Below are 56,566 nucleotides of genomic sequence, written 5' to 3'. Positions count from 1 at the left end.
CATTCCAGCGCGGCTTCGAGGCCGGTTTCCAGGTCACCCAATTCGTTGTTGACGTGAATACGCAACCCCTGGAAGGCGCGGGTTGCAGGGTTCTTGCCCTTTTCCCACGCCGGGTTGGCGACCTTCAGGACTTCTGCCAGGTCACCGGTGCGTTCGAATGGCTTGATGTCGCGGCGCTCGGCCACGGCACGGGCCATGCGGCCGGAGAAACGCTCTTCGCCGTATTCCTTGAACACCCGGGCGATTTCTTCCACGGGCGCGGTGTTGACGAATTCGGCGGCGCTGATGCCACGGGACGGATCCATGCGCATGTCCAGCGGACCGTCGTTGAGGAAACTGAAGCCGCGCTCAGGGTCGTCGAGCTGTGGCGAAGACACGCCCAGATCCAGCAGAACGCCGCTGACCTTGCCGGCCAGACCGCGTTCGGCGACTTCCGAACCGAGCTCGGCAAAGCTGCGCTGCACAACGACAAAGCGGCCGTCTTCGGCCGCTAGCGTCTGCCCGGTGGCAATCGCTTGTGGATCTTTATCGAATCCGAGCAACCGACCATCGGGACCGAGCTGGCTGAGGATCAACCGGCTGTGTCCGCCGCGCCCGAACGTGCCGTCCAGATAGCAGCCATCAGGACGTACGGCGAGAGCCTCGACAGCTTCGTCAAGCAGTACGGTGATGTGGTTAAAGCCGCTATCAATAGTCACAGGATCAAATCACGCAGTTCATCAGGCATAGCGCCCGGTTGTTGAATGGCAGCCAGGTCAGCGGCAGAAACCGCGTTCCAGGCATCTTCGTCCCACAGTTGGAACTTGTTCAGTTGGCCTACCAACATCGCGCGCTTATCCAACTTGGCATATTCACGAAGACGCGGCGGAACCAGAAAACGACCACTGCCATCGAGCTCGAGGTCGACGGCATTACCAATCAGTAAACGTTGCAGGCGGCGATTCTCTTCGCGAAGCGAAGGCAATGCGCGCAGTTTGGTTTCAATAATTTCCCACTCATCGAGCGGGTAAACACATAAACAAGGATCAACGGCATCAATTGTCACGATCAACTGACCGGAGCTGCGCGAATCGAGCTCGTCACGGTACCGGCTCGGCATTGCGAGACGGCCCTTTGCATCGAGACTGATAGCGTTGGCTCCGCGAAACACGTCAGCGTTTCTCCAAATTCTAGCGTTTTGAGTTCAAAAAACCCACTTCATGCCACTTTCCGCCACTTGTGCACACTATAGGAATGCGCCCACCACACCGTCAAGGCGCGGATTAAAGGAAAACCCTTACAGAACTGAGATTTAGGAGCATTAACGGAGGGGCAACGAGAATCTGGCAGATGAAACTGACCGATAACTTGAATCAGCACAGAAGGCTGCGTTCGAAAGTTAAAGTAATTTATTAAGAGTAAGATTTTTTTGGTATTACAAAAGAGGTTCTGCGGATGAATGTGTAAGGAGGGAAATTGCTATCACCCACCCCCTGCCCGATGATTCAAGCAGAGGAAAGAAAAAGGTGGAGAGTCGATCTGTAAGCCGGGTTCTGTCTTGAACAGTCATTCGTCTACGATGGCCATCACTGGACATCTTTAGCAACCTACCCGGTCCCAGCGCGGGCCACGCCTTGGGACCCTATTTGGTCTTGCTCCAAGTGGGGTTTACCTAGCCACGAACTGTTGCCAGACGTGCGGTGCGCTCTTACCGCACCTTTTCACCCTTACCGGCGCCGAAGCGCTTAGGCGGTTATTTTCTGTGGCACTTTCCGTAGGCTCGCGCCTCCCAGGCATTACCTGGCACTTCGCCCTATGGAGCCCGGACTTTCCTCCCCCCCCTAATTTTCATAGAGGGCAGCGACTGTCCGATCGACTCTCCGCCGCGAAGGTTACCGGCACAGCGCCCGAAGAACAAGCGCCAAGCGCCATTGAGCACGCCTGTGCGTCGGGTTTTACTCGCCCTTTTGCTGATCCAGCGCGATCTGGTACAGCACATTCTTTCGCTCGCCGGTGATTTGCGCCGCCAACGCCGCCGCACGCTTGAGCGGCATTTCTTCGAGCAACAGGTTGAGGATGCGCATCGCTTCGCTGCTGACGGCCCCCTCTTCCTCGGGCGCGGACCAGCCAGCCACCAGTACCACGCACTCGCCGCGCTGCTGGTTGCTGTCCGACTCGACGAACTCGCGCAACTCAGCCAGCGGCAGCCCCTTGAGAGTCTCAAACGTCTTGGTCAGCTCACGGGCAAGCAGCGCCGGACGCTCGGGGCCGAACACCAGCTCCATGTCTTGCAGGCATTCCAGAATTCGATGCGGAGCCTCATAGAAGATCAAAGTACGAGGTTCTTCCTTTACCTGCTCCAGACGCGCACGCCGCCCCACTGCCTTGGCCGGCAGAAAACCTTCGAAAATGAAACGATCGGAAGGCAGCCCCGCCGCCGACAGCGCTGCAATCAATGCGCAGGCACCCGGAACCGGTACTACATTAATGCCCGCTGCCCGGGCCTGCCGCACCAGGTGATAACCCGGATCGGAAATCAGCGGCGTCCCGGCATCGGAAATCAACGCCACGTTGTCACCGGCAAGCAGGCGCGTGATAAAGCGACTACCTTCATCCCGCTCGTTGTGCTCATGGCAGGCCGCCAATGGCGTCGAGATGCCGAAGTGCTGCATCAAGCGCTGGGAATGACGGGTGTCTTCCGCAGCGACCAGGGCCACTTCACGCAGAATCTTCAGCGCCCGCGCACTGATGTCATCCAGGTTGCCGATGGGCGTCGCCACCACATAAAGCGAGCCAGCAGCGGAATTCAAAGCACCTGGAGCAGTCAAAGCGCACACCTCATGATCGGTAAAAGTCGCCATTGTAGCGCGTAGCGAGACTCACGATACCCGCAAGCAAACGAGGTATCGGCGACTGTTTGTGCGCTGGAGCAACATTTACACCAGCTAAATTGATCGATTCACGCCAGTAACATCGCGCCCCGGCCAGTGCTTGGGTACAATTCCACGCTAATTTGATCGAGTATCAGGAACGCTTACATGATCGCTTGCCTGCGGCTGTTATCTGCCCTCTGCCTCGCTGCCTTGTTGACGGCTTGCGCCAGCTCGCCCTCCTCCAGCCTTGGCGAGCTTCCACGGACACCGGACGCCAGTATCGAGCAACTGCTCGAGAAGGCCTCCCAAAGCAAATCACCGGAAGATGCCGCCCTGCTGCGCTTGAGCGCTGCCGACCTGGCCTATCGCCAGGGCAATGCCGGCCAGTCCGCGCAAATCCTGCAACAGGTTCCTGTCGAACAACTCAAGCCGGGCCCGCAGGTTTTCGCCAACACCCTGGCGGCTGAACTGGCCATGACCCGCAATCAGCCCAAGGCTGCATTGGCCGCCTTGAGCCACCCAAGCCTGCAATACTTGAGCGAACTGCCCGACGAACAACAGGTCCGCACCGGCACCGTTCACGCCCGCGCACTTGAAGCCGATGGCCAGACCCTCGCCGCCGCTCGCCAGCGCATTTTCATCGCGCCGATGCTTGAAGGCGAAGCCGCGGGCAAAAACCACGAAGCCATCTGGACCCTGATCGCTTCACTGCCGACCGATCAGTTGCAACCAAACACCACCGACGATCTCGGCGGCTGGATGGCCCTGGCGCTGGCCGTGAAATCCGCCGGCACCCTGGAGCAGCAACAGGCGGCCATCGACAACTGGCGCGCACAGAACCCGAAGCACCCGGCAGCCGTTCAATTGCCGCAGCCACTGACCCAACTCAAGGAGCTGGCCAGCCAGCCCCTGAGCAAGATCGCCCTGCTGCTGCCTCAGGACGGCCAGTTGGCCTCGGTTGGCAGAGCACTGCGCGACGGCTTCATGGCCGCTCACTACCAGGCCCAACAGGCCGGGCAGAAACCACCGGCCATCGAGTTCTATGACAGCTCGCGCCTGACTTCCATGGACGAGTTCTACCGCAAGGCCCAGGCCGATGGCGTGCAACTGGTCGTCGGCCCGCTGGAGAAGCCGCTGGTCAAACAGCTGAGCACTCGCCCGCAGCTGCCGATCACTACCCTGGCACTCAATTACAGCGAGGGCGATCAAGGCCCGGCGCAGCTGTTCCAGTTCGGCCTTGCCGCTGAAGACGAAGCCCGCGAAGTGTCGCGCCGCGCTCGCGCCGACGGTCTGCATCGCGCAGCCATCATGGTGCCGAAAGGTGAATGGGGCGACCGTGTGATCAAGGCGTTCAGCCAGGATTGGCAAGCCAATGGCGGCACCATCGTCGCTACCGAGCGCGTCGACCAGCCGGTCCAGTTGGCCCAGCAGATTGCCGACATGTTCCAGCTGCGCCAGAGCGAAGGTCGCGCCAAGAGCCTGCAAAGCACCGTTGGCTCGCAAGTCGCTGCCCAGCCATCGCGCCGCCAGGACATCGAGTTCATTTTCCTCGCCGCAACACCGCAACAGGCCCAACAGATCAAACCGACCCTGAACTTCCAGTACGCAGGCGATGTTCCGGTCTACGCCACCTCCCACGTGTTCAGCGCCAGCGGTGACGTCAACCAGTACAACGACATGAATGGCATTCGCTTCTGCGAGACACCATGGTTGCTGGACGCCAATGACCCACTGCGCCGCCAGGTCACTGCTCAATGGCCACAAGCCGCCGGCAGCCTGGGGCGCCTGTATGCCATGGGTGTGGACGCCTATCGACTGGCGCCTCGCTTGGGCCAGCTCAAATCCCTTCCGGACAGCCGCATCGAAGGCGAGTCGGGCAGCCTTGGCATGTCTCAGAGCCAACGGGTCGTGCGCCAGTTGCCATGGGCCGAGTTCGCCAATGGCCAGGTTCAGCGCCTGCCGGACACCGTTCGCTGATGCCCGACAGGTCACGCCAGCAAAGCGGCAAGGATGCCGAGCGCCATGCGCTCGAGCATCTTCAACAACAGGGTCTGCGCCTGCTGGCGCAGAACTGGTTGTGTAAACGCGGCGAGCTTGATCTGGTCATGCTAGATGGCGATACAGTAGTATTCGTTGAAGTCCGCTACAGAAAAAACACTCAATGGGGTGGCGCGCTCGATAGCATCGATGAGCGCAAACGGCAAAAACTGATTTTCGCCGCGCAATATTTTCTTCAGCGCGAGCCGCGCTGGGCCAATTCCCCTTGCCGCTTCGACGTGATTGCCATCGACAGCAACCTCGATCAATTGAACTGGCTACAGAATGCCTTCGACGGCTGATCGCCGGCATTGCGAACCGGACACTATCACCCAACACTTTTGCTCTTTGCTTTGCGGGCTGCACATTCACGTGCCGAACAGCCGCGCTACTTAAGGTCACACAGATGGACATGCAATCGCGAATTCGCCAGCTTTTTCAGGCCAGTATCGACACCAAGCAACAGGCGATGGAAGTACTTGCACCGCACATCGAGCAAGCCAGCCAGGTCATGGTCAATGCCCTGCTCAACGAAGGCAAAATGCTTTCCTGCGGCAACGGTGGCTCTGCCGGCGACGCCCAGCATTTCTCGTCTGAACTGCTCAATCGCTTCGAGCGCGAGCGTCCGAGCCTGCCGGCCATCGCCCTGACGACCGACAGCTCGACGATCACCTCGATCGCCAACGACTACAGCTACAACGAAATCTTCTCCAAACAGATCCGTGCACTCGGCCAACCGGGCGATGTGTTGCTGGCTATCTCCACCAGCGGCAACTCGGCCAACATAATTCAAGCGATCCAGGCCGCACATGATCGCGAAATGATTGTCGTAGCATTGACGGGACGTGATGGCGGCGGCATGGCGTCGCTGCTATTGCCCGAGGACGTCGAGATTCGCGTACCGGCCAACGTCACCGCTCGTATTCAGGAAGTCCACCTGCTGGCGATCCACTGCCTTTGCGACTTGATCGACAGCCAATTGTTCGGGAGTGAAGAATGACCCCTAATCGCCTTGGCCTACTGGCCTTGACCCTGTGCCTCGGCATCAGCGGCTGCACCTCGGTGGTGACTGCCAGCCGTGAAGCACCGATTGAAGATGACCGCGGCACTCGCACACTGGGCAGCAAGATCGACGACTCCCTGATCGACACCAAGGTCGGTGTGAACATCGCCAAGGCCGACCCGGCCCTGGACAAGGATTCGCACATCGTCGTCACCAGCTTCAACGGTGTCGTGCTGCTCGCCGGGCAAACGCCACGCGCAGACCTCAAGGCCAAGGCCGAACAGGCCGCCGCCGCTGTCCAGCGCGTGAAACAGGTGCACAACGAACTGCAAATCCTGCCACCCTCCTCGTTGCTGGCACGCCAGAACGACACTTGGCTGACCACCAAGATCAAGGCCCAGATGCTCGCCGATGCGAACATCCCTGGTTCGCGCATCAAGGTTGTCACTGAAAACGGCATCGTCTACTTGCTGGGCCTGCTGACCAAGCAGGAAGCAGCGCAGGCGACCAACCTGGTACAGGGCGTTTCCGGCGTACAGAAGATTGTGAAGCTGTTCGAGTACATCGACTGAACCCCATCCTGTAGGAGCGAGCCTGCTCGCGAAAAACGTCCGGTGAATGCGCTCATTCAGACAACCCGCGTCATCGTTCACGCCCATCGCGAGCAGGCTCGCTCCTACATCGTTTGAAGGTGATGAAAAAAAGGGTGATCCTTGCGGATCACCCTTTTTTATTTCACCACTTTCAGACTGGGGCGACCGCTTGGACGCGGTGGCTCACTGTCGGGTGGCGGAAGATCGTCATCCGGTTCGATCTCGTCGTCCTCGCCCATGGGCGACTCCAGATCGAACACCATGCCCTGGCCATTCTCCCGGGCGTAGATACCCAGGATCGAAGCAATGGGCACGTACAAGGTGTGCGGCACGCCACCAAAGCGCCCCTCGAAACTGACCGCCTCGTTATCCATGTGCAAGTGACGCACGGCTTGTGGCGATACGTTCAGGACGATCTGTCCGTCACTGGCAAACCCTTGAGGCACCTGCACCGACGGATACTCGGAATTGACCAGCATGTGCGGGGTGCAATCGTTGTCCACAATCCACTCATAGAGCGCGCGGACCAGATAAGGTCGACTGGAGTTCATAGCGGCTCCTTAAGCCTTAGCGCATGTCGCGTTCGACACCAGACAGACTCGCCTGGAAAGCCTCACGCGCAAACTGACGCTCCATATAATCAAGCAGCGGCTTGGCCGGCCGCGGCAGTTCTATACCCAGAATCGGCAATCGCCAGAGTATTGGCAATAGGCAGCAATCCACCAGACTTTGTTCCTCACTGAGGAAAAACGGTTTGTCGGCAAACAGCGGCGACACACCCGTCAGGCTTTCGCGCAACTCTTTTCGAGCCACGGCACGGGCCGCTTCCTTGGTCCGCGAATCCAGAATCAGGTCCACCAGACCACACCAGTCGCGCTGAATGCGGTGAATCAGCAGACGACTGTTGGCACGCGCCACGGGATAAACCGGCAGTAGCGGCGGGTGCGGGTAACGCTCATCCAGATATTCCATCACCACTGTCGACTCCCACAACGCCAGGTCGCGATCGACCAGCGTGGGCAGACTGCCGTAAGGGTTCACTTCAATCAGTTTAGGCGGCTGGCGACCAGCCTCCACGTAAATGATCTCGGCGCTGACACCCTTCTCTGCCAGTACGATGCGCACTCGGTGGGAATAGTGGTCGGCGGGGTCGGAGTAACAGGCCAACCGATTGGTCACGCCCATGGCGATCCTCCTCGCTTGTAGAAATTATCGAAAGCTCAAAAACGAGCGCGCCCAGAGGGCGCCTCCCGTAACGACTGGATCACCAGTTTCGCTACATTTTCAGAGGCGCCCTTGGGCGCGCGCGATTAACAGCAATAGCTTGAAGCTTTATCAGTGCACGTCTTTCCAGTATTCGCGCTTAAGCAGGTAAGCGAAGACGAAGAAGAACGCCAGGTACAACAATACGTATGTACCGATGCGCTGATGTTGCAGCTTAACCGGGTTAGCCGAGTAAGCCAGGAAGGTTACCAGATTCTTGACCTTCTCATCGAACTGCTCTGCAGTCAGGGCACCGCTTTTCGGCACGATGGTCAGTTGATCGCACGCTTCATGAGTCAATGGCGTGCCGGTCAACGGATCAAATTGCTTCTTGCCGCCTTCGACGATCTGAACCTGTTTGCAGCCAACCACCTGGCGACCTTGCAGGCCGGCCAGGACGTTAGGCATGCCCACGTTCGGGAAGACCTTGTTGTTCACGCCCCATGGGCGCGCAGGATCTTCGTAGAACGACCTCAGGTAACCGTAGAGCCAGTCGGTGCCGCGAACACGAGCAACCAGGGTCAGGTCCGGTGGCGCTGCGCCAAACCAGGCCTTGGCGTCCGCCGGCTGCATGCCGATGCTCATGTGGTCGCCGATCTTGGCACCCGTGAATACCAGCTTCTCGAGCATCAACTCATGGGGAATGCCCAGGTCGTCGGCAACACGTTCATAGCGTTGGAACTTGGCACTGTGGCAACCCATGCAGTAGTTGGCGAACGTACGCGCGCCGTCCTGCATGGCTGCTTTATCGGAAACGTCGATGTCGACTTTTTCCAGCTCGGGGCCACCGTGTTCAGCTGCGAAAGCAAACACCGGCAGCGCAGCAAGCATCAATACAGCAAATAGTTTTTTCATCAGCCAGTCACCCTTTCCGGAACCGGTTTGGTCTTCTCGAGCCTGGTGTAGAACGGCATCAGAATGAAGTAGGCGAAGTACAGGAAGGTACATACCTGCGACAGCAACGTACGCTCAGGGGTTGGGGCCAATACGCCCAGCACGCCCAGGATCACGAACGAGACGCAGAACACCCAGAGCCAGATCTTGCTCAGCCAGCCTTTGTAGCGCATCGACTTGACCGGACTGCGGTCGAGCCACGGTAGGACAAACAGCACAGCGATGGCCGCGCCCATGGCGATCACGCCCAGGAGCTTGTCCGGAATCGCACGCAAGATGGCGTAGAACGGGGTGAAGTACCAGACCGGAGCGATGTGCTCTGGGGTCTTGAAGGCGTTCGCCACTTCAAAGTTCGGCTTCTCGAGGAAGTAGCCGCCCATTTCCGGGAAGAAGAACACGATCGAGCAGAAGATGAACAGGAACACCACCACGCCGACGATATCTTTCACGGTGTAGTACGGGTGGAAGGCAATGCCGTCCAGCGGTATGCCGTTTTCGTCCTTGTGCTTCTTGATGTCCACGCCGTCCGGGTTGTTCGAACCGACTTCGTGCAACGCCAGGATGTGCAGCACCACCAGACCCAGAATAACGATCGGCAGAGCAACCACGTGCAGGGCGAAGAAGCGGTTCAGGGTAATACCGGAAATCAGGTAGTCACCACGAATCCACTGGGTCAGGTCGTTGCCGATGACCGGGATCGCACCGAACAGCGAGATGATCACCTGGGCACCCCAGTAGGACATCTGACCCCACGGCAGCAGGTAACCCATGAAGGCTTCAGCCATCAGCGCCAGATAGATCAGCATGCCGAAGACCCACACCAGCTCACGCGGCTTCTGGTACGAACCGTAGAGCAAGCCACGGAACATGTGCAGATAGACCACGATGAAGAACGCCGAGGCGCCGGTAGAGTGCAGCAGACGCAGGATCGAGCCGTACTCGACGTCACGCATGATGTATTCGACGGAAGCGAACGCCTCTTCCGCCGACGGGTTGTAGCTCATGGTCAGCCAGACACCGGTAACGATCTGGTTGACCAGAACGAGCAATGCCAGGGAACCAAAGAAGTAGAAGAAGTTGAAGTTCTTCGGAGCGTAATACTTGCTGAGATGGTCTTCCCACATCTTGGTGGCGGGAAAGCGTGCATCAACCCAATCCATGAACTTGCTCATCACGCTTTCTCCGTATCGACGCCAATGATAATAATTTCATCGGTCTCATAGGAATGCGGGGGAACTGGCAGGTTCAAAGGCGCAGGCTGCGACTTGTAGACGCGACCAGCCAGATCGTAGTGAGAACCGTGGCAAGGACAGAAATAGCCGCCTACCCAGTCTTTACCCAGATCCGCGGGTGCCACTTCGGGACGGAAGGTCGGCGAGCAACCCAGGTGCGTGCAGATACCGATCAGCAGCAGGACCTCGGGTTTGATCGAACGGGTTTCCGGATCAACATAAGTCGGTTGTGTCGAGTTCTTGGAGGTCGGGTCAGCGAGCTGGCCTTCGATCTTCTTCAGATTCCCCAGGATTTCCGGTGTACGGCGGACGATGAACACCGGCTGGCCGCGCCACTCAGCAATCATCTGCTGGCCTGGCTCGATCTTGCTGACATTCACTTTCACCGGTGCACCTGCGGCTTTCGCCTTGGCACTGGGAAACCATGACCCCACGAACGGGACCGCAGCCCCCACCGCTCCTGCAGCACCCACCACGGATGTGGCTGCTACCAAGAAGCGACGCCGGCCTGCATTCACGCCGTCATTGCTCATTCAGTCCTCTCCCATCAGCTTTGTGGCCTGTTAAATCAGGCGTCTACTAAGTAAAACTATGTACTTATAAAAATTTTGCCGAATGGTAATGAAAAGCCCCAATTCTGACAAGGTAATTACCGGAGCCCATCACCCCCAAGCCTTGTAGTATAGGGCGTCTGCGGATGTGGCAAGTTGTCACAGCGCAATTCTTTGATAAATCGCAGACATAAAAAAACGCCCAGCTCCGCGAGGAAACTGGGCGTTCTTTTTTGAACGTGAAAGCGAATTAACGCTTCGAGTACTGCGGACGCTTACGCGCTTTACGCAGACCGACTTTCTTACGTTCAACTTCACGAGCATCGCGGGTTACGAAGCCGGCTTTACGCAGGGCGCTGCGCAGAGTCTCGTCGTAGTCCATCAGAGCACGAGTGATGCCGTGGCGGATTGCGCCAGCCTGACCACTCACACCACCGCCGATCACGGTGACGTAGATGTCGAACTTCTCGACAGTCTCAGTCAGCTCCAGCGGCTGACGAACTACCATGCGGGCAGTTTCGCGGCCGAAGAAGTTATCCAGCGAACGGTTGTTGATGGAGATGTTACCAGTACCCGGACGCAGGAAAACGCGTGCGGTTGCGGTCTTGCGACGGCCAGTGCCGTAATTTTGAGTCGCCGACATAATGTACTATTCCGTTAAAACTTCAGTTCTTGGGGCTGCTGAGCAGTATGTGGGTGTGCAGCGCCCGCATAGACTTTCAGCTTACGGTACATGTCGCGACCCAGTGGGTTTTTAGGCAGCATGCCTTTAACCGCGGTCTCGATCACGCGCTCAGGGGCCTTGGCGATCAGCTTTTCAAAGTTGATCGACTTGATGCCGCCCGGGAAACCGGAGTGGGAGTAGTACATTTTGTCAGTGGTTTTAGCACCGGTAACACGGATCTGCTCAGCGTTGATTACGACGATGTAGTCGCCGGTGTCAACGTGAGGAGTGTACTCAGGCTTGTGCTTGCCACGCAGACGGCTCGCGATTTCGGTGGCCAGACGACCCAGGGTCTGACCAGCAGCGTCGACGACAAACCAGTCGCGCTTTACTGTTTCTGGTTTAGCAGTAAAAGTTTTCATTCTTTATAGCCTCAGGGGCCGCCCTGTAAATTAGACGGCGGATCTTACTGAATAGTGCGTACTTTGACAAGTCAAAGGCAGCCGGATACAGACGCTTTCGGGGGCTCGGGTCGGCGCGTCCGTTCAACGGCAAGATTCTTCGGCGGCGGCGCATCACTTCCACTGCAGAAAGAGGTGCGCAATTATGCAGATTGCGAAAAATAATTCAACCTGCTTTTATGATTGTTTTGCCCAAGGAGCACCCGATGGACTATCGCCAGCTAGGCCGGACCAATCTGAACGTGAGTGCCCTCTGCCTCGGAACCATGACCTGGGGCGAGCAAAACAGCGAGGCAGACGCTTTCGCCCAGATTGAGCGGGCCAAGCGTGCCGGGATCAATTTCATCGACACCGCCGAAATGTACCCGGTGCCGCCCAAGGCCGAAACCTACGCCACCACCGAACGCTACATCGGCAATTACTTTAAAAGCCGCGGCGATCGCGCCGACTGGATCCTGGCCAGCAAGATCGCCGGCCCCGGTAACACCATCGACTACATCCGCGATAGAAACCTGCGCCACAACCGCCAGCACATCACCGAGGCGGTGGATGCCAGCCTCCAGCGCCTGCAGACCGATTACATCGACCTGTATCAATTGCACTGGCCGGAGCGCAGCACCAACTTTTTCGGACAGCTGGGCTACAAGCACAAGATCGAAGCCAACCTGACCCCGCTCGAAGACACCCTCGAAGCACTGGACGAGCAGGTCCGCGCCGGCAAAATCCGCCACATCGGTCTGTCCAACGAAACGCCGTGGGGCACCATGCGCTTCCTGGCCCTGGCCGAAGCCCGAGGCTGGCCGCGCGCCGTGTCGATCCAGAACCCGTATAACCTGCTCAACCGCAGCTTCGAAGTCGGCCTGGCGGAAATCGCCATCCGCGAGCAATGCGGCCTGCTCGCCTATTCGCCGCTGGCGTTCGGTTTCCTGTCAGGCAAGTACGAAGGTGGCGCCCGCCCGCCAAAAGGTCGCCTGAGCCTCTACAGCCGTTTCAGCCGCTATTTCAACCCGCAGTCGGAAGCTGCCTGCAGCCGTTACGTGGCCCTGGCTCGCGAGCACGGCCTGGACCCGGCACAAATGGCCCTGGCGTTCGTGACGCAGCAGCCTTTCGTGACCAGCAACATCATTGGCGCGACGACAATGGAGCAACTGGAGAGCAACATCGCCAGTTTTGACTTGAAGCTGTCGGAGGAAGTACTGGAAGGGATCGAGGCGATTCACAAGGATCATCCGAATCCGGCGCCTTGATTGATTCATAGACCCAGTCGCGAGCAAGCTCGCTCCCACAGGTACAGCGCAATCCCTGTAGGAGCGAACCTGCTCGCGATGACGGACGATCAGTCGCCGCAAATCAAAGCGACCGCGCAATAATCTCCTTCATGATTTCATTGGTCCCGGCATAGATCCGCTGCACCCGCGCATCCGCCCATGCCCGTGCGATCGGGTACTCCCACATGAACCCGTAGCCACCGTGCAGCTGCACACACTCGTCGAGCACCTTGCATTGCAGATCGGTGCCCCAGTACTTGGCCATCGCCGCCGTCGGCACGTCGAGCTTGCCTTGCAGGTGCAGTTCCAGACAGCGGTCGACGAAGACACGGCCGATCTGGATTTCCGTGGCCATCTCCGCCAGCTTGAACCGGGTATTCTGGAAATCCGCGATCGACTTGCCGAACGCCTTGCGCTCGCGGGTGTAGTCCAGCGTCCATTGCAGCGCCGCTTGCGCTGAAGCCAGCCCGCCAATGGCCACCGTGAGGCGCTCCTGAGGCAACTCCTGCATCAGGTAGGCAAAGCCCATCCCGGCCTGGCCCAACAGGTTTTCCTTGGGCACACGCACGTCCTGAAAGAACAGCTCCGAGGTGTCCTGGGCTTTCATCCCGACCTTCTCCAGGCGCTTGCCCTTGTCGAAGCCCGGCGTATCGGCTTCCACCAGAAACAGACTGGTGCCCTTCGCACCAGCCTTCGGATCGGTCTTGGCGACGACGATTACCAGGTCGGCCAGGTAGCCGTTAGTGATAAAGGTCTTGGAGCCGTTGATCACATACTCATCGCCGTCGAGCACCGCCGTGGTTTTCACCCCTTGCAGATCGGAACCGGCACCCGGTTCGGTCATGGCGATCGCGGTAACCATCTCGCCGGACACCAGTTTCGGCAGGTACTTTTGTTTCAGCGCTTCACTGCCGTAATGCAGGATGTACGGCGCCACGATATCCGAGTGCAGGGAAAAACCGATGCCGGTCAGACCCAGTCGCCCCACTTCTTCGATCACCACCGCACTGTAGAGAAAGTCCGCCCCCAGACCGCCGTACTCTTCCGGCAAGTGCGAGCAAAGCATCCCCGCCTCCCCTGCCTTGTTCCACAGTTTGCGGTCGATATAGCCTTGTTTTTCCCACTGCCCATGGAACGGCACCGCCTCCTTTTCGAGGAACGTTCGCACGCTGTCGCGGAATAGCTCGTGCTCGGAACTGAACAGGGTTCTGGGGATCATGCGGCACCTTTTCTTTGTTTTTAGAAGGAGTTGACCTTCAGAGACTATGCCTCGCTTCCGATACAGGACACTGGACACATCCGACAAAAAATAAGACGATCCAGCCGTCTGGTGACCACTTCCCCCTATAAAAATAAAGTTGAATTATGTCTAACCAAGCCTCCACGCCCCTGCGGCGCGTCAGCATCCTGGCCATCGACCGGGTTTTCGCTTCCACCCTCATGCAAGCCAAGGATTTCTTCCACCTCGCCAGCCTGCGCTACGGCAAACAGCTGGGCCAGGGCCTGACACCGGCGTTCGAAACCCGTCTGGTCAGCCCCGATGGCAAACCGGTCAACACCTTCAGTGATGTGATGATTCCGGTAGATGGCGGGCTGGAAAACGCCGACATCATCATTCTTCCCGCGTTCTGGGACGATTTCGACAGCCTCTGCAAGCGTTACCCGCAAGTCCTGCCCTGGCTGCGCCAGCAACATGCACGCGGTGCCGTACTGTGCGGCGAGGCCACCGGTGTTTTCTGGCTGGCCGAAGCCGGGCTGCTCAATGGCAAGGAAGCGACCACCTACTGGCGCTTCTTCAATGCCTTCGCCGAACGTTTCCCCCAAGTCCAGCTCAATCAGGACAAGCACCTGACCGACGCCGACAACCTGTACTGCGCCGGCGGCACCACCTCGGCCTGTGACCTGTACATTTACCTGATCGAGCGCTTCTGCGGCGCCAACGTGTCCCAGGCCGTAGCCCGAGACATCCTCTATGAGGTGCAGCGAAGTTATTCGCCAGGACGGATTGGTTTTGGTGGGCAGAAGCTGCACCAGGACGTGATCATCCTGCAGATCCAGCACTGGCTCGAAGAACACTTCGCCGACAAGTTCCGCTTCGAAGACGTCGCCCGCGAACACGGCATGAGCATCCGCAACTTCATGCGCCGCTTCCAGACCGCCACCGGCGACAAACCCCTGCATTACCTGCAACGCCTGCGCATCGAAACCGCCAAGGGCCTGCTGTCCGGCAGCCGCAAGAGCATCAAGACCATCAGCTATGAAGTCGGCTATGACGATGCGAGCTTCTTCGCCCGGCTGTTCCGCCAGCACACGGAGTTGTCGCCGAATCAGTATCGGCAGCAGTTTCAGCAGGCGGCGTAGCCAAACACCAACCGAATGAGGGAGCGAGCCTGCTCGCTTCCACATAGAATCTTGCGCCGGCCACGTAGTTCTTTTCGCTGTGTACTTTCCTACGCAAAAAACGGAATACAGAGCGCCGGAAAACCCAACCCGACTCACAGACGTAGCCCCTTAGAAACTTCAACATCTTCCCCGCTAACACCATCAGGGAAGATCAACCATGACTATCGGATCAAGCTACAACTACCCTTCATACATCGCCAAGGAGGCCGCCCGAACAAAGCGCTCGGCTAAAAACAAATGGGCGGCTCGCTTTCCCAATCCTCCGGATTTGTGCTTTGACTATCGTGCACTGGTAGAACAGGAAAACGGCATCGCCAGGGCAACTGACCCGCAACATAAAATCTGCATCATCGGCGCCGGCGTCACAGGCTTGACCGCCGCCAGAGAACTCTATCGCTGCGGCTTTACCCATATCACTCTCATCGAACAATCCAGACGCATCGGTGGCAGGCATCTGACCGTTCCCGGTAGCCGAAACTCGGCAGAAAGCCATACACCGTTTGAAATGGGCGCCATGCGCATGCCCTTCTTCAACCGGGCGGATGAGCCACCGACAGAAGGTCGGTCGCTGATGGCTTACTACGCCAATCAATTTGAACTGGCGTTTTCAGACTTCGCCAACCCCGGTAGCCAATGGGTTAACTCGACAGGCATCTATCTCCGGGAGGGCAGCATGGGCGGCGGATCGACGCCGCAAATGTTGATATGGAAAAACGAAGACGGCGTCACACCACCTCCCGGCAATGAATTGCAAAAGGTTTATGCCAAGTGGAAAGCCTTTGCCGATCGCATGACCCGCCACGTTGCTGAGCTCTATGCGAGCCAGGAATGGGAAGCCATATGGGCTTCTATCGTTGAAAAATACGAGAGTGTCTCGTTCCGCGACCTGGTCAGCATGCCAGCACTGGAAGCTTGGGATGGCCGCTCACCCGGGGATTTCGGCGGAATGGGAATGTCTGCGCAAGAGTCCGCAATTTTTTACGCGATAGGTATAGGTGACGGTAGCTGGGGAGCTTTTTACGACGTCTGCTGCCTCTACCCTCTGCGTACCGCGATTTTCGGTTTCAGCAGCCAATTGCAACTGATCCATGGTCGAGTGGACTCAAACGGCGATCCACTGGATTCGCCCTACCTGAATAGCGAAGCCGTTTTTGACTCAATGGGACAGAGTTTCGACAGGCCCCGCTACATCGGCCTCGCCGCTTTGGACGAATGCCTGCTGTTTGTGAAAACCGACGAAACCGGAAAGTCCATCTACGAACATTGCCTCGAAAGAAGCAATGGGCTTCTCACCGACTCATCCGTCACAAAACTGGAAAAGTTGCCCAATCAAAAAATACGCGTCTATTACAACTGTAAACACAGTCAACCCGAGCAAATCCAGGAGCAATTTGATGACTTTGACTCGGTCATCATGACACTACCCTCCTGGCTGATTGAAACTCGAATCAAGCTCGAAAATTTCACCCGGGAGATGCTGCCTTTCGAGACGATTAACGCCTACAAAACCGCACACTGGGAAACTAGCTGCAAAGTGTTTGCACCGCTGAAAAAATCATTTCTCTCGAAAAACAAAAACATCCCGCCAGCCATCGTAACCGACAGTTTTATCCACGATGTCTATACCTACCGCTACAACGACAATTACAGCTATGACTGCATCCTGCTGAGTTATACCTGGGAAGATGACGCAACCAAGCTCGCCTCATTCAGCGATAAGGAGCTGGTATCAAAATGCGCCGAAGAGCTGGATCGCATACTCATGAACTCTGCCAACGTGCAGGAAAAAATCTCTCCCTACATCGGCATTGATCAAGCGGTTGTTCAGCGCTGGATCACTGATGAAAATGCTCAGGGTTGTGCCAAGCTTTACCGACCGGGCACCTACTACGATGCCGTCGGCCTGATGAAATACAACCGGGACTTTGCTCATGTATCAGGCTTGTATTTGTCCGGCGAGTCATTTTCCGTGGATGCCGGTTGGACGGAGCCATGTTTTCGCGGTGCTGTCGATGCAGTGATTCATATCTGCAACAAAACCGCCGCGACCTTCAATGGCGGATTCTCCTTGAGCGACTACCCGCACTATCAAGTCAAAATCTGATCACATCCCCGTTTTAGAGCCATGCACGCAATACATGGCTCTACCTCTCGCGCCAGCTACCCACTGCTATCAAACATCACACTGATCCATTTTCGGAAAAGGACTACGACCTAAACGGAAGTAGCTGACTTACACCCCATTCCTGACTCCTCTCTTATACACAAGCCATTTAACAGCTTGAAAAACAATAAAAAGAGGAACGACGGAATGACTGAGCCAACAAGCCCTGTCCGTGTAGCAGTCGTGCAATTCGATCCACAAGTCGGCGTCGAGAAATGTGTAGGTAATCTGCGTCGCAGCCTGGAATTGGCGCTTGAAGCGGTAAACGGCGGTGCGAATCTCATCGTTCTGCCCGAGCTTTCCAATACTGGCTATTTCTTCAGTAATCGACAGGATGCCTTCGCCCACGCAGAAGCGGTTCCCGACGGGCCAAGCGTGCAGTGCTGGATCGACTTCGCCCGCGAACACAACGTTTACCTCGTGGCCGGTCTGGCCGAACGCGACGGCATGCGACTCTTCAACACCGGCGTTCTGGTGGGACCAGACGGTTTCATCGGCAAGTACCGCAAAGCCCATTTGTGGAATCTGGAGAAGCTCTGGTTCACCCCCGGCGATCTGGGTTTCCCGGTTTTCGACACACCGATCGGCCGCATCGGGCTATTGATCTGCTGGGACATCTGGTTTCCGGAGGTGCCACGGATCCTCGCCCAGCAAGGCGCAGACATCATTTGCAGCCTGAACAACTGGGTCTGGACACCGCCGCCGCTGTTCGACGATGCCGGTAAGTGCATGGCGTCGTATCTGACGATGACCGCCGCTCACGTCAACAACGTGTTTATCGCTGCCGCCAGCCGGATCGGCGAGGAGCGCGGCGCGCGCTACCTGGGTTGCTCGTTGATTGCCGGAACCAACGGCTGGCCGATTGGCGCCGTGGCTTCGGCAGACACGCAGGAAATCCTGTTTGCCGATGTTGACCTGACCAGCTCCCGCAGTGCGCCCATCTGGAACAACCTGAACGATCTGCATCGCGATCGCCGAGCCGATCTTTACGATCAGATGCTCGGCTACACCCAACACCCTTGCCTCCCACGTTGATCAGGAGGGCTATCGCATGGAAGTTACAACCGACAAAAACCAACCATCGCGCAAATCACCGATTGATACAGCCGTCGTCCTGCTAATGATCGGCGCGACACTGCTGATCGCCTGGCTTTCTTTCAGCAACCGGACTTTCTGGGGAGCGCATTGGCCAGGTTACGGCGACATGGTATCGCTGCTACCCGAACCGAGTGCCTGGTTGCGTTGGGTGTTAGGCGACATCAGCGAGGTGGCTTTCTACAAGCACGAGTTCGCCTCGATTGGCCTGCTGGCGGGCGCTTATCTGGCTTATTGGGCGAATCGAACGGGGAAATCCTGGCAAGGGTTTGCCATCTCCTATGGAACGGGACTTTGGCCCTGGCTGGTCACCAGTTCGTTGCTCGGGCTGCTGCTGAGCAATCTGCTGTGGGGCTGGACGGTGACAGCCACAACCTGGCAACCCACATTCGTTGCATTCGTCTCGCTGCCAGCGGCGATGGTGCTGATGTTTGGCGGAGGCTGGAGGGTCACGATCAACGGCGCACTCATGGGCGCCGTACTCGTCACACCAATGTGCCTGCTGATCGTCAACTACGTGTGCCAACCGCTGGCCTTGCCTGCAGTGATTGGCAATGTGCTGGGCATGGCGGTTGCCAGTGTCTTGGCGTTTCTGTTTTACCGCTATTGGCCGAACCTGGTGAAATCCAGGTCATCGCAAACGCCACCCGCCTCGATTGCCACCGCCAAGGCGCCTGACTATGGCGTCATCTGGAGCCTGCGTCGGATTCTGGCGGACTTTTCCGAAGCACCGTTCTTCGGTAATGAGCTGGCCAGCCTTGGCCTGATACTGGGTGTATTGCTGGCGTACAGCTTGAACCCTTCAAGCCCCGCGTACGGATCGGGCCTGTTGCTGCACATCATCGGCGCGCAGGCATTGGCCTCGGCCATTGGCGTGCTGATCTGGCGTCGACAATGGATGTTGCGCGGCTGGTATCCCACTTACATCCCGCTGGTTTCAGTGGTGCCCGCGGCGATCCTGGCCTATGGCGGCAGCTGGCAGATTATCGTCTCAAGTGCACTGCTGGGGGCATTGCTCGCACCACCGCTGGCCTGTGTGATTGCCAGGAAATTACCGGCCGACATGCACGCCTACATCGCCAATGTACTGTCGATGGCCATCAGCACACTGCTGATCGTGCCGCTGATCGGTTTTCTGATCGCTGATTAATGCCCCAGCCATTCGGCTGTATCGCGGCCTCAAAAGCGGATACAGCCACTTTTCATTACAAACAAGCGAGGTATCCCATGGACCTGCCCAAACTGTCCATCGCGGCACTTGGCGGCACGGTAAGCATGCAAGCGAGCAATGCCGGTGAAGGCGTCATCCCGACCGTCAGCGGCGAAACACTGCTGACTTCCATACCGGAACTGACGACGCTGGCCGGAGTCACCGTCGAGACCCTCGGACTTCTGCCCAGTGCGTCCCTGGATTTCGAGTGTTTGCTGAACGTATTGTCCTGGGCTGAGTTTCAGGTCAAACAGGGCGCCGTTGGGGTCGTGATAACCCAGGGCACCGATACCCTTGAAGAAGCTGCGGTGTTCTTGGATTACCTGTGGCCCTACGACACCCCCTTGGTGCTGACCGGCGCCATGCGTTCCGCAGCGCAACCAGGTGCCGATGGACCGGCCAATCTGCTGGATGCATGTCGCGTTGCCTTGGCGCAGAACAGCCGGCAGCGCGGTGTCCAGGTCGTGATGAACGGACAGATTCATCAAGCGCGCAGCGTACGCAAAACCGATTCGCTGGCATTGCAGGCGTTCTCCTCTCCGGTCGTGGGGCCCGTGGGCCTACTGTTGGAAGACCGTGTTCGCTACCTGCGCCCGCCAGGGCTACGCACGGTGTTACCGCTGCCGCAACAGACCACGCAGAAGGTTGCACTGCTTGAGGCCTCACTTTCGGCCGACACCCTGCTACTGGAAAATATTCTCGCACTCAATTACGACGGGCTGGTGATCGGCGGTTTCGGCGCCGGCCACATCTCGCAGCGCTGGGCGACAATGATTGAACATATTGCCGAACGAATCCCCGTGATCATTGCGACCCGAACCGGCTCCGGCTCCACCGCACGTGCTTCTTACGGTTTTGGCGGCGGTGAAATGGACTTGATCCGCAAGGGGGCATCGATGGCGGGCTTTCTATGTCCGCGAAAAGCCAGAATTCTGCTTTGGCTGCTGCTTGGTTGCCAACGGCAGCACGAGCTTGCGCAGTATCTCAACAAGGATATTTGACTTCAAAACGATGTTCAAACCTGTGGGCGGATGATTTGCGCAGACAAAAAAGGCCTGCATTTGCAGGCCTCTTTCATTTTCCGAACCGCCCTACGGTTTGTGCGCCCGGGCCAGGAATTCGTGGGATTGCATTTCCAGTAGGCGACTCAGGGTACGCTGGAACTCGAAGTTCAGGCGGCCACCTGTGTACAGGTCTTTAAGCTCGACTTCGGCGGAAATGATCAGCTTCACGTTACGGTCGTAGAACTCGTCGACCATGTTGATGAAGCGTCGGGCGATGTCGTCGGTGGTGACGCTCATCTGCTCGACATCGCTGAGCAATACGGCGTGGAAGATCTTGCCCAGTTCGATGTAGTCGTTCTGGCTGCGCGGGCCGTCGCACAGTTCACGGAAGTTGAACCAGGCCACGTCATCGCAGGTGCGCAGGGCACGGATTTCACGGTTTTCGATCATCAGCACGTCATTTTCGACCGCTGCCGTGCATTCCGGCGTCAGCGCACGGAAGCTCTTGCGCAGGCTTTCGTTGGCGGCTTCGTCGAGCGGATAGTGGAACAGCTCGGCTTGCTCGAGGTGACGCAGACGATAGTCGACGCCGCTGTCGACGTTGACGATTTCGGTGTTCTGCTTGATCAGCGCAATGGCCGGCAGGAAGCGCGCGCGTTGCAGACCGTCCTTGTACAGGCCGTCCGGCACGATGTTCGACGTTGCGACCAGGGTCACGCCGTTCTTGAACAGCTCTTCCATCAGGGTGCCAAGGATCATGGCGTCGGTGATGTCGGAAACGAAGAATTCATCGAAGCAGATGACCCGGGCTTCGGTGGCGAAGCGCTTGGCGATGATGGTCAGCGGGTTTTTCTCGCCGCCCAGGGTTTTCATCTCTTCGTGCACGCGCTTCATGAAGCGGTGGAAGTGCGTACGGGTCTTTTCCTTGAAGGGCAGCGCTTCGAAGAAGGTGTCCACCAGGTAAGTCTTGCCGCGACCTACGCCACCCCAGAAATACAGGCCCTTGACCGGGGTCTGATCCTTCTTGCCAAACAACTTGCCCAGCAGGCCCGGCTTGTTTTGCTCGGCCGCGACCAGGTCGTCGTACAGGCGCTGCAAATGACGCACGGCAGTTTCCTGTGCGGCGTCATGGAAGAATTCCGGGCGTTTCAGATCAGCTTGATATCGTTCTAGGGGCGTCATAATTCGTTAGCAAGGCAACAAAAACGGGCCGACACTGTAGCGACGGCCCCGAGGAATGGCAATCGGCCCTTGGTCGGGCCGAACCGTTGTTTATTCCTGAACAGGCGTCAGGGCGATACGCAAGGCTTCGATAGCCGCGTCGCGTGCGGCGCTGTCGGCGAAGGCCGGGCTGTCGGCAACGCACTGGCCTTCCAGCCAGACGCTGAAGCCCAGTTCTTCACTGCGCACGTCCAGATCCTGGCCCGCTTGCAGCTGCTTGGTCACTTGCCCCGCGGTTTTACCGTCGGCGAAGTTGCGCGACAGCAGCAGTTGTTCGCCATCGGCCGCCAGCAGACGGAAGCGGAAACTGCCGTCGTCTTCACGGAAACTGACAAAACGTGCAGCCTTCACGGCTTTCTTCCTGGTGGTCGCCGCCACTTGAGCCTGGGCAACGAAGGAACGCAGGCCCACCGCTTCACGCAGTTCGTTGAGGAAGGGTGTCGCTACCGAACGGGCCTTTTTCGCGCCGTGTTGCAGGATGTCTTCCAGATCCGCCGGACGCTCGATCAGCTGGTTATAACGCTCGCGGGATTCGCCCAGTTCGCTGTCCAGCAGCTGGAACAGGCGATTCTTCGCCTCGCCCCAACCCAGGCCCTGCAACAGTTCGCTGCGGAACTCGTCGGCCTGCGCCGGGGTGGCGAACGCCTGGAACAGGGTGAACAGGTGCGAGTTGTCCGGATCCTTGGCTTCGCCCGGCGCGCGGGAGTCGGTGACGATCCGCGAAATCGCGTCCTTCATCTCTTTGGCGCTGCTGAACAGCGGGATGGTGTTGTCGTAGCTCTTCGACATCTTGCGGCCATCCAGGCCCGGCAACGTGGCGACACTCTCTTCGATCAATGCCTCGGGCATGGTGAAGAACTCTTTGCCCTGGCCAAACAGATGATTGAAGCGCTGGCCGATGTCCCGCGCCATTTCCACGTGCTGGATCTGGTCACGACCGACCGGCACCTTGTGCGCGTTGAACATCAGGATGTCCGCGGCCATCAGCACCGGGTAGCTGTACAGGCCCATGGTGATGCCGGCGTCCGGGTCTTCACCGGTCTCGACGTTCTTGTCCACCGAAGCCTTGTAGGCGTGGGCGCGGTTGAGCAGACCCTTGGCGGCAACGCAGGTCAGCAACCAGGTCAGCTCGGGGATTTCCGGGATGTCGGACTGGCGATAGAAGGTCACGCGCTCGACATCCAGGCCACCGGCCAGCCAGGTCGCGGCGATTTCCAGACGCGAGCGCTGGATGCGCAGCGGGTCATCGCACTTGATCAGGGCGTGGTAGTCGGCCAGGAAGTAGAACGAATCGGCATTACTGTCACGGCTGGCGACGATCGCCGGGCGAATAGCGCCAGCGTAGTTGCCCAGGTGCGGCGTGCCGGTGGTGGTGATGCCGGTGAGGATACGGGTACGAGTCGTCATGGGTAATCGCTTGTCAGACTGCAATCAATTCGAGAGACGCGGCAGGATCAGATCCTTGAGATCGGTCAGCTTGCCATGAAAAAAGTGTCCGCATTCTGCCACTTTCAGCAGCTCATGGGGGCGTTCGAGCTTGTCGGACCATTCGTAAACAAGCTGCGGATCGATCACTTCGTCGGTTTCCGGCTGGATCAGGGTCAGTTCGCCCTGTTGCGGCAGCTGATCCTGAGCGCCCAGGCGCATGACCGCCGGCGCAACCATGAACAGGTGCTTGAGCGGCTCGCCCTGCGCTTCCAGACGCCCGCCGAGACTTGCTGCAACAAATCCACCGAAGGAGAAACCGAAAAGAGTCAGCGGCAATTGCGGGTGTCTGGCCCGGAACCATTCGGCGACCGCCTGGGCATCATCGACTTCGCCTGTGCCCATATCATGTGTACCTTCGCTGGCGCCGACGCCACGATAGTTGAAGCGCAGGGTGATCAAACCGGCATCACGCGCAGTGCGCTGCAGGGTCGAGACCACTTTGTTGAGCATGGTGCCGCCCTGCACCGGGTTCGGATGGCAGATGAGCGCCAGGCCACGCGGTTGCTCGTTGTCCAGGTACAGTGCTTCCAGTCGACCCGCCGGGCCGTCAATCACTACAGGGGTTTCACGCATCAGCAAGGAAGGAACTCCGTGACCTCGGATCAGGTCGGCTCGTCTAGCAAATTGTCTGTGGCTGTCCATTGCGAGTGAATCGCGGTATACAGCGCAGGTTCGAGCCGTTAACGTAAAGCAAAGCCGTTTATAGAGGAAGGACTCGTGGAACACTCGCTCTTAGTTTGGTTGTTACCGACTCTTGCCCTGGTTGTGGGTGTCGCCATTGGGTTCCTGATCGCTCGCGTTGCGCCGAACGCCGCGCCCAGCCGCACGCAGCGTCAGCTGGACGATATTCAGGAACGTTTCGACAGTTATCAGAACGAGGTGGTGACCCACTTCAACAGCACCGCGACACTGGTCAAGAAACTGACTCAGAGCTATCAGGAAGTGCAAGACCATCTCGCCGAGGGCGCCAACCGACTGGCCCTGGACGAACAGACTCGCCAACGCCTGCTGGCCTCCCTGCACGCCGACGCGGCGCAGGCACCCCGTGAACGCCTGACGCCACCGCGCGATCAGGAGCCGCCACGCGACTACGCACCAAAAGCCCCGAACTCGCCGGGCATGCTCGATGAGCATTATGGCCTGAAGAAGTAAGCAGCTTTCGCGCATTGCAAAAAGCCCCCGGACAAGTGGTTGTCCGGGGGCTTTTTTATTTCTGATCCAGTATTTCTGGTGCCTGTCAGGTCCTCATCGCGAGCAGGGCTCGCTCCTACAGGGGAGTGCATTTCAAATGTGGGAGCGAGCCTGCTCGCGATGGGGCCGGGACAGGCAACACAAGATGATCAGCCCAAAACCTCACTGGCCACCTGATCGATCGCGTCCTTGGTAATGCCAACAATCAGGTCCGCCTCTGCTTCGGTGAGAACCAGCGGCGGCGCGAAGCCAAGAATGTCGCCATGGGGCATCGCTCGGGCAATCATGCCGCGTTCAAGGCAAGCCGCCGAGACTTTCGGGCCGACTTTCAGTGCTGCATCGAACGGTGTGCGTTGTTCGCGATCAGCCATGAACTCAACCGCTGCGAGCATGCCGTCGCCGCGCACTTCGCCCACCAGCGGATGCCCTTCCAGGCTTTCGCGCAACCGACGGTTGAGATAGCCGCCGACCTTCTCGGCATTGGCCGTGAGGTTTTCCCGTTCCAGAATATCGAGGTTGGCCAGCGCCGCCGCGGCACAGATCGGGTGTCCGGAATAGGTCCAGCCATGGCCCATGGCACCTTGGGATTCGGACGCCTTTTCGATGACATCCCAGACTTTTTCGCCGACGATCACTGCCGACAATGGTGCATAGGCACTGGTCAGGCCTTTGGCGGTGGTAATCAGGTCCGGGCGCATGCCGTATCGTTGACTGCCCATCTTCGAGCCAAGGCGACCAAAGGCGCAGACCACTTCGTCGGCGATCAGCAACACATCGTACTTATTCAGCACGGCTTGAATCGCAGTCCAGTAACCCGCCGGCGGCACGATGATGCCGCCCGTGCCCATCAACGGCTCGCCGATAAACGCCGCCACGGTGTCGGGGCCTTCGGCGAGGATCATTTTCTCCAGTTCGTCGGCGCAATAGCGCACGAATGCGGTTTCATCCATGCCGGCCGGCGCCTTGCGGTACCAGTGGGGACACACGGTGTGCTTGATGCCTTCGGCCGGCAGATCGAAATGCTGATGGAAGCTCGGCAGGCCGGTCAGGCTGCCGGTCATGATGCCCGAGCCGTGATAACCGCGATCGCGGGAGATGATTTTCTTCTTCTGCGGGCGCCCCAGCACGTTGTTGTAGTAGCGAACCAGTTTGATCTGGGTTTCGTTGGCGTCGGAACCGGAGAGGCCGTAGTAGACCTTCTTCATGCCTTCCGGCGCCCAGTCGATAATGCGGCTCGACAGTTCGATGATCGCTTCGGTCGAATGCCCCATGTAGGTGTGGTAATAGGCCAGTTCCTTGGCCTGCTTGTAGATGGCATCGGCGACTTCGGTGCGACCATAGCCGATGTTCACGCAGTACAGGCCGGCGAAGGCGTCGATGAGTTCGCGGCCTTCGTGGTCGCGAATGCGGATGCCCGATGCGCCCTTGATGATGCGCCCCTTGAGTGCCCCGCTGGCGTGATCATGGGCGTGGGTCGAAGGGTGCATGAAATGCGCACGGTCTTGCTCGAACAGGGTGTCGAATTCTTGGCTCATGGTAGATCTCCTCAGAACTGGCCTTGATGGTGCAGGCAGAAGTATTTGGTTTCGACAAAGGCTTCGAAGCCCTCGGTGCCGCCTTCACGGCCCAGCCCCGAGGCTTTCATGCCACCGAACGGGATCGGATGGCCGGTGAACTTGACGCCGTTGACCGCGACCATCGCGTGGTCGAGACGACGAATCAGTGGGTAGATCAGGTCCAGGCGATTGGAACAAATGTAGGCGGCCAGACCGTATTCGGTGTCGTTGGCCATCTCGACGGCATGATCGAGGCTGTCGAACGGCATCACCCCGGCAATCGGTGCGAAGTTCTCTTCGCGGTAGATGCGCATTTGCGGCGTGACGTCGGCCAGCACCGTCGGCTGATAGAACAGGCCGCCGAGCGCATGGGCTTCGCCCCCCACCAGTCGTTGCGCCCCTTGTTGCAGGGCATCGGCCACGCGCTCGGCGGTAATATCGAATGCCGCCTGATGCATCAACGGGCCAATATCGACGTTCTGCTCCCGATCGCCCAGCATTGCCGGGCCGACCCGCAGTTCCCGCACCGCCGCGGCAAATCCCTTGAGAAATTCCGGGTAGATCGAGCGGTCGACCATGATGCGGTTGGCCGCGCAGCAATCCTGGCCGGAGGTCTGAAACTTGGCGGCGACCGCGACTTTTACCGCCAGCCCGAGATCGGCATCCGCACAGACAATGAACGGTGCGTTGCCGCCCAGTTCCAGCGAGACCTTCTTCACATCCGCAGCCGCCGCTTGCAGCACCAACTTACCCACGCGAGTCGAGCCGGTGAAACTCACCGAGCGCACGCGACTGTCCTGCACCAGGGTTTGCATGGCCATTTGCGGCTCGCCCAGCACCACGTTGAATACGCCGGCCGGGAAACCCGCTTCCTCGGCGAGTTGCGCCAAAGCGAACGCCGAGTACGGCGTTTCATGGGCGGGCTTGATCACCACGGTGCAGCCGGCAGCCAGGGCGGCGGCGGCTTTGCGGGTGATCATCGCCGAGGGGAAGTTCCATGGGGTCAGCAAGGCGCAGACGCCGACCGGTTCCTTGACCGTGCCCAGGTGCGCGCCGGGGATGTGGCTGGGAATGTTCTGCCCATAAAGGCGCCGCGCCTCCTCGGCGAACCAGGGAATGAAGCTGGCCGCATAGGCGATTTCACCGCGGGACTCGGCCAGGGACTTGCCCTGCTCCAGGCTGAGAATCCGCGCCAGGTCTTCCTGATGCTCAAGAATCAATGCCGCCCAGCGCCGCAGAATCACCCCGCGCGCCTCCAGGCTTTGTTCGCGCCAATCGGCGAACGCGCGGTGCGCGGCACCGACGGCGGCGACAATTTGCGGCTGATCGAGCATCGGTACATGGCCGATGAGTTTTTGATCGGCCGGGTTATGCACGGCGATACTGTGACCGCTGTCGCTGTGGACCCAATGGCCATCAACGTAGCAAAGTGCCTTGAACAGCAGTGGATGTTTGTAAGTCATGGCGTTCACTCCAATCCGTGTGCGTGGAACCATGCTAGGTCAGCCGGGCGTTGAGAATTTGGCGTTTGAACGGGGTGCGGCAGGTGGTTTTTTCTGATTGAGCGGGGGTGAACAGCGGATTTTTCGGTTGGAGCAAAACCATTGTGGGAGCTAGCCTGCTAGCGATGGCGCCCTTTCAGTCACATCAATGTTGGATGTGCCGACGTCATCGCTAGCAGGCTAGCTCCCACAGGGGTTTTCAGTGTGCTCAGGAATCTTGAGAGAGTTCGGCCGGCAACGCGCCGCTGGTCTTGATGGTCTTGGTGACGATGTAGGTGAAATAGCGTTCTATGCCCAGGTCGTCGAGCAGCAGTTGGTCGATGAAGCGCTGGTAATGATCGATGTCCGGTGCCTGGATCATCGCCATGTAATCGACGCCACCACCGGTGGCGTAGCAGAACGCCACTTCGGCAGCCTCGTTCATGCGCTGTTCAAAACGCCGCATGTCCTGCGCGGTGTGCCGGGCCAGGGTGATTTCCACCAGTACTTGCTGACTTTTGAACACTGCGTTCCAGTCGATCTGCGCGCGGTAGCCCTTGATCAGGCCAAGGGTTTCAAGCTTGCGCACACGCTCCCAGGCCGGGGTCACTGACAGATTGATCGCCTCAGCCAGGCTCGATTTGGTGATACGCCCGTCTTCAGCGAGGATTCGCAGGATTTTCAGGTCATAGCGATCGAGTTTGTGCATGGGCCGAGAATCTCCTGAATGTACGGGGAACCCTGTGGGAGCGAGCCTGCTCGCGATGGCGGTATGTCAGTCACGGCTCTATTGAATGTGCTGGCACTATCGCGAGCAGGCTCGCTCCCACAGGGGGTTTGGGTCAGGTCAACACATCGGCGATGACTGCAATGGTATCGCCACACCCCACCAGCCCCGGAAAATGCCGCGCCGCCAGCAGACCGCTGCGCGCCGCACGGTATTCCACCGGAGCAACGCCGCTGCGGGTAGCGTCGTAGACGCGGGCGATCACGTCGCCCTTGTTCACGTTATCGCCCAGATCCCGGCACATTTCCAACAAGCCGTCGTGCTCGCTGGCGATGAAGCAATCGCCGTCGGGCATGTCGAGCATGATCGAGGGCGCTGTCTGAACCTCGCCCTCAAGAATCCCGGAATGCACCAGCAGATTGCGCACGCCACGCTCGGCAATCGCCACGCTGCGCGCCGTCGACGAACCGCCGCCGCCCAACTCCGTCGTGACGAAGATTTTGCCTTGAGACTCAGCGGCGGTGTCGTACATCGCCCCGGCATCGAGCTCCAGCATGCGCATGCTGTACGGCGCATTGAAGGCACGCATTCCGGCCTCGCATTGCGCCTGCTGCTGTTTGTCCGGCAGCACATGACAAGCGGCGAACGGCAGGAAATCCAGGGTGCGACCGCCGGAGTGAATGTCCAGCACGATGTCGGCCAACGGCAGCAAGGTACGCGTGAAGTAATCGGCGATTTTCTCGGTCACCGTGCCGTCCGGCTTGCCGGGAAAGCTGCGGTTGAGGTTGCCCTTGTCGATCGGAGACGTGCGCCGCCCGGCATGAAACGCCGGGGTGTTCATGAACGGCACAATGATCACCCGCCCACTGACCTCGGCGGCGCTCAGCCCCTGGGCCAGCTTGCTCAGCGCCACCGGCCCTTCGTATTCGTCGCCATGGTTGCCACCGGTGAGCAACGCAGTCGGCCCCTCACCGCGTTGAATCACCGTAAGCGGAATCATCACCGCCCCCCAGGCCGAGTCGTCCCGGGAATACGGCAGTTTGAGAAAACCGTGCTGCACGCCTTCACGGGTAAAATCCACCGTGGCGCTGATCGGGTTGTCAGGCAATTCGCTCATGGTTCATTCCTTCACGAACAGTTGGCGTGGCACGTTGCACAAGGTTTCGACGCCGGTTTCGGTGATCAGAATGCTCTCGGTGATCTCCAGCCCCCAGTCGTCCATCCACAGCCCCGGCATGAAGTGGAAGGTCATGCCCGGTTGCAACACGCTGGTGTCGCCGGGACGCAGGCTCATGGTGCGCTCGCCCCAATCCGGTGGATAACTGATGCCGATCGGATAGCCGCAACGGCTGTCCTTGTGGATGCCGAATTTCTCCAGCACCTTGAAGAACGCCACCGCGATGTCGCCGGTGGTGTTGCCTGGCTTGGCCGCTTCAAGCCCGGCGGCGATGCCTTCGACCACGGCTTTTTCACCATCGAGAAAATGCTGCGGCGGCTTGCCCAGGTAGATCGTGCGCGACAACGGGCAGTGGTAACGCTTATAGCAACCGGCGATTTCAAAGAAGGTGCCGGCGCCCTTTTCGAACGGCGTATCGTCCCAGGTCAGGTGCGGCGCGCTGGCATCGGCACCGGTGGGCAACAGAGGCACAATGGCCGGGTAATCACCGCCATGACCGTCGGCGCCGAGGATGCCGCTGCTGTAGATCTCGGCCACCAATTCATTCTTGCGCATGCCTGGCTCGATCCGCTCGAGGATTCGACCGTGCATGTTTTCAACGATGCGCGCGGCGATGCGCATGTAGGCGATTTCCTGCGGCGACTTGATCGCCCGCTGCCAGTTCACCAACCCGACCGAGTCGATCAATCTGGCGTTTGGCAGGTTTTTCTGCAGCGACAGGAACGCGGCGGCGCTGAAGTAATAGTTGTCCATCTCCACGCCAATGGTCAGCGCATCCCAACCCCGGGCGCTGATCACTTCCCGTGACAGGTAATCCATCGGGTGACGTTCCCGGGACTGCACATAGATGTCCGGATAACCGACGATATTTTCTTGCTGCATGAACACCGTGCGCTTGGCGCCGTTGGCATCCTGCCCGCGACCGAACCACACGGGCTCGCCGTCGAGCGCCAGCAGCACGCATTGATGAACGTAGAACGACCAACCGTCATAGCCGGTCAGCCAGGCCATGTTCGACGGATCGGTGACCAGCAACAGCTCGATGCCCTGCGCCTGCATGGCCACTCGCACCTTGGCCAGACGCTGGGCGTATTCCTCCCGCTGGAACGGAAGATTGACGACTATCTGAGACATGCACATGCCCTCTGATAAATGACGCACGGATGAAAAAAGCGGTTTAACTGCCGAACTGAAAACCTTTGCCCGCTGAGCGCGCACGCTCGAAGGCCAGGTTGGCCATGGCCGTGTCCTGGGCGCCGGTGCCCGTGAGATCGCACAAGGTGATCTGCGTTGCGTCCGTGCGACCGGGCCGTTGGCCGGCCAGCACCTGGCCGAGCTCTGCGAAGCCCGATTCGTCGCTGACGACGCCCGCAGCGAGGGCGTGATGCAACTCACCGAGGATGCGCGTCTGGCTCAAACGATCGGCCACGTAGCAGTCGACTTGCGCCAGCGCATGGGGGGAAATTTCGTTCTTGTGCTCGGCGTCCGAGCCCATGGCGGTGATGTGCAGGCCAGGGTGCAAATGGTGCACGTCAATCAACGGCTCGCGGCTCGGCGTGCAGGTGATCGCGATGTCGACATCGGCCATGGCCTCATCGATGCTCGCGCACGGTTTGACTGCCAGGCCACTGTCCCGAGCCAGCTCGACGCTAAAGGCCTGAGCCTTGGCGGAGTCCCGCGCCCAGACACGTACGCTGTCGATCGGCCGCACCAGGCGCAGGGCTTGCAGCTGCAACGCGGCCTGCTCACCGGCACCGATCAGCGCCACACTGCGGCTGTCCTCTCGCGACAGCGCCCGCGCCGCCACGGCCCCGGCCGCCGCTGTACGCACGGCGGTCAGGTAACCGTTGTCCAGCAGCAAGGCATCCAGCAGACCGGTGCGAGCGGACAGCAACATCATCATGCCGTTAAGGCTGGGCAAACCGAGTTTCGGATTGTCGAAAAACCCCGGGCTGACCTTGATCGCAAAGCGTTCCAGGCCCGGCAAATAGGCGGTTTTCACGTCCACTTCGCCGTTATGTTCAGGAATGTCCAGGCGCAGAATCGGCGGCATGGCCACGGCGGCGGTGGCCAGCAGCACGAAGGCCTGCTCGATGGCTTCAATGCTTGGCAAATCCAGCGCCACGCAGGCACGCAGATCCGCTTCGCTCAACAAGGTTATTTCACTCATCAACGCGGCACTCCATTGAGTCGTTATTGTGGGAATTCATGCATCGGCACCCGTCAGCACGCGCAGATGCTGATCGATATCGACGTTGCGTCCGCTGACCACCACCACGACCGGCCCACGGGGCTCGATCAGGCCTTCAAGCAACGCGGCAATCCCCACCGCCGCCGCGCCTTCCAGCACCAGGCGCTCTTCGCGGTAGGCATGACGAATGGCATTGGCAATGGAGGCTTCGCTGAGCAGATGCAGGTGATCGCAGGTATCGCGGGTCATGGAAAAGGTGTAACGGTTGTCCAGGCCGATGCCACCACCGAGCGAGTCGGCCAGGGTCGGCAGCTCTTCGACTTCCACCGGACGCCCGGCCGCGAGGCTGGCGTGCATGGCCGCGCCGCGTTGCATGCTGATGCCATGGGTGACGATCTGCGGGTTGGCACTTTTCAGTGCCAGCGCCACGCCGGCAAACAGACCGCCGCCGGACAACGGCACCAGCACCTGGGCGACGTCTGGTTGCTGCTCAAGGATCTCCAGCCCCAGCGTGCCCTGCCCGGCGATGATCGCCGGATGATCGAACGGCGGCAGCAGCGTCGCGCCATGTTCACAAGCAATCCGCTCGGCCTCACGCTGGGCATCATCCTGAGACTGGCCGACGATGCAGACTTCGGCGCCTAGATCGCGAATGGCCTGTACCTTGTTGCCCGGCACCAGATGCGACAGGCAAATCGTCGCCTTCACGCCTTGGCGCGATGCGGCGTAAGCGAGCGCCCGCCCATGATTGCCGGTCGACGCGGCGACGACGCCACGCACCCTTTGCTCGGCACTGAGCTGTGCCACGGCATTGCTCGCGCCGCGTAACTTGAAGCTGCCGGTGATTTGCTGGGATTCGAGCTTGAGGTACACCGGCACGCCCAGCCGCCGGGACAGGCTGGGCGAATGTTCCATGGGCGTACACCGGACCAGTGCTGCGATGCGCTGGCGGGCGAGGTAAATATCGTTGAGCTGTAGCGCTGACATGACCGCATCCCGATGAGGTATTGGGCGCAGTCTAAGAGGGCTGGATTGTCGCGATGAATGTACTAGGGCAATTTAGTCGACAAACTTTTTTGCACCGATTGCCCGCTCAAAAATCATGGATCTGCGGGTACTGACCGAAGATTTCACGCATGCCCATCAGCGCGTCGCGCATTTCGTCGTCACTGCATTCGGCACCGACACACACCCGAACGGCCCGGGGCCTGGGCGTGCCACGCACCGTGAACGGGTCGGGCGAAGTGACTGCAATATGCTTGTGTCGCAGCGCCCGCACCAGGCTGTCGACTTCCCAATGGGGGGGAATGCCGACCCAGGCACTCAACGCATAGGGATGCTGGCCGAGCAGGTACTCGCCCAGGTACTCGCTGACCATCGCTTGCCGACCGGACAAGAGTTGGCGTTGCAGGTCCACCAGGGTGTCGGCGCGCCCGTCGCGAATCCAGCGCGTTGCAATCTCCGCGACCATGGGCGTGGCCATCCAGCTGTTGACCCGCAAGATACTTTCGGTGCGCAACGCCAGCCGCTTTGGCATCACCAGATAACCGACGCGCAGACCGGTGAGCACCGATTTGGTCATGCTGGTGCAATAGAACGACAGTTCCGGCAAATAGTGGCTGATCGGCGGTGCCCGGCGCTCGTCCAGTAGAGGGCCGTACACATCGTCTTCGATAATGTGCACGCCAAACCGCCGGGCGATCTCGGCAATTTCCCGTCGACGACTGTCCGGCATCAGACTGGTGGTCGGGTTGTTCAGGTTTGGCGTACAGACCAGCGCGGTGATGCGCTCGTTGCTGCACATGTCCTCGAAATGCTCGGGGTCGATGCCATGTCGGTCCATCTCCAGCCCCTTGAGGGTAAACCCGAGCACCTGGGAGTTGCCGATCACACCGTGATCGGTCAGCCCTTCGCAAAGCACCACATCATCCGGGCCGGCAAGGGATGCCAAGGCCAGAAAGATCGCGTGGGCAGCGCCGTTGGTGATCAGGATGTCGTCGCGTTCGACCCGCAGGCCCTGCCGTGCGATCCAGTGCATCGCCGCTTCACGGTGCGACTCGAAACCGGCAATCGGGCGAAACGCGTGAATCCAGGGCTGATCCTCTTCGGTGCTGAGTTCGCGACAGGTTTCGCGCCAGAATTGGTCATGCTCTCGGGTGTGCATGATCCGAGTGATGGAAAAATCCACCAGCGCCCGTTCAGGGCTGTCGAGAATATAAGTGGCGACCCGGTCGCTCATTCGCCGCGAGACAAAACTGCCGCGCCCGACCTCGCACCTCACCAAGCCCTGGCGCTCGAGCTCCTTGTAGGCATTGGTGACGGTTTGCACACTGATGCCCATGGCATCGGCGACATTACGTTGCGGTGGCAGCCGCTGATCATTGGCCAGCACACCCTGCTCGATATCGTCGGCAATCGCCTGGACCAGGATCTTGTATTTCGACTCGCCGCTGCGGGCGATTTCCAATGCTGCCTTCCACTTGTCCATCGGCGCCGAACCCACGTGTTTGCCAGTGCCGACAGCATCCCGCGAGAATCCATGCAAAGCAATTGTCCTAGTGCAATGCAATCCTGCACAGTGCTTTTGTATGCTCGGTACAAGGTCGATGCACAGGCTGGGGAACCCGCCGCCAACAACAATCAATCGATCTGTACCGGAACTGTCTCTCCACGCTTCGGCTCAACAGGTGGACCAGCCCTCGTACGCTTTGCTCTTGTCACACTGCCTCCTACCACAGAGCCGTCAAAGACGGGTCCACAAGAAACAGGAGATTTTATCGATGAGCAATTCCATTCCTCGCACTCCCCATGTCTTGCGTCACCTGTTCGTGGCTTGTGCGATATTCGGTCTGGCCGCCAGCGCCCACGCCACGACGCTGGAAACCATTACGAAAAACAGCAGCATCCGCATCGGCTACGCCAACGAAACCCCGTTCGCCTTTACCGAGACCGATGGCCGGGTCACCGGTGAATCGCCGGAAATCGCCAAAGTCATCTTCGCCAAAATGGGCATCAAGCAAGTCGATGGCGTGCTGACCGAGTGGGGCTCGTTGATCCCGGGCCTGCGCGCCAGTCGTTTCGACGTGATTGCCGCGGGCATGTACATCACGCCCGAACGCTGCAAGCAAGTCATCTTCACCGATCCGCAATACCAGTTGCCCGACGCCCTCCTGACCGCCAAAGGCAACCCGAAAAACCTGCACAGCTATGAAGACATCGCCAGGAACCCGGATGTGAAACTGGCGATCATGGCCGGCACGGTCAACCTGAAATATGCGCGGGACTCAGGGGTGAAGGACGCACAAATCCTCCAGGTGCCCGACACCACCGCGCAGTTGCAAGCCGTGCGCGCCGGTCGCGCCGATGCCGCCGTAGGCACCCAACTGACCATGAAAGGCCTGGCCGCCAAGGGTGGTGAAAAGGTCGAAGCAGTCACCGAATTCAAGGATGACCCGTCGCATACCGGTTACGGCGCCCTCGCCTTCCGCCCGGAAGACAAGGACCTGCGGGATGCGGTCAACGCCGAACTGAAAAAGTGGCTGGGCTCCGAAGAGCATCTCAAGACGGTCGCCCCGTTCGGCTTTGACAAATCCAACGTGACCAGCAAAACGGCTGCCGAGCTCTGCGCTCAATAGCCGAAACAGGCATGGCGCTGCGGCGCGATGCCTATTTTCCTGCTGACTCCGGATGTTGAACCACGCAGGTGTGAACAATGGGTGAATTACTTCCGCTTTTGATACAAGGCGCCTGGGTCACGCTCCAGGTGACCTTCTTCGGCTCGATCCTGGCGATTGTCGCGGCCATTCTGGCGGCGCTGGGGCGCATGTCGCCGTGGCGGCCGCTGAGCTGGTTCTCGGTCGCCTACATTGAAGTGTTCCGCGGCACGTCGCTGCTGGTGCAATTGTTCTGGCTGTTTTTCGTGTTGCCGCTACCACCGTTCAATCTCGAACTGAGCCCCTACAGCGTCGCCATTGTCGGCCTCGGCCTGCACATCGGCGCTTACGGCGCGGAGGTGATGCGCGGTGCGATCAGTTCCGTTGCCAAAGGTCAGTACGAAGCGGCGACCGCATTGAACTTCAGCGGCTACAAGCGCTTTCGGCGAATCATTTTGCCCCAGGCGTTGCTGGCGGCCATTCCACCGGGCACCAACCTGCTGATCGAGTTGCTGAAAAATACTTCGCTGGTCTCGCTGATCACCCTGTCGGACCTCAGCTTCCGGGCCCGGCAACTGGACCAGGCCACTTTCCAGACCCTGGAAATCTTCAGCCTGGCGCTGGTGATGTACTTCGTTCTGGCTCAAGCGATCAACCTCGGCATGCGCAGCGTTGAGCGACGTTTGGCTCGCGGCCGGATGCGTGGAGGTCTGTCATGACCCTGTTCGATTGGACATATGCCTGGCAGATCCTGCCCGATTTGCTGCGGGCATCGCTGAACACCGTGGGCATTACCCTGCTCGGCTTCATGATCGCCATTGTGCTGGGATTGTTTCTGGCCATCGGCCGACGCAGTCGCCTGTTCTGGTTATCGTGGCCGACCGCCGGGGTGATCGAATTCATCCGCAGCACGCCGCTGCTGATCCAGGTGTATTTCCTCTACTACGTGCTGCCCAATTACGGCGTGAGCATGACAGCCATGCAGGTGGGGGTGATCGGCATCGGTGTGCACTACGCCTGCTACATCGCCGAGGTTTACCGCGGCGGCCTCGACGCCGTGCCGCGGGCGCAGTGGGAGGCCGTTACGGCGCTGAACATCGCGCCGTACAGCGCCTACCGCAACATCATCCTGCCCCAGGCCCTGCGGCCGATCCTGCCGCCATTGGGAAATTACCTGGTGGCCATGCTCAAGGACACGCCGGTGCTGTCGGCCATTACCGTGGTCGAGATCATGCAGCAAGCCAAGAACATTGGTTCCGAAAACTTCCGTTATCTGGAGCCGATCACCATGGTCGGTCTGTTTTTCCTCGCCCTGAGCATCGCTTTGGCTTATCTGGTACGGCGCCTCGAACTGCGCCTGGAGCTACGCTAATGATTTCTCCACTCTCGACCTCTAACAACCTTTCCCGGCGCGGCGACCTGACATCGCTGCATCCGCAAGGGGCCTGTGCCATGCCTGAATCGAATCCGGTCAAGCCGATTGTCAGCTTCCAGGACGTCACCAAGAGCTACGGCAATTTCACCGTGCTCGACCACTTGAACCTGGATGTCACTCCAGGCGAAAAAGTCGCGATCATCGGCCCCAGCGGCTCGGGAAAATCCACGCTGCTGCGGGTGTTGATGACGCTTGAGGGCATCGATGACGGACTGATCCGCATCGAGGATGATTTGTTGACGCACATGCCCAATCGCAACGGCGTGCTGGTGCCTGCCAACGACAGGCATATCCGTCGCGTTCGCGGCAAGATCGGCATGGTGTTCCAGAGCTTCAACCTGTTTCCGCACATGACGGCCTTGCAAAACGTCATTGAGGCGCCGGTGCAAGTGCTGGGCATGAAGCCGGCCGAAGCACGCGAACGAGCGGCGGACCTTCTGGAACTGGTGGGCCTGGGCAGCAAGCTGGGGCATTACCCTTCACAGCTGTCCGGTGGTCAGCAACAACGGGTGGCTATTGCCCGGGCGTTGGCCATGCGTCCCAAAGTCATGCTCTTCGACGAAGTGACCTCAGCGCTCGATCCGGAACTGTGCGGCGAAGTGCTCAACGTTATCCGCAAGCTCGGCGCCGAACACAACCTGACCATGCTGATGGTCACGCACCAGATGGGCTTTGCCCGGGAGTTCGCCGATCGTGTGTGCTTCTTCTACAAGGGTCAGATTCACGAGCAGGGCACGCCGGAGCAGATCTTCGAACATCCACAGCAGGAACGGACCTGCGCGTTTCTCAGCGCAGTGAAAGAAGCCAACTAACAGGCGTAACACCCAAAAACCAATGTGGGAGCGAGCCTGCTCGCGATAGGACCGTCACATTCAACAGTGATGTTGACTGACCGTCCGCTATCGCGAGCAGGCTCACTCCCACATTTTTTGTTTTGCGGTGTTATGGGTATTGCTGAACGGTACCCTGCTGTTGCTGGCCACCATACTGCTGGCCAGGAATCGCCTTGAGGTTGACCTCTACACGACGGTTCTGCGCACGGCCATTGACGTCAGCGTTGCTGGCCACCGGGCTATCCGGGCCGGCGCCGCGAGCGCTCAGGTTGGCACCGCTGACACCTTGCGAGGTCAGGTAGGTTGCCACGCTCTGGGCACGACGCTGGGACAGGTCCATGTTGTGCTGGCGGCTGCCGGTGCTGTCGGTATAGCCGACGATCTCGATCTGGTTCTGGTTGAACTCTTTCAGCGAGCCCGCCAGGTTGTTCAGCGGCTGATAGAAACCTGGGGCAATGTTCGCCGAATCGGTGGCGAACGTGATATTGCCCGGCATGATCAGCTTGATCTGGTCGCCCTGGCGCTGCACTTCAACACCGGTGTTGGCCATGCTGGCGCGCAGCTTTTTCTCTTGCTGATCGGCGTAGTAGCCGTAGCCGGCGGCGGAAGCACCGACCACCGCTGCACCGATCAGTGCGCCCTTGCCACGGTTATCGTGGTTGATCGCAGCACCGGCCAGCGCACCGGCCAGAGCGCCGAGGCCACCGTATTTCGCGGTCTTGCTCATGCCTTCGGAGCCGCTATCCGTCTGGCCCTGAGTCTGACCCTGACCGCCGTAAGGGTTAGGCGAAGCACAACCGGACAAAACGGCCACAGCTGTAGCGACAATCATCAAACGACGCGTGGTGAACATGTAAAGCTCCTACTTTTTTTTGCATTCTGTGGTGCAACGTTGGCAAGGCATCAGCCTTTGCGGGCGTTGGATCACTTACTGGAGTAAAAATTCCGCTCGTTACAAATCAGGCCCGTACAAACGGGTTTTCGCGCATTTCATCACCCAGGCGAGTGTCCGGACCATGCCCGGCCACCACCGTCGCCTCTTCATCGAGGGTGTACAAACGCTGCTTGATCGAACGCACGATGGTCGCCTGATCTCCACCCCACAAATCCGTGCGCCCGACGCCGCGACGAAACAGCGTATCACCGGCAATCAGTAGCTTGGCCTCGGAAAACCAGAAGCTCATGGAGCCCGGCGTATGACCTGGTGTGTGCAGCGCCACGCCACAGCCGCAGGCCAGTTCTTCGTCATCGGCCAGCCAGCGATCCGGGGACGGCACCGGGGTATAAGGAACGCCGAACATCTGGCACTGCATTTCCAGGTTGTCCCACAGAAACTGGTCTTCCTTGTGCAAATGCAGGGTCGCGCCGGTTTTTTCCTTGAGTTGGCCGGAAGCCAGGAAATGATCGAGGTGCGCATGGGTGTGAATGATGCTGACCACTTTCAGCCCCAATGCATCGAGACGCGCCAGGATCAGCTCATGATTGCCACCCGGATCGACGACGATGGCCTTTTTCGTTATCGGATCGCCGATGATCGTGCAGTTGCACTGCAAAGGGCCGACGGGGAAGGTTTCGCGGATAAGCGCAGGTTTGACAGCGTCCATGGGTGTTCCTGGAAAAATGGATGGTCTATTTTGGCACAGCCCACCGACATCGCCGATGCCGTCCGCCGCTTATCATCTGCCTGATTGCAGAATCTACCTACATCATTGAAGGAAACGTCTGATTTAACTCCCGTGCCGCCTAGCCTAGCGTGCTCGCCCCTGCAATCAACACAAGGGCTGAATCATGGGAAGAGGAACAGCTAACGGGTTAGGTCAAGGATTGCACGGCGACCTGACCACCACAGGAGCCGTGTGTATCAGTAGCTTGCCCTGTGCGACGCATGGAGGGCGTGCTGTGCTACGACTCGGGGACAAGACCACTGCGTGTAAGAAATGCGGGAAAGACGGCGTTATCGTTGACAGCCTACCCGCCATGAAATGGCATGGGGTTCCAACTGTACTCGACGGAGCAGAAGTTCACTGCGGCTGCCCACCAGGTACCAATCGACTGATTGCTCCTGCACCTTCGCCTCGCGCTACACGCTCCGGACACATTCAAGGTGTTGCTCATCCGACAAGGCATTCTGACCAACCATCGACGACAGAATCTCTACAAAGCGATCAGATACTAGCTGAGAGGAAAACACGACCTGTCGTTTGCAATGACCCTGACATGATGGAAGAAGTAGCGAGCTACATTGCCGGGGAAATGAACCGCAATGTTACTCATCCGTCCGTGATGAAGATGAAGAGCCTCAACAATTTTGACGCTGATGCTGAACAAAAGAGGTTCAGAAAACTACCTTGGTACGCACGCCTTTCCCCACCCAACTTCAAAGCAATTGAGTCAGGAAATAAGGTGGCAGCTATGGCTCTTTGGGCAGAGCGTGTAGGTCAAAACAGACCCTGGGATCACAAGGTCATGATAGGGCTACAGTTTGGCGGACCTTGGCAAAAGCAAGGCATGTTCGACTACTTCTACGACATATGGTCAAACGTGCACTATGGGTACGTAGGGATGGCGGGAGGACTTTCCGAAAGTCTCCTTTTGGATGGAGCTGGAGTCGAACAAATTGCCTCAGATTCCATCCGTAAAATACAAAAGTGGGATAAAAGACCGGGTCCCCGTCGGTCGGAGGACATCGAAGGGATGCGAGCGTGGGACGACATCGGAGACAGGGTATCTATCAGCATTGGCATCAACCTTTACAGACTTCAACCGAACGGCGGGATAACCGTGAAGATGCTGATGGATGAAGTCTTAGGCTTACCACGCAGAAGCTGGGGGGATGGTATTCGTGACCATATCTGTAAGTAAGCCCCATTCCAGGATTACATGGTGTGGCTTGGTCATTCTACTGCTCGCACCCATCCTCTTTTGGTACTTCGCCGCACCTCAGGTGAACTTCTACTTTTCTGAAAAAGGCCAAGGGCGCCTAGGCTACATCCTGAATGTTCAGCACGAGATCTCAAAGGGAGAACTTTACCCCGGTGAAGTGACTGGAGGCCCCGGTCATATCTTCCCTGACGCGAAATTTTTTATGGAGTTTTACTGGAGCAACGGAGGTAAATCACACTGCATACGGATCAAACCGAAATGGCCAAACACAGATATCTACATTGGGCCAGACGGAGAAATTGAGAGTCGCACCGAGAGTGGCCGCATTGAACAGTGCGGGGCGCTCCCGGGCTGATTGCAGCCAATGTTTTCAAACCTGGCCCGTTTTTTGATTACAACTCCCCTCCTGCAACACAGAGCCACTAATACCAGCCCCCCCACAATAGAAGATCTGCTGCACGTTACACCAACACCCCCAATTCCTTGGCCCGCGCCACCGCCTGCGTACGCCGCTCGACCCCGAGCTTGCTGTTGATGTGGCTGGCGTGGGTCTTGACCGTGTGCAGGGAAATAAACAGCTGATCGCTGATTTCCTGATTCGAACAGCCCTGGGCGATCAATCGCAGGACCGCCATTTCCCGCGTGCTGAGCTGTTCCGCCGCCGCGCAGGACTCCAGTCCGGGACGGGCAGCCAATGCCGGCAGTTTTTCACTGAGGCTCAGGGAAACGGGGGTCGGCGGACAGTTTTGAAGCTGCCCTCGCAGCCAGTCCGGGTGCTCGGCCAACAAACCTTCGAAGGGTTGCAGCACCCCTCCGCCGGCGGCGTCCAGCGCCTGGGCCAGCGCCTTGCGTGCTTCCTGTTCCCGTCCGCTGCCCAACAACAACGCCACTTTCTGGGTCAGCGCCATGACACTGAGCATCTGACGACCGCTTTGCTGGCCATGTTCGAGCAGCGCATTCAAACGCCCTTCGGCCAGCATCGGCTGACCCTGGATGATGTCGAGCAAGGCTTGTTGCAATTCTATATGCAGCGGCAATTGCGGGTGGAACTCTGGCGGTGCGGCCCCGTTTTCGCCGTTATAGGTCTGCCCCAAGCGCGCCAGCCAGGCTTCAGCCAGATCGGTGCGCCCCTGGGCCAGCCAGAGCTCACATTTGACCAGGGTGATCATGGCCAGGTAGTAGATCGGCGGCACGTCCCAGATGTGCATCAGCCGTTCGGCTTCGGCCAGTTCGGCAAAGGCTTTGGCAAACTCGCCGCTGCTGCCTTCCAGCCTGGCAATCACGCAGTGGCCGATCAGCACGCTGATGTCACGACAGGCGCGCGCCTCGCTCAAACCGGCCTGCAATCGCACCCGCGCCAATTGCGGCTGCATGCGCAGGGCCAGCAAAAAGCCTTCGTACAAGGTCAGTCGGGCGCGAACCGCATACAGCCGTTGCGCAGACAAGCTCTGCAAACGCTGCATTCCCTGACGGACCTCTTCCAGCGCCCGACAGATTTCTCCGCGCGCTTGCAGCACCCGGGCGCGATCGTAGTGCGCCAGTGCTTCGAACAAGGGGTTGCCGACCCGTTGTGCCAGCTCCAGCGATTCGCGGTTAAGCCCTCGTGCCCGCCACAAATCACCGTCGGCAATGGCCAGGTTGGACAGGGTCGAGAGGCACATCAGGCGCTGGCCGTAACGCTTGGGCGGAAGACTTTCCAATGCTTCGCCGCAGTACTGCAGCGTCAGTTCGCGGTTGCCGCGCCCACGGGCAATGATGCCGCTCAACGCCAGCCATTGGGCCAGCATGGACTTCTGGGCGGTGGCCGACGGAGCAGGCAGGAAGCGGCTCAAATGGCTGGCCAGCTCCTCGGCGGCATCCAGTTGGCAAGCCATCCCCAGCGCCCAGCTATACAACACAATCAGTCGCGGCGTGCTGATCAGCAAGCTGTCAGGCAAGTCCATTTTCCAGCGCAGCAACATGCCGACGTTCTGCTCGGCCAGCAGTTGTTCTTCGGAAAGGTTCTGCACCAGGTTCGCCGCGACATCCAGGTGACCGGCACGCAAGGCCTGTTCCACGGCCTCATCGAGCAGGCCCTGGGCATTGAACCAGCGGCAGGCGCGCAGGTGCAGGCTGGCGGCCGGCACCATCGACTGGGAGGTCGGGCGCGTGCGCAACAGATCGGAAAACAGGTGGTGGTAACGATACCAGTGGCCATGTTCGTCCAGCGGCACCAGGAACACTTGGTGGGCGAGCAGGAAGCGCAGGATCTCCCCGCTGTCATGGGCATCGCGAACGGCGTCGCACAGTTCACTGCAAAAGCGTTCCTGGGGCGCCGTGTCATAGAGGAACGACTGGACCTCGGCGGGCAGGCAATCGATGACCTCTTCGAGCAGGTAATCGCGGATCAGCCCTTCCCCGCCGTGCAACGATTGCGGCAGCGCGCCGTCGGTACCCGCCTCCGAGGCGGCCAGCAGCCAGAAGCGCAACCCCGCGACCCAACCTTCGCTGCGCTGGATCAGGTTTTCCAGCGCCTCGCCGCGCAAGGAACTGCTGTGCCGGTCGAGCAGGCTCAAGGCCTCGTCGTGAGTCAAGCGCAGATCCTGTTCATGCAACTCAAGCAGTTGTCGCGACAGCCGCAGCCGTGCCAGATGCCAGTCGGGGCGCTGGCGACTGGTGACCATCACCAGCAAGCCATCGGGAAGATGATTGAGGAAAAATTGCAGGCAACGGTCCAGCACCGGCCCTTGGGCCAGATGGTAATCATCCAGCACCAGCAGCAATGGCGTCGCGGTGGACAGGTGCTCGGCCAACTCGTCAAGCAGTCCGTCGAGCCATTCTTCGAACGCGAACGGCTGATGGCGCTGGCGCATTTTCAACAGTCCGAGGGATTGTCTGCCCAAGTGCGGAAAATAGTCCTGGAGGCCTTCCAGCAGGCGTTCGAGAAAACGCCCCGGGTCACTGTCTCTCGGGCTCAAGCCCAGCCAGAGACTTTGCCAGTGCGCCGGCAACCCCTGACAGAATTCCACCGCCAACGAACTCTTGCCAAACCCTGCCGGTGCGCTGACCAGCAGCAACCTGCCACCGAGCCCGGCACTCAGGCGCTCGCACAAACGTGGACGCAGCACATGGCCGTCGGGCAACGGCGGGCGGAAGAAGCGCCCGTCGAGTGTCGCGACGGCAATGTTTGCAGAACCTGGGGATGTAGACAAATCAGTCATAGCCGGCTCTTGTTTGAAATGCGGGTGGCGGCGTTGCAGATGTCCGCAGACTAGCCGTAAACGGATAGGGAATGAAGGCAATTGCTACAAATGGCTACAAAAAGTCTACAAACAAAAAAAAACGCCCCGAACCAGTCGGGGCGTTTTCAGAGGGTGCGGCCTCTACTCAGCTCACCTTAGCGAACACCATCCTGACGCAGGGCGGCCGGGGTGAAGTCGCTGGTGGTGGCAGTGAAGCCGAAGTCATAAGCCGACTTCTCTTCGTTCTTCATGCCCAGCGCCAGGTAACGACCCGATTGCAGGTCATACAGGGCTTCCAGGGCATACCACGGCACTTGTTTGTCGTAATAGTTCTCGGCATGTGCCTCACCTACGCGCCACAGTTGGCCACGACCGTCGTAATGGTCGATGACCGCTGCCTGCCAGGTATCTTCGTCGATGTAGAAGTCACGCTTGGCGTAGATGTGACGCTGACCCTCCTTCAAGGTGGCAACCACATGCCACACCCGGCGCAGCTCGTAACGAGCCAGGTCCTGGTTGATGTGACCGGCCTTGATGATGTCAGTGTACTTGAGGCTCGGGTCGTCGAGCTTGTAGGCGTCGGAGGCGATGTACATCTCTTTCTTGCCTTCGAGCTTCCAGTCGTAGCGATCCGGTGCACCGTTGAACATGTCCAGGTTATCGGAGGTACGCAGGCCATCGGCCGCGGTACCCGGGCCGTCATAGGACACTTGTGGCGCACGACGCACACGACGCTGGCCGGCGTTGTAGACCCACGCCGAACGCGGCTCTTTCACCTGGTCGAGGGTTTCGTGCACCAGCAGCACACCACCGGCCAGACGTGCCGGGGCAGTCACTTTCTGCTTGAAGTAGAACAGGATGTTGCCCGGGTTCGCCGGATCGTAATCCTTCATCTTGTCGCGGAACACGAACTGGTCCTGGAAGTACACCAGGCTGAACGAGCCGTTCGGCTGTGGCGTGGCCTGGGTTACCAGGCGAGTCACGCTACCACCGCGATAACGGGTGATGTGGTTCCAGATGACTTCAACGCCGCTTTTCGGAATCGGGAACGGAATGGCGGTTTCAAAGTTCTCCAGGCCGTTGCCGCCGGACACCAGCTTGGTGTTGGTTGCGTTCTTCTTGATAGCGGCGAACACGTCATCCGGCACGGTGGCACCGCGATGGGACGGATAGACCGGCATCTTGTAGGTTTCCGGATAGCGCTTGAACATCGCGTACTGGCCCGGGGCGAGCTTGTCCTTGTACTGGTCGACGTTCTGCGCCGTGATGGTGAACAGCGGTTTTTCGCTGGCGAACGGATTGGACAGGAAACCTTTGCTGTCGACCGTACCGGCGTTTTTCGCCATCGGCTTCCAGGCCGGGATCGAACCGTCGGCGTTACCCGCCATTTCGGCGCCCATCGGGGTCAGGCTCTTGCCCAGCTTGTCGGCCTCGGCCTGGGGTACCGCTGCGATGACGCTGGTCGCCAGCAGCGAAAGGCCCAGAACACCGGCGTGGAACAGACTCTTTGTTATTTTCATATGTGTGTTCGTCCTGAAAATACTGTGCTTAGAAGTTCACGCCGAGGCTGAGCGCAACGAAGTCACGGTCATCCACGGTGGTGTACTTGCCGTCGAAGAAATTGGTGTAGGCCAGGCTTGCGGTGTAGGTGTTCTGGTATTCGGCGTCGACACCCAGGCTCACCGCCTTGCGGCCTTCCTCGAAGTTGCCGCCAGGACCAGGAGAGTAACCACTCACGTCATGGGACCAGGCAACGTTCGGCTTGAGGTTCACACCGGCAAACACGTCGTTGTATTCCCAGATGGCACGACCGCGGTAGCCCCACGAAGTCGCGGTGGTGAAGCCTTCGTCGGTGCAGTTGCGGCTGAGGTTGTTGGTCGGAGTACCCGGGCCGGCCCCGCCGATAGTGCTGGCGTTGAGCGCCACGCAGGTATTCTGGCCACCAGTAGCTGGCAACTCACCTGGACCGTAGACCGGGTCACGGCCATAACGGACATCGGAGGAACTTTCCAGCCCGCCGACGTGGGTCACGCCCACTTCGCCCACCAGGGTCAGGCGGCTGGCGCCCATGACCTGATCGAAGAAATGTGTCAGGGTGGTCTGGAACTGGGTGATTTCCTTGCGGTTATACCCGTGCAAGTCCTGACCAGGTACACCGTTGAGCAGCGAAGCGTTGCTCAGAGCGCCGCCCAACGGACGTACACCAGCGAACAGGATATCGGTGGAGTTGAGCTGCACCGGAGCGTTCGGACGGTAACTGATCTCACCGCTCCACGCCGTACCGGTAGGCAGGGTGGTGGAGAAGCTCAGGCCGTAGAGGCGGATGTCTTCCGGGTATTCGATGAAGTACTGCGAATTACCCGCCACCAGCAATGGCGCCAGTCGAGCGATCTGGCCACCCAGTTGCTGGAGTCCCGCTGCCGTATTGTAGACCGACTGCGGCGCACCGGTGGCGCTGAAGATCGGCGCACGGCTGTGGTAGTTCATGAAGTAGGCGCCGAACTCGGTGTCCAGCGGATCGAACATGTACTTGAAGGACGCGCCCCACTGGCCACTGTCACGAGCATCACGATCGGGGCCACGACGCACCAGAACACCTTCTTCGTTGACGTCGACGCCGTTGGCGGCCAAAGGCACCAGGGCAGCGGCCGGAATTTGCGAGCGCTTTGCCAGCACACGCAGGTTGTCGTCGCAGCCGTCGGCGACGATGTCCGGCTGGGAGAAGAACGTACCGCAGTTGTCGACGACGGTCTGGTCCCATTCAATTTGGTAGAACGCTTCGGCCGAGAGGTTTTCGGTCAGGCTCTGGGACACATAGAACATGTTGACCGGGATCAGGCCTTCCTTGATCTCGGCACCTGGACGGCGGAACGCGGAGACGTCGATCGGGTTGATCGAGTTGATGCCACCACCGATGAAGGTACTTTCACCCCAGCTCACGACCTGCTTGCCCAGACGCACGGAGCCTGGCTGATCGGCAATGGCGTAGTTGTGGTAGACGAAGGCGTCGAGGATCTGGCCGCCGGCGGACTTGGCGCCTTCCTTGCGGCCCTCGTCGCTGATGTCCTTGAACGGACGGCTTTCGTCCTTCAGTTCGAAGTCGTACCAGTATTTGCCACGGACGAAAACACCGGTATCGCCGTATTTCAGTTCAAGGTCATGGATGCCCTTGAAGATCTTCGAGAAGGTTTCCCCGCTCTTGAAGTTCAGGTGACCGTCATCAGAAGTCTGGGACAGGCCCTTGCCGCCGTTGTTGACACCGATGAGGTTCTTGTTGGCACTTTCGGTAGACCAACTGGCACCGATCGACAGGGATGAGTCGAATTGACCTTCGATTTCACCGACGTTGAAACTGACGCCGAATGCTGGCCCGGCGAGCGTAGAGGCAAGACTGACAGCCAGGGGCAGTTTCGCCCGGCGCCAGAACTGATTAACTGATGTCATCGACGCTACTCCATGTGCATTTTATTTTTATGGCAAGAGCACTTCTAAAAACGTTGTGGATAACCGGGAGCCATGGCATCCCAAAGTCATTCCAAAGTTGCATCGCCCCTGTTCGTGCGGTTGCCCCGTTCTTAAAAATCCTTGAGCAGACTATAGCCAGCAGGTAGTAGCGCTTGATCCCTCTAAAGTGTGATTTGCAGTTGCCAGCCACTCTGGAACAGTCCTTTCGCCAGTCCGACACCCGTCGGCACGGCAAGGATGGCTGAAAAATTCGATTTGACAAGCCAAGCGCTTGCTTGGTGGGGCCGGCGTGCCCTTTCGGGCACGCCAGGAGACGCTTAAAGCGTCGAGAGGAAGGTACTGTTGGTGGCTTGCCATTCGCTGATGTCGACACGAATGCGCTTCTTGTCGAGTTTGCCGACGCTGGTCTTGGGAATTTCAGTAACAAGGGCGATCTGGCTCGGAATCGCCCACTTGCTCAGGTGTCCCAGCTCCACAAACGGCTTGAGGTGTTCCTTGAGTTCCCGCGCCCCGATTGCGTGTCCCTCACGGATCACCAGCAGGGCAAACGGCCGCTCGCCCCACTGCGGATCGGGGATCCCCACCACTGCTACTTCGCGTACCGCCGCATGACGGCTGATCAGGTCCTCCAGGTCCAGGGAGGAGATCCACTCGCCACCGGTCTTGATCACGTCCTTGATCCGGTCACGAATGTCGATCACGCCCATGCTGTCCAGGGTCGCCACATCACCGGTGTGCAGCCAGCCTCCGGCCCAGAGCTCGGCGCCCTTCTGCGGTTCATTGAAATACCCCTCGGTCAGCCATGGCGCGCGTAACACCAGCTCGCCTTGGGTCTCACCGTCGGCGGGCAGGAAGTTGCCCTCGGTGTCGACGATCGCCGCCTCCACCAGTGGCCCCGGCACACCGGCCTTGATCCGGTAAGTGGTGCGTTCGTCTTCGGTACCCGCCATCAATTCGTCGTTCAAATGCGCGCACGACACCAGTGGCCCGGTTTCCGACATGCCGTAGGCGGCGGTCAACTGAATGCCTTTGGCCTTGGCCGCCTCGTACAGCGTGCGGTTCAGGGCGCTGCCGCCGATGACGATTTTCCAGCCGCCGAAGTCGACGTTCTGCGCGGCCTTGGCATTGAGGACCATCTGCAAAATGGTCGGTACGCAATGGGAGAACGTGACCTTCTCCTTGCGCCACAACTCCACCAGGTACTCCGGGTCATAGCGGCCGGGATACACCTGCTTGAGCCCGAGCATGGTCGCCACATACGGCAAGCCCCAGGCGTGGACGTGGAACATCGGGGTGATCGGCATGTACACGTCGTTGGTGCCCAGCAGGCGCACGCTGTCGATCGCGCCCATGATGGTCGACACGCCCATGGTGTGCAGCACCAGTTGCCGATGGGTGAAGTACACGCCCTTGGGATTGCCGGTGGTGCCGGTGGTATAGAACGTGGTCGCGACCGAGTTTTCATCGAAATCCTCGAAGTCGTACTGCGGGCTCGCCGCGGCCAGCAGCTGTTCGTATTCGCCGACGAGGTTCGGCAGGTCCGCGGTTTTTTCCGGCAGGTCAGTCAGCAGCAGGGTTTTGTCGACCGTGGTCAGATGCCCTTCGATGCCCTTGTAAAGGCCGACGAACTCGCTGTTGACCAGCACAAAGCGGTCCTCGGCGTGGTTCATGGTGTAGAGGATCTGTTCCGGCGACAGGCGCACGTTGATGGTGTGGATCACCGCGCCGATCATTGGGATGGCGAACATGCATTCCAGGTAACGATGGCTGTCCCAGTCCATCACACCCACGGCATCCCCGGGCTTGACCCCGGCCGCAGTCAGCACGTTGGCCAGGCGGGCTACCCGTTCGATCAGGGTCGGGTAGCTATAGCGCAACTTGTCGCGGTAAATGATCTCGCGGGTTTTCTCATAACGGGCACCGGACATCAGCAGCCGTTTGATCAACAGCGGGTACTGGTAAGCGCCTTCGGCCGGGGGGATAACGCGAGTCTGCAACATAATAATCCCTTTAATCTGACTGCACGGTCGTGACTGAAAGTACGCACTGTAGTGCCCTTGAAGGTCAGCCAAATCAGCCAAAGGAATGATTTGCAGAACCCTACGAATGCTAGCGTTGCGCCATCACCCACAGGGATTCTCGGCCTGCAGTCACTACGCAATCAATGCATCTCGGTAAAAGCCAGCTTCACGCCAATTGCAATCAGCACCGCGCCCATGGTCCGGTCGAACCAGTGACCCATGCGGGCGAAACCGGCGCGTACGCGCTGCTGGCTGAACAGCATCGCCACCAGGCAGAACCAGATCGCTGTCGCCACCGCCAGGTAAACCCCGTAACCGGCCTGCACGGCCAGTGGCGTTTGCGGATTGATGACCACAGTGAACAACGACAGGAAGAACAGGGTGGCTTTCGGGTTGAGACCATTGGTGACGAACCCCGAAGTGAAGGCACCACGGGCGGTGCGCTCCCCGGCTTCCTTGTGCAGATCGTCTGCCACAGGCTTGGCCGGCTGCGCGCGCAACGCCTTGTAACCGATGTACAGCAGGTAAGCGGCGGCCGCCCACTTCAAGGCATTGAACAGTACGATCGACTGGGACACGATCAGGCCGATACCCAACAGCGAGTAACCCACGTGCAGGAAAATCGCCGTACCCACACCCAACGCGGTCCAGGTGCCAGCGCGACGACCGTGGGTAACACTTTCGCGCACCACCACGGCAAAGTCCGGGCCGGGGCTGGCCACGGCCAGCAGGTGAATCAGGGCAACGGTCAAGAACTCGGTCCAGTACATGGGGGCTCCTTCAGGCCAAGCGTAACTATTTATTTCATCTGGTAGGCTGGCAGATTACGCCTTCAGTTCATTGCACAAAAGGTACAGTTGATGACGAACACTCGCCGCGCCGTATTCCTCGACCACCCGTCCCTGGACCTCGGCGACCTTGACCTTGCCCCGCTGCGCAACTGTTTCAGCGATTTGCGGCTGTTCGCCCAGACCTCGCCCGATCAAGTCATCGACCATCTCAAGGGCGCCACCGTCGCCATCAGTAACAAGATCCTGATCGATGCCGCCACCATGGCCGCCAGCCCTGATCTCAAACTGATCCTGATCACCGCCACCGGCACCAACAATGTCGACCTCGCCGCCGCCCGCGCCCACGGGATTACCGTGTGCAACTGCCAGGGTTACGGCACGCCATCGGTGGCGCAGCACACGATCATGCTGCTGCTCAATCTGGCCACGCGCCTGGCCGATTATCAAAAAGCCGTCGGCGAAGGCCGCTGGCAGCAGGCCAGACAGTTCTGCTTGCTGGATTACCCGATCGTCGAACTCGAAGGCAAAACCCTTGGCCTGCTCGGTCATGGCGAATTGGGCGGCGCGGTCGCACGGCTGGCTGAAGCCTTCGGCATGCGTGTTCTGCTGGGGCAAATTCCCGGACGCCCTGCCCGGCCGGACCGCTTGCCGCTGGATGAACTGTTACCGCAAATCGACGCACTGACTCTGCACTGCCCGCTCAACGAACATACCCGCCACTTCATCGGTGCCCGCGAACTGGCCTCAATGAAGTCCGGCGCGTTCGTGGTCAACACCGCACGCGGTGGATTGATTGATGAACAGGCACTGGCCGACGCCTTGCGCAATGGACATCTGGGGGGCGCCGCCACTGACGTGCTGAGCGTCGAGCCTCCCGTCAATGGCAATCCGCTGCTGGCCCACGACATCCCGCGCCTGATCGTCACCCCGCACAACGCCTGGGGCAGCCGCGAAGCGCGCCAGCGAATCGTTGGCCAAGTGGCCGAAAACGCACTGGGATACTTCAGCGGTAAGGCGCTGCGGGTCGTCAGTTGATAAACTGCGGCACTTTTTTCCACGGGAGCAGTTATGGATCCGCGCAGTGAAGTACTGCTTCGTCAGGCCGAGTTATTCCAGGGTTCGGTGTTGTTGGCCGGTTTGCCCGCCGACGACTTGCTGGGCCGCCTGCCCGACGCTCATGGCTGGTGCTGGCACGCCGGCGATCAGGCCGCGCTGGACGCCCGCTTCGCCGAGCGCAGCCATTTTGGTGTGAACGCGCCCGAGCGCGAGTTCGATACAGCGGTGGTCTTCCTGCCCAAGGCCAAGGACCTGACCGACTACATCCTCAACGCCCTCGCCTCGCGGCTGGCTGGTCGCGAGCTGTACCTGGTCGGAGAGAAAAAAAGCGGCATCGAAGGTGCCGCCAAACAACTCAATCCGTTCGGCAAGCCACGCAAACTCGACAGCGCGCGTCACTGCCAGCTCTGGCTGGTCACCGTGGCCAACGCGCCGCAAGCCAAACCGCTGGAAAGCCTGGCGCAGACCTACGAACTGCCGCTGGCCGAAGGCCCGTTGAAGGTCATCAGCCTGCCGGGGGTGTTCAGCCATGGCCGCCTCGATCGCGGCAGTGCGCTGTTGCTGGAGCATCTGGACAAACTGCCCAGCGGTCACCTGCTCGATTTCGGCTGCGGCGCAGGGGTTTTGGGTGCGGCGGTGAAGCGTCGTTACCCGCACAATCAGGTCACTTTGCTGGACGTGGATGCCTTTGCCGCTGCCAGCAGTCGTCTGACCCTGGCCGCCAATGGTCTGGAAGCCGAGGTGATTACCGGTGACGGAATCGATGCCGCGCCGATGGGTTTGAGTGCGATCCTGAGCAACCCGCCGTTCCATGTCGGCGTGCACACCGACTATTTCGCAACGGAAAACTTGCTGCGAAAAGCGGCAAAACATCTGAAAAACGGTGGCGAACTGCGCTTGGTCGCCAACAGTTTCCTGAAGTATCAACCGCTGATCGAAGAGCACCTTGGCGTGTGTGCGATCAAGGCCGAAGGACAGGGCTTTCGGATCTACCGGGCCAAGCGCGGATAGAACTTCTTTTGAAAAAGAAGGCTTGCCGAATGGATTCTGCCTAGGCAGAATCCGCTCCGTCCTAGGGGAGTAGTCTCCCACGAGCGCCACGCTCGTCCGGCATGCGTCAACATACTTGGTCAAAAGACCATGGCGCATGCGACCCAAGCATCCACATCAGATGGATCGCAGGGTTTGACAAGACCTATGACACGAACACCTTACCCGGGGCGGGAAGGCTGTACGTGTCATAGCCGTGTCGACCCGCCCCTTAGGAAAACCCTGATGCTGGATTCACTACTCGTACCTACCGCAATCGTTGCCTTGGCCGAAATCGGCGACAAGACGCAACTGCTCGCGCTCATTCTCGCTGCCCGTTTCCGCAAGCCCTGGCCGATCATCGCCGGTATCGTCGCCGCGACCCTGGCCAACCACGCGGCCGCCGGTGCGGTCGGTGCCTGGGTCGGGAGTTTCTTCTCGGACACGATGCTGCACTGGATGCTCGCCGCGAGCTTCGCCGCCACGGCCCTGTGGACCCTGGTTCCGGACAAGATGGATGACGACGAGGCCAGCACCGCCCGCAAGTTCGGCCCGTTCCTGACCACGCTGATCGCGTTCTTCCTGGCGGAAATCGGCGACAAGACGCAGATCGCGACCGTGATGCTGGCTGCGCAGTATCCGGAATTGTGGCTGGTGATCATCGGCACCACCCTCGGCATGCTGATTGCCAACGTGCCCGTGGTATTGGCCGGTAACTTTGCCGCGGACAAATTGCCACTGACCCTGATCCGTCGACTGGCGGCGTCGGCGTTCTTCGTCCTGGCGATTGTCGCGGTGTACAAGGCGATGCAGAGCAGCGGGTGGGTTTGACCCGATAGGTCGTTAGACCGCGTTATCGTTCATCTCGAGCAGGCTTGCTCCCACAGTTGGAATGCATTTCCCTGTGGGAGCGAGCCTGCTCGCGAAGAGGCCAGCAGCCTCAGCACATGACTATCAGGACTTCTTGGCCTGCTCATACAAAGGCATGACCTTCGGAATCGCCGCCTGCAACGCCGCAATACGGCTCGACGACGCCGGGTGAGTGCTCATGAACTCCGGTGGCGAACCTTCCGAAGCCTTGGTCATCTTGTTCCACAAGGTAATCGCGGCATTCGGGTTGTAACCGGCGCGGGCGGCCAGTTCCAGACCGATCAGGTCCGCTTCGTTTTCATTGGCGCGGCTGTTGGGCAAGGTCATGCCATAGTTGGCCACTGTATCGGCCAGAGCCAGTGTGTCCTGCCCCAACCCGAACAACGCACCCGCGCCCTGCTTCGCCATTTCCATGCCGTACGCCTTGGACATCGCTTCACGACCGTGCTCGCGCAGGGCGTGGGCGATTTCATGGCCCATGATCGCGGCGATTTCATCGTCGGTCAGATGCAGGCTGTCGATCAGCCCGGTGTAAAAGATGATCTTGCCGCCAGGACCGCAGTTCGCGTTGAGTTCATCGCTCTTGATCAGGTTGACTTCCCACTTCCACTGGGCCGCGTCCGGACGGAAGTTCGGCGCCTGGGCAATCAGCCGGTCGGCAATCAGCTGAACCCGCCGGGCTTCATTGCTGGTCTTGTCCAGCACACCTTTGCTCGACGCCTCGCCCACTGTCTTCTGATAGGACTGGGCGTACATCTGGTCGACCTCTTGCGCGGACAACATGCTGAACATGTACTGCTTGCGCTCCACACCCACGGCGCCGCCACTGGTGGTATTGACCGACTGGCAACCGGTGAGCAATAGCGCCGCGCTCAGTACACTGACAACCAAAATCTTGTTCATCAAAAAACTCCCTGAAAACATGCCGCGTATCCTAGGCGTGGAAATGTATCGACGCCAGATACGATGGACGTAAGACGCACAATTCAGACAAAGCTCACATCGTCGTTCAGCCACCCAATAACTCAACCCGGAGTGAGACACTCCGGCCCATTGAGTTTCGGATCATTCACCATGTTGGCCAAAACCCGTTCGCGCAATGCGGCAGGCTCACTGGCCAGCAAGGCTTGCAAAGCATGCAACGGCGTCTCGGGGTCCAGCCACGCGGCCTGCCCCGCCTCATCAAGAATCAACGGCCGCCGCTGGCTCGCCGCCGGTTGGGTGATCACCGCGGTACTCAGCCACACCTGCTCCTGTACCGGGTAGGCCTCCCAGATCGCCGCAAAAAATAATGACGAGCCCTCCCCCGGCGTCAGCCAGTACGGGCGCTTGCGCGTCGTGCCGCGCCACTCGTAGAAACCATTGGCCGGCAACAGGCAACGGCGCTCGCGCAAGGCCTGGCGAAACATTGGCTGTTCGGCAACGGTTTCGGCGCGGGCGTGGGCCGGCGTGCGGGACAAATCGGTCAGCCAGGGTGGCGTCAGGCCCCAGCGCGCGCGTGCCAGCGTGCGCTGGCCGTCAGGCTCGGCCCGCAGCATCAACACCGAATCATTGGGGGAAATGTTCCACTGCGCCTGCTGGTCGGCGGGAAAACCGGGCAGCGCCGCAAAGGCGGGGTTCCAGCGAAACAGGGCATAACGTCCACACATGGGGCAACACGGCTCTTGATCAAACGAACGCCAGCCTAACAGACCAGCGTGCCGGGAAAGCTGTCCGGTTCATCGCCGGACAGCGGCAGCGCGGCATTGTACGCGGTGATCAGCTCGCGGGCGTATTCGGCCTGGTCGTTATCGACCGACAGCCCGAGCAGGCCATAGATCGGCAACTCGCCGCTGCCCCCGAGCAAATCACGGCCCACCAGATGCGCCTCGATGCCTTCGCTGGCGAGCATGCCCTGCAGCAACTCGCCTTCCATCAGGTTTTCCGGATCGTAGATGCGCTGCATACACGCTCCTCACTCGTTTTCGCTGAACACGTCGAGATGCCATTCCTCTTCATGAACCTGCAACACGAAGGTTATCGGCCGACAGCACACCTGACAGTCTTCAATATAGGTCTGATCGCCACCGGACAAATCCAGCGTCGTCTCGACTTCCTCACCACAATACGGACATTCATATTGCGCAGTTTCCAGCATCGCGGTCTCCCAGGTGACTTGTGCGTATAATCGCCGGTCTATTTGCAGGGCTATTTTTGTCTGGCTACTTTTTCAGACCGTGCCCCGCCGGTTTTTCGATCAAAACCTTTACTTACCCTAGCCGTTTCTAACAAGAGAGCATGATGGGCGAATTCGATGCCATCCGACCTTACGACGACAGCGAAGTCCCGGCAGTGCTGGCACGGCTGCTCGGCGACAAGGCGTTTCTAGATATCCTCACCCACTTCCGCTTCCCGCGTTTCGCCGGCGCTTTAGGCTGGGCACTCAAACCTCTTATAGCCCATCGGCTGCGCCGTGAGTTTGCCGGCATTAACTCCGTGGCCACGTTACAGGACAAAGTCGAGGTTTACGTCGACCATACCATCGAGCGCGCCACCGACGGTGTCACCTATACCGGTGTGGAGCAATTCAAGTCCGGCAGCGCCTACCTGTTCATCGCCAATCACCGCGACATCGTGATGGACCCGGCCTTCGTCAACTATGCCGTGTACCACGCCGGCCTGCCGACGCCACGCATCGCCATTGGCGACAACCTGCTGCAAAAGCCTTTCGTCAGCGACCTGATGCGCCTGAACAAGAGCTTTATCGTGCACCGCTCGATCAGCGGACGCCGGGAGAAAATGGCGGCTTATCAATTACTGTCGGCGTACATCAACCATTCGATCCGCAACGATTGCGCCTCGATCTGGATCGCCCAGGCCGAAGGCCGCGCCAAGGACGGTGACGACCGTACCGAATCGGCAATCCTCAAGATGTTCCACATGAGCCGCAAGGACGAGCCGTTCGGCGAAGTCATCCGGTCGCTGAACCTGACCCCGGTGTCGATCAGCTACGAATACGACCCATGCGATCAGGCCAAGGCCCGCGAGCTTTACATTCGCGCCACCACCGGCAGTTACACCAAGGTGCCGGGCGAGGATGACGTCAGCATCGCCAAGGGCATCACCGGCTACAAGGGCCGAGTGCACGTGAACTTTGCCGCGCCGATCACTGAACTATTCGAAGACACCAAGCAATTGGCGGTCGAGATGGACAGGCAGATCCTCAGCGGATACCGCCTGTTCCCGGTGCACTACCTGGCTTATGCGCAGTGGAAGGATGCCGATCCGCAGTTGCAGGTGCCGGAAGCCGCTGAAGTGTTCCCCGCCGAGGAACTGGCCAAGGCCCAGGAAGAATGGCAACGCCGCCTGGACGCCTGCCCTGAAGAGCATCGTCCGTTCCTGGTACTGCAATATGCGACGCCGGTGCGCAATCAGTACCGGGTGAAGGCTGGGTTGCCGCTGTAAGCGGTTTCGGCCGAATCGGCATAGGGGACGGCCTTCACAGGCCGTTCCCCTGCCACACCACCCGGCATGCGGGTCCGCACCGGGCGGTTCGAGAGATTGAGGTCAGGAGAGACGCGGTAAACCCGTTCTGTCGAACCAC

53 protein-coding genes, 1 other RNA gene, 1 pseudogene and 1 riboswitch (1 of these 56 cut by a window edge) are annotated in these 56,566 nt (G+C 59.4%); of the genes and pseudogenes, 21 read left to right on the top strand and 34 right to left on the bottom strand.

Annotated features, from left to right (window positions below; all coding sequences use genetic code 11):
- The 4 genes from rsmH to rsmI form a co-directional block, all read right to left on the bottom strand.
- Positions 1-698 carry the 5' portion of a 16S rRNA (cytosine(1402)-N(4))-methyltransferase RsmH gene (gene rsmH, locus BSF44_RS10800; protein ID WP_008045933.1) on the bottom strand. 250 nt of this gene lie to the left of the window's left edge, so only the first 698 of its 948 coding nucleotides appear in the window; its start codon is at positions 696-698; the stop codon falls past the left edge of the window.
- Positions 695-1,150, bottom strand: coding sequence for a division/cell wall cluster transcriptional repressor MraZ (mraZ, locus tag BSF44_RS10795; protein WP_007917012.1), 456 nt, complete (start codon positions 1,148-1,150; stop codon positions 695-697). Before mraZ ends, rsmH begins: the two co-directional genes overlap by 4 nt.
- Positions 1,151-1,505: 355 nt before the next feature.
- Positions 1,506-1,859: RNase P RNA component class A (rnpB, locus tag BSF44_RS10790), an RNA gene on the bottom strand.
- Positions 1,860-1,934: 75 nt separating this feature from the next.
- Positions 1,935-2,840, bottom strand: a complete 906-nt coding sequence (rsmI, locus tag BSF44_RS10785) for a 16S rRNA (cytidine(1402)-2'-O)-methyltransferase (RefSeq protein WP_162130349.1) — start codon at positions 2,838-2,840, stop codon at positions 1,935-1,937.
- A 177-nt stretch (positions 2,841-3,017) separates the two neighbouring features.
- On the opposite strand from rsmI, the gene BSF44_RS10780 reads away from it, so the two are divergent.
- From BSF44_RS10780 to BSF44_RS10765, 4 genes are all read left to right on the top strand, one after another.
- Positions 3,018-4,829 (top strand): penicillin-binding protein activator, encoded by a 1,812-nt coding sequence (locus tag BSF44_RS10780; RefSeq protein ID WP_095943484.1) that lies wholly within the window; start codon positions 3,018-3,020, stop codon positions 4,827-4,829.
- Positions 4,829-5,191 (top strand): YraN family protein, encoded by a 363-nt coding sequence (locus tag BSF44_RS10775; RefSeq protein ID WP_008045939.1) that lies wholly within the window; start codon positions 4,829-4,831, stop codon positions 5,189-5,191. The genes BSF44_RS10780 and BSF44_RS10775 overlap by 1 nt, the downstream gene beginning before the upstream one ends.
- 104 nt (positions 5,192-5,295) lie before the next feature.
- Entirely contained in the window at positions 5,296-5,889 is a 594-nt protein-coding gene (locus tag BSF44_RS10770) for a phosphoheptose isomerase (RefSeq protein WP_007972584.1), read from the top strand.
- Complete coding sequence (locus BSF44_RS10765; protein ID WP_095943483.1) at positions 5,886-6,464, top strand: BON domain-containing protein; 579 nt, start codon at positions 5,886-5,888, stop codon at positions 6,462-6,464. The genes BSF44_RS10770 and BSF44_RS10765 overlap by 4 nt, the downstream gene beginning before the upstream one ends.
- A 158-nt stretch (positions 6,465-6,622) precedes the next feature.
- Here the strand turns inward: BSF44_RS10765 and BSF44_RS10760 are convergent, their stop codons facing one another.
- From BSF44_RS10760 to rplM, 7 genes are all read right to left on the bottom strand, one after another.
- Positions 6,623-7,036, bottom strand: a complete 414-nt coding sequence (locus tag BSF44_RS10760) for a ClpXP protease specificity-enhancing factor (RefSeq protein WP_007998247.1) — start codon at positions 7,034-7,036, stop codon at positions 6,623-6,625.
- A gap of 16 nt (positions 7,037-7,052) precedes the next feature.
- Positions 7,053-7,670 (bottom strand): glutathione S-transferase N-terminal domain-containing protein, encoded by a 618-nt coding sequence (locus BSF44_RS10755; RefSeq protein ID WP_007972581.1) that lies wholly within the window; start codon positions 7,668-7,670, stop codon positions 7,053-7,055.
- Positions 7,671-7,820: 150 nt separating this feature from the next.
- Complete coding sequence (locus tag BSF44_RS10750) at positions 7,821-8,603, bottom strand: cytochrome c1 (RefSeq protein ID WP_095943482.1); 783 nt, start codon at positions 8,601-8,603, stop codon at positions 7,821-7,823.
- Positions 8,603-9,814: a cytochrome bc complex cytochrome b subunit gene (locus tag BSF44_RS10745; protein WP_095943481.1), complete on the bottom strand. Its 1,212-nt coding sequence runs from the start codon at positions 9,812-9,814 to the stop codon at positions 8,603-8,605. Before BSF44_RS10745 ends, BSF44_RS10750 begins: the two co-directional genes overlap by 1 nt.
- Positions 9,814-10,407 carry a ubiquinol-cytochrome c reductase iron-sulfur subunit gene (petA, locus tag BSF44_RS10740; RefSeq protein ID WP_095943480.1) on the bottom strand — a complete coding sequence of 198 codons (594 nt, stop codon included), beginning with the start codon at positions 10,405-10,407 and terminating at the stop codon, positions 9,814-9,816. Before petA ends, BSF44_RS10745 begins: the two co-directional genes overlap by 1 nt.
- Positions 10,408-10,675: 268 nt before the next feature.
- Positions 10,676-11,068, bottom strand: coding sequence for a 30S ribosomal protein S9 (gene rpsI / locus BSF44_RS10735; protein WP_003228056.1), 393 nt, complete (start codon positions 11,066-11,068; stop codon positions 10,676-10,678).
- A 14-nt stretch (positions 11,069-11,082) separates the two neighbouring features.
- Positions 11,083-11,511, bottom strand: a complete 429-nt coding sequence (rplM, locus tag BSF44_RS10730) for a 50S ribosomal protein L13 (protein WP_007917032.1) — start codon at positions 11,509-11,511, stop codon at positions 11,083-11,085.
- A gap of 245 nt (positions 11,512-11,756) precedes the next feature.
- Between rplM and BSF44_RS10725 the strand changes: the two genes are divergently transcribed.
- Positions 11,757-12,797, top strand: a complete 1,041-nt coding sequence (locus tag BSF44_RS10725; protein WP_095943479.1) for an NADP(H)-dependent aldo-keto reductase — start codon at positions 11,757-11,759, stop codon at positions 12,795-12,797.
- 103 nt (positions 12,798-12,900) lie between these two features.
- On the opposite strand, the gene BSF44_RS10720 is transcribed toward BSF44_RS10725, so the two are convergent.
- Positions 12,901-14,037: an acyl-CoA dehydrogenase family protein gene (locus BSF44_RS10720; RefSeq protein WP_095943478.1), complete on the bottom strand. Its 1,137-nt coding sequence runs from the start codon at positions 14,035-14,037 to the stop codon at positions 12,901-12,903.
- 221 nt (positions 14,038-14,258) lie between these two features.
- On the opposite strand from BSF44_RS10720, the gene BSF44_RS10715 reads away from it, so the two are divergent.
- The 5 genes from BSF44_RS10715 (at position 14,259) to BSF44_RS10695 (ending at position 20,691) form a co-directional block, all read left to right on the top strand.
- On the top strand, positions 14,259-15,179 hold the full coding sequence (locus BSF44_RS10715) for a GlxA family transcriptional regulator (RefSeq protein ID WP_172435333.1): 921 nt from the start codon (positions 14,259-14,261) through the stop codon (positions 15,177-15,179).
- 199 nt (positions 15,180-15,378) lie between these two features.
- Complete coding sequence (locus BSF44_RS10710; protein ID WP_095943477.1) at positions 15,379-17,325, top strand: FAD-dependent oxidoreductase; 1,947 nt, start codon at positions 15,379-15,381, stop codon at positions 17,323-17,325.
- 207 nt (positions 17,326-17,532) lie between these two features.
- Positions 17,533-18,420 carry a nitrilase family protein gene (locus BSF44_RS10705; protein WP_095943476.1) on the top strand — a complete coding sequence of 296 codons (888 nt, stop codon included), beginning with the start codon at positions 17,533-17,535 and terminating at the stop codon, positions 18,418-18,420.
- Positions 18,421-18,436: 16 nt separating this feature from the next.
- Positions 18,437-19,630, top strand: coding sequence for a hypothetical protein (locus tag BSF44_RS10700; protein ID WP_095943475.1), 1,194 nt, complete (start codon positions 18,437-18,439; stop codon positions 19,628-19,630).
- Between the two features lie 77 nt (positions 19,631-19,707).
- Positions 19,708-20,691 (top strand): asparaginase, encoded by a 984-nt coding sequence (locus tag BSF44_RS10695; protein ID WP_095943474.1) that lies wholly within the window; start codon positions 19,708-19,710, stop codon positions 20,689-20,691.
- Positions 20,692-20,781: 90 nt separating this feature from the next.
- On the opposite strand, the gene zapE is transcribed toward BSF44_RS10695, so the two are convergent.
- From zapE to BSF44_RS10680, 3 genes are all read right to left on the bottom strand, one after another.
- Positions 20,782-21,876, bottom strand: coding sequence for a cell division protein ZapE (zapE, locus tag BSF44_RS10690; RefSeq protein ID WP_095943473.1), 1,095 nt, complete (start codon positions 21,874-21,876; stop codon positions 20,782-20,784).
- Between the two features lie 90 nt (positions 21,877-21,966).
- Positions 21,967-23,322: a tryptophan--tRNA ligase gene (locus BSF44_RS10685; protein ID WP_095943472.1), complete on the bottom strand. Its 1,356-nt coding sequence runs from the start codon at positions 23,320-23,322 to the stop codon at positions 21,967-21,969.
- A 24-nt stretch (positions 23,323-23,346) separates the two neighbouring features.
- Entirely contained in the window at positions 23,347-23,976 is a 630-nt protein-coding gene (locus BSF44_RS10680; protein ID WP_095943525.1) for an alpha/beta hydrolase, read from the bottom strand.
- A gap of 144 nt (positions 23,977-24,120) precedes the next feature.
- Between BSF44_RS10680 and BSF44_RS10675 the strand changes: the two genes are divergently transcribed.
- The gene (locus BSF44_RS10675) at positions 24,121-24,555 is read left to right on the top strand and encodes a YhcB family protein (protein ID WP_008045970.1); all 435 of its coding nucleotides are present in this window, start codon (positions 24,121-24,123) and stop codon (positions 24,553-24,555) included.
- A 188-nt stretch (positions 24,556-24,743) separates the two neighbouring features.
- On the opposite strand, the gene BSF44_RS10670 is transcribed toward BSF44_RS10675, so the two are convergent.
- From BSF44_RS10670 to BSF44_RS10635, 8 genes are all read right to left on the bottom strand, one after another.
- Positions 24,744-26,129, bottom strand: a complete 1,386-nt coding sequence (locus BSF44_RS10670; RefSeq protein WP_095943471.1) for an aspartate aminotransferase family protein — start codon at positions 26,127-26,129, stop codon at positions 24,744-24,746.
- A gap of 11 nt (positions 26,130-26,140) precedes the next feature.
- Positions 26,141-27,613: an NAD-dependent succinate-semialdehyde dehydrogenase gene (locus BSF44_RS10665; protein WP_095943470.1), complete on the bottom strand. Its 1,473-nt coding sequence runs from the start codon at positions 27,611-27,613 to the stop codon at positions 26,141-26,143.
- Between the two features lie 247 nt (positions 27,614-27,860).
- The gene (locus BSF44_RS10660) at positions 27,861-28,340 is read right to left on the bottom strand and encodes an Lrp/AsnC family transcriptional regulator (protein WP_095943469.1); all 480 of its coding nucleotides are present in this window, start codon (positions 28,338-28,340) and stop codon (positions 27,861-27,863) included.
- Positions 28,341-28,473: 133 nt separating this feature from the next.
- A complete protein-coding gene (doeB, locus tag BSF44_RS10655) occupies positions 28,474-29,475 on the bottom strand; it encodes a N(2)-acetyl-L-2,4-diaminobutanoate deacetylase DoeB (RefSeq protein WP_095943468.1) in 1,002 nt (333 codons plus the stop codon).
- Positions 29,476-29,478: 3 nt separating this feature from the next.
- Positions 29,479-30,669: an ectoine hydrolase DoeA gene (gene doeA / locus BSF44_RS10650; RefSeq protein WP_095943467.1), complete on the bottom strand. Its 1,191-nt coding sequence runs from the start codon at positions 30,667-30,669 to the stop codon at positions 29,479-29,481.
- Between the two features lie 43 nt (positions 30,670-30,712).
- Positions 30,713-31,705, bottom strand: a complete 993-nt coding sequence (gene eutC / locus BSF44_RS10645) for an ectoine utilization protein EutC (RefSeq protein WP_095943466.1) — start codon at positions 31,703-31,705, stop codon at positions 30,713-30,715.
- 36 nt (positions 31,706-31,741) lie between these two features.
- Complete coding sequence (eutB, locus tag BSF44_RS10640) at positions 31,742-32,713, bottom strand: hydroxyectoine utilization dehydratase EutB (protein ID WP_095943465.1); 972 nt, start codon at positions 32,711-32,713, stop codon at positions 31,742-31,744.
- Positions 32,714-32,819: 106 nt separating this feature from the next.
- A complete protein-coding gene (locus tag BSF44_RS10635) occupies positions 32,820-34,214 on the bottom strand; it encodes a PLP-dependent aminotransferase family protein (RefSeq protein ID WP_095943524.1) in 1,395 nt (464 codons plus the stop codon).
- A gap of 292 nt (positions 34,215-34,506) precedes the next feature.
- Between BSF44_RS10635 and ehuB the strand changes: the two genes are divergently transcribed.
- From ehuB to ehuA, 4 genes are all read left to right on the top strand, one after another.
- The gene (gene ehuB / locus BSF44_RS10630) at positions 34,507-35,361 is read left to right on the top strand and encodes an ectoine/hydroxyectoine ABC transporter substrate-binding protein EhuB (protein WP_095943464.1); all 855 of its coding nucleotides are present in this window, start codon (positions 34,507-34,509) and stop codon (positions 35,359-35,361) included.
- 77 nt (positions 35,362-35,438) lie between these two features.
- Positions 35,439-36,098, top strand: a complete 660-nt coding sequence (ehuC, locus tag BSF44_RS10625) for an ectoine/hydroxyectoine ABC transporter permease subunit EhuC (protein ID WP_095943463.1) — start codon at positions 35,439-35,441, stop codon at positions 36,096-36,098.
- Positions 36,095-36,751, top strand: a complete 657-nt coding sequence (gene ehuD, locus BSF44_RS10620) for an ectoine/hydroxyectoine ABC transporter permease subunit EhuD (RefSeq protein WP_095943462.1) — start codon at positions 36,095-36,097, stop codon at positions 36,749-36,751. Before ehuC ends, ehuD begins: the two co-directional genes overlap by 4 nt.
- Before the next feature lie 80 nt (positions 36,752-36,831).
- Complete coding sequence (ehuA, locus tag BSF44_RS10615; RefSeq protein WP_095943523.1) at positions 36,832-37,626, top strand: ectoine/hydroxyectoine ABC transporter ATP-binding protein EhuA; 795 nt, start codon at positions 36,832-36,834, stop codon at positions 37,624-37,626.
- 130 nt (positions 37,627-37,756) lie between these two features.
- Here ehuA and BSF44_RS10610 read toward each other — a convergent pair whose 3' ends face one another.
- On the bottom strand, positions 37,757-38,500 hold the full coding sequence (locus BSF44_RS10610; RefSeq protein WP_095943461.1) for an OmpA family protein: 744 nt from the start codon (positions 38,498-38,500) through the stop codon (positions 37,757-37,759).
- Between the two features lie 106 nt (positions 38,501-38,606).
- Positions 38,607-39,251: an MBL fold metallo-hydrolase gene (locus tag BSF44_RS10605; protein WP_095943460.1), complete on the bottom strand. Its 645-nt coding sequence runs from the start codon at positions 39,249-39,251 to the stop codon at positions 38,607-38,609.
- A 184-nt stretch (positions 39,252-39,435) separates the two neighbouring features.
- On the opposite strand from BSF44_RS10605, the pseudogene BSF44_RS31100 reads away from it, so the two are divergent.
- Together BSF44_RS31100 and BSF44_RS31095 are read left to right on the top strand one after the other, a co-directional pair.
- Positions 39,436-39,672, top strand: a pseudogene (locus BSF44_RS31100) (PAAR domain-containing protein); the annotation flags it as partial.
- Between the two features lie 192 nt (positions 39,673-39,864).
- Positions 39,865-40,509: a polymorphic toxin type 44 domain-containing protein gene (locus BSF44_RS31095; protein WP_318191011.1), complete on the top strand. Its 645-nt coding sequence runs from the start codon at positions 39,865-39,867 to the stop codon at positions 40,507-40,509.
- Between the two features lie 482 nt (positions 40,510-40,991).
- On the opposite strand, the gene BSF44_RS10590 is transcribed toward BSF44_RS31095, so the two are convergent.
- The 5 genes from BSF44_RS10590 to BSF44_RS10570 all read right to left on the bottom strand — a co-directional run bounded on the left by BSF44_RS10590 (position 40,992) and on the right by BSF44_RS10570 (position 50,007).
- Positions 40,992-43,730 carry a LuxR C-terminal-related transcriptional regulator gene (locus BSF44_RS10590; protein ID WP_095943458.1) on the bottom strand — a complete coding sequence of 913 codons (2,739 nt, stop codon included), beginning with the start codon at positions 43,728-43,730 and terminating at the stop codon, positions 40,992-40,994.
- A 176-nt stretch (positions 43,731-43,906) separates the two neighbouring features.
- Complete coding sequence (locus BSF44_RS10585) at positions 43,907-45,271, bottom strand: DUF1329 domain-containing protein (protein ID WP_095943457.1); 1,365 nt, start codon at positions 45,269-45,271, stop codon at positions 43,907-43,909.
- Between the two features lie 28 nt (positions 45,272-45,299).
- The gene (locus tag BSF44_RS10580; RefSeq protein ID WP_095943456.1) at positions 45,300-47,195 is read right to left on the bottom strand and encodes a DUF1302 domain-containing protein; all 1,896 of its coding nucleotides are present in this window, start codon (positions 47,193-47,195) and stop codon (positions 45,300-45,302) included.
- 338 nt (positions 47,196-47,533) lie between these two features.
- Positions 47,534-49,216, bottom strand: a complete 1,683-nt coding sequence (locus tag BSF44_RS10575; RefSeq protein ID WP_095943455.1) for a fatty acid--CoA ligase — start codon at positions 49,214-49,216, stop codon at positions 47,534-47,536.
- 161 nt (positions 49,217-49,377) lie between these two features.
- Entirely contained in the window at positions 49,378-50,007 is a 630-nt protein-coding gene (locus tag BSF44_RS10570) for a LysE family translocator (RefSeq protein ID WP_056726246.1), read from the bottom strand.
- A gap of 90 nt (positions 50,008-50,097) precedes the next feature.
- On the opposite strand from BSF44_RS10570, the gene BSF44_RS10565 reads away from it, so the two are divergent.
- The 3 genes from BSF44_RS10565 to BSF44_RS10555 all read left to right on the top strand — a co-directional run bounded on the left by BSF44_RS10565 (position 50,098) and on the right by BSF44_RS10555 (position 52,944).
- Positions 50,098-51,063, top strand: a complete 966-nt coding sequence (locus BSF44_RS10565; RefSeq protein ID WP_095943454.1) for a 2-hydroxyacid dehydrogenase — start codon at positions 50,098-50,100, stop codon at positions 51,061-51,063.
- A gap of 33 nt (positions 51,064-51,096) precedes the next feature.
- Positions 51,097-52,095, top strand: coding sequence for a class I SAM-dependent methyltransferase (locus tag BSF44_RS10560; protein ID WP_095943453.1), 999 nt, complete (start codon positions 51,097-51,099; stop codon positions 52,093-52,095).
- Between the two features lie 52 nt (positions 52,096-52,147).
- Positions 52,148-52,270, top strand: a riboswitch (yybP-ykoY riboswitch).
- A gap of 89 nt (positions 52,271-52,359) precedes the next feature.
- Positions 52,360-52,944 carry a TMEM165/GDT1 family protein gene (locus BSF44_RS10555; RefSeq protein WP_095943452.1) on the top strand — a complete coding sequence of 195 codons (585 nt, stop codon included), beginning with the start codon at positions 52,360-52,362 and terminating at the stop codon, positions 52,942-52,944.
- Between the two features lie 123 nt (positions 52,945-53,067).
- Here the strand turns inward: BSF44_RS10555 and BSF44_RS10550 are convergent, their stop codons facing one another.
- The 4 genes from BSF44_RS10550 to BSF44_RS10535 form a co-directional block, all read right to left on the bottom strand.
- A complete protein-coding gene (locus BSF44_RS10550; RefSeq protein ID WP_095943451.1) occupies positions 53,068-53,886 on the bottom strand; it encodes a M48 family metallopeptidase in 819 nt (272 codons plus the stop codon).
- A 122-nt stretch (positions 53,887-54,008) separates the two neighbouring features.
- Positions 54,009-54,632 (bottom strand): SOS response-associated peptidase, encoded by a 624-nt coding sequence (locus tag BSF44_RS10545; protein WP_046041890.1) that lies wholly within the window; start codon positions 54,630-54,632, stop codon positions 54,009-54,011.
- 35 nt (positions 54,633-54,667) lie between these two features.
- Entirely contained in the window at positions 54,668-54,928 is a 261-nt protein-coding gene (locus tag BSF44_RS10540; RefSeq protein WP_007997086.1) for a putative signal transducing protein, read from the bottom strand.
- A 9-nt stretch (positions 54,929-54,937) separates the two neighbouring features.
- On the bottom strand, positions 54,938-55,120 hold the full coding sequence (locus tag BSF44_RS10535; protein WP_095943450.1) for a CPXCG motif-containing cysteine-rich protein: 183 nt from the start codon (positions 55,118-55,120) through the stop codon (positions 54,938-54,940).
- A gap of 140 nt (positions 55,121-55,260) precedes the next feature.
- Between BSF44_RS10535 and BSF44_RS10530 the strand changes: the two genes are divergently transcribed.
- Positions 55,261-56,427: a 1-acyl-sn-glycerol-3-phosphate acyltransferase gene (locus tag BSF44_RS10530; protein WP_095943449.1), complete on the top strand. Its 1,167-nt coding sequence runs from the start codon at positions 55,261-55,263 to the stop codon at positions 56,425-56,427.
- The last annotated feature ends 139 nt before the right edge of the window (positions 56,428-56,566 follow it).

The organism is Pseudomonas sp. ACN8, assembly GCF_002303925.1.
Classification (GTDB): Bacteria; Pseudomonadota; Gammaproteobacteria; order Pseudomonadales; family Pseudomonadaceae; genus Aquipseudomonas.
The sequence above is the reverse complement of the archived record's forward strand: the minus strand, read 5'-3'. Positions and strand labels throughout refer to the sequence as shown.

Bases quoted from the DNA above. Each gene is read 5' to 3' on its own strand.
- BSF44_RS10535 (WP_095943450.1), bottom strand. From the start codon at position 55,120: ATGCTGGAAACTGCGCAATATGAATGTCCGTATTGTGGTGAGGAAGTC.
- BSF44_RS10590 (WP_095943458.1), bottom strand. From the start codon at position 43,730: ATGACTGATTTGTCTACATCCCCAGGTTCTGCAAACATTGCCGTCGCG.
- rplM (WP_007917032.1), bottom strand. From the start codon at position 11,511: ATGAAAACTTTTACTGCTAAACCAGAAACAGTAAAGCGCGACTGGTTT.
- BSF44_RS10550 (WP_095943451.1), bottom strand. From the start codon at position 53,886: ATGAACAAGATTTTGGTTGTCAGTGTACTGAGCGCGGCGCTATTGCTC.
- BSF44_RS10755 (WP_007972581.1), bottom strand. From the start codon at position 7,670: ATGGGCGTGACCAATCGGTTGGCCTGTTACTCCGACCCCGCCGACCAC.
- BSF44_RS10770 (WP_007972584.1), top strand. From the start codon at position 5,296: ATGGACATGCAATCGCGAATTCGCCAGCTTTTTCAGGCCAGTATCGAC.
- BSF44_RS10540 (WP_007997086.1), bottom strand. From the start codon at position 54,928: ATGCAGCGCATCTACGATCCGGAAAACCTGATGGAAGGCGAGTTGCTG.
- BSF44_RS10710 (WP_095943477.1), top strand. From the start codon at position 15,379: ATGACTATCGGATCAAGCTACAACTACCCTTCATACATCGCCAAGGAG.
- rsmI (WP_162130349.1), bottom strand. From the start codon at position 2,840: ATGGCGACTTTTACCGATCATGAGGTGTGCGCTTTGACTGCTCCAGGT.
- BSF44_RS10750 (WP_095943482.1), bottom strand. From the start codon at position 8,603: ATGAAAAAACTATTTGCTGTATTGATGCTTGCTGCGCTGCCGGTGTTT.
- BSF44_RS10555 (WP_095943452.1), top strand. From the start codon at position 52,360: ATGCTGGATTCACTACTCGTACCTACCGCAATCGTTGCCTTGGCCGAA.
- eutB (WP_095943465.1), bottom strand. From the start codon at position 32,713: ATGTCAGCGCTACAGCTCAACGATATTTACCTCGCCCGCCAGCGCATC.
- BSF44_RS10705 (WP_095943476.1), top strand. From the start codon at position 17,533: ATGACTGAGCCAACAAGCCCTGTCCGTGTAGCAGTCGTGCAATTCGAT.
- zapE (WP_095943473.1), bottom strand. From the start codon at position 21,876: ATGACGCCCCTAGAACGATATCAAGCTGATCTGAAACGCCCGGAATTC.
- ehuD (WP_095943462.1), top strand. From the start codon at position 36,095: ATGACCCTGTTCGATTGGACATATGCCTGGCAGATCCTGCCCGATTTG.
- doeA (WP_095943467.1), bottom strand. From the start codon at position 30,669: ATGTCTCAGATAGTCGTCAATCTTCCGTTCCAGCGGGAGGAATACGCC.
- BSF44_RS10605 (WP_095943460.1), bottom strand. From the start codon at position 39,251: ATGGACGCTGTCAAACCTGCGCTTATCCGCGAAACCTTCCCCGTCGGC.
- ehuB (WP_095943464.1), top strand. From the start codon at position 34,507: ATGAGCAATTCCATTCCTCGCACTCCCCATGTCTTGCGTCACCTGTTC.
- ehuC (WP_095943463.1), top strand. From the start codon at position 35,439: ATGGGTGAATTACTTCCGCTTTTGATACAAGGCGCCTGGGTCACGCTC.
- BSF44_RS10765 (WP_095943483.1), top strand. From the start codon at position 5,886: ATGACCCCTAATCGCCTTGGCCTACTGGCCTTGACCCTGTGCCTCGGC.
- BSF44_RS10700 (WP_095943475.1), top strand. From the start codon at position 18,437: ATGGAAGTTACAACCGACAAAAACCAACCATCGCGCAAATCACCGATT.
- BSF44_RS10545 (WP_046041890.1), bottom strand. From the start codon at position 54,632: ATGTGTGGACGTTATGCCCTGTTTCGCTGGAACCCCGCCTTTGCGGCG.
- BSF44_RS10720 (WP_095943478.1), bottom strand. From the start codon at position 14,037: ATGATCCCCAGAACCCTGTTCAGTTCCGAGCACGAGCTATTCCGCGAC.
- BSF44_RS10580 (WP_095943456.1), bottom strand. From the start codon at position 47,195: ATGACATCAGTTAATCAGTTCTGGCGCCGGGCGAAACTGCCCCTGGCT.
- BSF44_RS10670 (WP_095943471.1), bottom strand. From the start codon at position 26,129: ATGAGCCAAGAATTCGACACCCTGTTCGAGCAAGACCGTGCGCATTTC.
- BSF44_RS10665 (WP_095943470.1), bottom strand. From the start codon at position 27,613: ATGACTTACAAACATCCACTGCTGTTCAAGGCACTTTGCTACGTTGAT.
- BSF44_RS10570 (WP_056726246.1), bottom strand. From the start codon at position 50,007: ATGTACTGGACCGAGTTCTTGACCGTTGCCCTGATTCACCTGCTGGCC.
- BSF44_RS10760 (WP_007998247.1), bottom strand. From the start codon at position 7,036: ATGAACTCCAGTCGACCTTATCTGGTCCGCGCGCTCTATGAGTGGATT.
- BSF44_RS10575 (WP_095943455.1), bottom strand. From the start codon at position 49,216: ATGTTGCAGACTCGCGTTATCCCCCCGGCCGAAGGCGCTTACCAGTAC.
- BSF44_RS10565 (WP_095943454.1), top strand. From the start codon at position 50,098: ATGACGAACACTCGCCGCGCCGTATTCCTCGACCACCCGTCCCTGGAC.
- petA (WP_095943480.1), bottom strand. From the start codon at position 10,407: ATGAGCAATGACGGCGTGAATGCAGGCCGGCGTCGCTTCTTGGTAGCA.
- BSF44_RS10775 (WP_008045939.1), top strand. From the start codon at position 4,829: ATGCCCGACAGGTCACGCCAGCAAAGCGGCAAGGATGCCGAGCGCCAT.
- ehuA (WP_095943523.1), top strand. From the start codon at position 36,832: ATGCCTGAATCGAATCCGGTCAAGCCGATTGTCAGCTTCCAGGACGTC.
- rpsI (WP_003228056.1), bottom strand. From the start codon at position 11,068: ATGTCGGCGACTCAAAATTACGGCACTGGCCGTCGCAAGACCGCAACC.
- BSF44_RS10715 (WP_172435333.1), top strand. From the start codon at position 14,259: ATGCAAGCCAAGGATTTCTTCCACCTCGCCAGCCTGCGCTACGGCAAA.
- BSF44_RS10725 (WP_095943479.1), top strand. From the start codon at position 11,757: ATGGACTATCGCCAGCTAGGCCGGACCAATCTGAACGTGAGTGCCCTC.
- BSF44_RS10530 (WP_095943449.1), top strand. From the start codon at position 55,261: ATGATGGGCGAATTCGATGCCATCCGACCTTACGACGACAGCGAAGTC.
- BSF44_RS10610 (WP_095943461.1), bottom strand. From the start codon at position 38,500: ATGTTCACCACGCGTCGTTTGATGATTGTCGCTACAGCTGTGGCCGTT.
- BSF44_RS10560 (WP_095943453.1), top strand. From the start codon at position 51,097: ATGGATCCGCGCAGTGAAGTACTGCTTCGTCAGGCCGAGTTATTCCAG.
- eutC (WP_095943466.1), bottom strand. From the start codon at position 31,705: ATGAGTGAAATAACCTTGTTGAGCGAAGCGGATCTGCGTGCCTGCGTG.
- BSF44_RS10660 (WP_095943469.1), bottom strand. From the start codon at position 28,340: ATGCACAAACTCGATCGCTATGACCTGAAAATCCTGCGAATCCTCGCT.
- BSF44_RS10680 (WP_095943525.1), bottom strand. From the start codon at position 23,976: ATGCGTGAAACCCCTGTAGTGATTGACGGCCCGGCGGGTCGACTGGAA.
- doeB (WP_095943468.1), bottom strand. From the start codon at position 29,475: ATGAGCGAATTGCCTGACAACCCGATCAGCGCCACGGTGGATTTTACC.
- BSF44_RS10635 (WP_095943524.1), bottom strand. From the start codon at position 34,214: ATGGACAAGTGGAAGGCAGCATTGGAAATCGCCCGCAGCGGCGAGTCG.
- BSF44_RS10695 (WP_095943474.1), top strand. From the start codon at position 19,708: ATGGACCTGCCCAAACTGTCCATCGCGGCACTTGGCGGCACGGTAAGC.
- BSF44_RS31095 (WP_318191011.1), top strand. From the start codon at position 39,865: ATGATGGAAGAAGTAGCGAGCTACATTGCCGGGGAAATGAACCGCAAT.
- BSF44_RS10745 (WP_095943481.1), bottom strand. From the start codon at position 9,814: ATGAGCAAGTTCATGGATTGGGTTGATGCACGCTTTCCCGCCACCAAG.
- BSF44_RS10685 (WP_095943472.1), bottom strand. From the start codon at position 23,322: ATGACGACTCGTACCCGTATCCTCACCGGCATCACCACCACCGGCACG.
- BSF44_RS10585 (WP_095943457.1), bottom strand. From the start codon at position 45,271: ATGAAAATAACAAAGAGTCTGTTCCACGCCGGTGTTCTGGGCCTTTCG.
- BSF44_RS10780 (WP_095943484.1), top strand. From the start codon at position 3,018: ATGATCGCTTGCCTGCGGCTGTTATCTGCCCTCTGCCTCGCTGCCTTG.